This is a genomic window from Bradyrhizobium sp. I71, assembly GCF_022354745.1.
Classification (GTDB): Bacteria; Pseudomonadota; Alphaproteobacteria; order Rhizobiales; family Xanthobacteraceae; genus Bradyrhizobium; species Bradyrhizobium liaoningense.
In genome coordinates this window covers 1,624,199-1,679,531 of the sequence record NZ_CP059398.1, presented here as the reverse complement: position 1 = coordinate 1,679,531, position 55,333 = coordinate 1,624,199, and the positions used below count along the sequence as shown (strand labels likewise).

The window sequence follows — 55,333 nt, the reverse complement described above, 5'->3', positions numbered from 1 at the left end:
GAGGCAGGTATGAAGTCATTCACCTACGAACGCGCCAAATCGCCCGCCGAAGCCGCCGCGGCCGCCGCGCGTGCCCCGAAAGCCAAATTCATCGCAGGCGGCACCAATCTGCTCGATCTGATGAAGCTGGAGATCGAAACCCCGGCTCACCTCATCGACGTCAATCGTCTGGCACTCGACAAGATCGAACCGAGTCCCGATGGTGGGTTGCGCATCGGAGCCCTGGTCCGCAACACCGATCTAGCGGCCGACCAGCGCGTCAAGCGCGATTACGGCGTGCTCTCGCGCGCCTTGCTCGCCGGCGCCTCCGGCCAGTTGCGCAACAAGGCGACCACCGCCGGCAATCTTCTGCAGCGGACCCGCTGCCCGTACTTCTACGACACCAACATGCCGTGCAACAAACGCCAGCCGGGCAGCGGCTGTTCGGCGATCGGCGGCTTCAGCCGTCAGCACGCCATCGTCGGCGCAAGCGAGGCGTGCATCGCGACCCATCCGAGCGACATGGCGGTCGCCATGCGTGCCCTCGCCGCGAAAGTCGAGACCATAGGCCCTGACGGATCGGCGCGCTCGATCCCGATCGCGGAATTTCACAAATTGCCGGGCGACACTCCGCACATCGAGACGACGCTTGGTCCGGGCGAACTTATCACGGCAGTCACATTGCCGAAGCCGGTCGGCGGCAAACACATCTACAGAAAGGTCAGGGACCGCGCGTCGTACGCCTTCGCGTTGGTGTCGGTCGCGGCCGTCGTGCAGCAGGACGGGAGCGGGACCGTTGCCCTTGGTGGCGTCGCTCACAAGCCGTGGCGGGTAGAAGCCGCGGAGCGCGAACTGCAGCGCGGCGCGAGGACCGTGACGTCGGAGCTCCTCGCCGGGGCGAATCCGACCGCCCAAAACGCGTTCAAGGTCTCTCTGGTCGAGCGCACGCTCGCCTCGGTATTGGCGGAAGCGAAAGGCTGATCTCATGAAGTTCGAAACTCCCGCAACCACCAATCCGATCGACCAGTTGAAGATCGTAGGCAAGCCGGTCGACCGGATCGACGGTCGTCTGAAGACCACGGGCACGGCGCCCTACGCCTACGAACGGCACGACGTTGTCGCAAACCCCGCCTACGGCTATGTGGTCGGATCGGCGATCGCCAAGGGACGTATCGCCTCGATCGACCTCGATCGGGCCAAGACCGCGCCCGGTGTGCTCGCTATCGTCACGGCGGAGAATGCCGGCAAGCTCGACAAGGGCAATCTCAACACCGCCAAGCTGCTCGGTGGCCCGGAGGTCCAGCACTACCATCAGGCCATCGCGGTAGTTGTGGCGGAAACCTTCGAACAGGCCCGCGCGGCCGCCCAGCTTGTCCGCGTCGATTACGTCCGCGCGGATGGAGCTTTCGATCTGTCTACTCAATTGGACGCCGCGAAGCCCCAGAAGATCACCGGCGGACCCGGCGACAGCGCGGTCGGCGACTTCGCCGGCGCATTCTCGTCGGCTCCGGTCCAGCTTGACGCCACCTACACGACGCCCGACGAGGCGCATGCGATGATGGAGCCGCATGCGTCGACAGCGGTTTGGGAGGGGGACAAGCTCACGCTCTGGACGTCCAATCAGATGATCGCCTGGAATAAGGCCGACATCGCCAAGACGCTCGGGATGCCGAAGGAAAACGTGCGTCTGATCTCGCCGTTCATCGGCGGAGGATTCGGGGGCAAGCTGTTTCCGCGTGCCGACGCTCTGCTCGCGGCCCTCGGGGCTCGCGCGGCCGGCCGCCCGGTGAAGGTGGCGCTGCAGCGCCCGCTGATGTTCAACAACACCACCCATCGGCCAGCGACGATCCAGCGGATCCGGATCGGCGCCACCAAGGACGGCAAGATTACGGCGATCGGCCACCAAAGCTGGTCGGGCGATCTGCCCGGCGGCAAGGCCGATGGCGCCGTCGCACCGACGCGCATGCTCTATGCCGGTCCTAACCGCATGACCGAGACCAAGCTTGCCGTGCTGGATCTGGCCGAGGGCAATGCGATGCGCGCGCCTGGCGAGGCGACGGGCATGATGGCGTTCGAGATCGCCATGGACGAGATGGCGGAGAAGCTTGGCATTGATCCGATAGATTTCCGAATTCTCAACGACACCCAGGTCGTTCCGGACCGGCCGAATCCTCCATCATCGCAGGATCCTCAATCCGCTGCCGACAGCCATGACAAGCAGTCGTCGAGCATTCCGTTCTCGCAGCGGCAACTGATCGAATGCTTCCGCCTCGGCGCCGAACGTTTCGGCTGGAGCAAGCGCAATGCCCAGCCCGGCCAAATCCGCGACGGGCGCTGGCTGATGGGGATCGGCACGGCCGCCGCCTTCCGCAACAATCAGTTGACGAAGTCGGGTGCCCGCGTCCGGCTCGAAACGAATGGAACGGTCACTGTCGAGACCGACATGACCGATATCGGCACCGGTACCTACACGATCATCGCGCAGACCGCGGCCGAAATGATGGGCCTGCCGCTCGGCCGGGTGTCGGTTCGCCTCGGAGATTCGACGTTCCCGGTTTCGGCGGGCTCGGGTGGCCAATGGGGTGCGAACAACTCCACCGCCGGCGTTTACGCGGCATGCGTGAAGCTGCGGGAGATGATCGCGCAGAAGCTCGGTTTCAATTCCGCTGAGACCAAGTTTGCGGACGGCGAGGTGTGGGCGGGCAATCGCAGCGTGCCGCTGGTCGAAGCGGCCCGCGACGGCAGCATCAGCGCTGAGGATGCCATCGAGTACGGCGATCTTCACAAGAAGTACCAGCAGTCGACGTTCGGCGCGCATTTCGTCGAGGTCGGCGTCGATGCCGCCACCGCCGAAATCCGTGTCCGGCGAATGCTGGCCGTGTGCGCCGCGGGTCGAATACTCAATCCGAAATCGGCGCGCAGCCAGGTGATCGGGGCCATGACCATGGGAGTCGGTGCCGCGCTGATGGAAGAACTCGTCGTGGACAAGAACATCGGCTTTTTCGTCAATCACGATCTCGCCGGCTACGAAGTGCCGGTCCATGCCGACATTCCGCATCAGGAGATGATCTTTCTGGACGAGACCGACCCGATGTCCTCCCCGATGAAGGCGAAGGGCGTCGCCGAGCTCGGCATCTGCGGCGTGGCGGCGGCGGTGGCCAACGCCGTGTACAACGCCACGGGTGCGCGCGTAAGGGACTATCCGATTACGCTGGACAAGCTGATCGACAAGCTACCGGCTGTGGGCTGAGACGGAGCCGGATTTTGCAGGATCGATCTGGATAAACGACGCGATGGAGCTTGCTCGCCTGGCCGGCGGATTTCCTCACGGTCGTTGCGGCGAGCGCTGTCGCCCGAGGGTTATCTGATTTGCCCGCCGCCACGGCTGGGGGCGAGACAACACGAAGGACCGTAGACATGAACACACCCGAAGCGGTTCGCAGCCGTCTGCGAAGGGGCCCGAGCAATATTTCACCGGCAGCGTCAGGATCGACGCGCCGTTCAAAGGGAGCGGCGACGCCAGAATAAGCGGCGCCACGATCACGTTCGAGCCCGGCGCACGCACACCGCCGGCATACTCATCCACTCGGCCAGACGTTGCTCGTCACCGCGGAGCTCGGCCGCCTGCAGCGGGAAGGCGGCTCAGTCGAAAGCGTGTCGCCTGGCGACATTGTCTGTTTCTCGGCAAGATTGCCGGCTATCTGAAGTAGGCGGGAGCGGACACGTCCCGCGTTGTCAGCGCTTCGAACTCGAACGCCGCAACGGCTTGCACGTCAGAGGCTAGGCGAACCCCTCCGCCGGCAAGCGCCTCGACTCAGTTTTGATGTGCGCTAACATTTGCTCGTCTCGTACCGCCTCGGCAAATCTCCATCGCTGCCGGATCTGCTATCGGAGATTCACGCAATCGACTTTACCGCACCTCTGGCCGGCATCCCGTCCTGTGAGCCAGCCTTAAGGCATTTTAACGCAGCAGCCTCACATCCTATTTCCAAAGACTTTTGCAGCGGAACTTTCTCGCTTAGCATGGATGCGAGCGCGCCGACGAAGGTGTCGCCGGCCCCGGTCGTATCGATGGGCGTGATACTGGGAGCGGGCGCGCGCAGGCGGGTGCCGTGGCGGGTAACGGCGAGCGCGCCTTGCGCACCGGCGGTTACGATGCACGTGAGGCCACCGGCCTTCGCGAGTTCCGCGGCCGCGGCCTCGCAGTCGGCTGGGTCGAGCCCGACGGCTGCGGCGGCATCCAGTGCCTCATGCTCGTTGACGAGGAGATAGTCGGTCACGGCGAGAAGCTCCGTCACCATCTCGCGGGTCATGTGCTCCGGTACGGGCGCGAGATTCCAGATGACCGTACCGGAGGCCGCTGTTGTCCGCCGCGCAGCTTCGAGCGCCGGCGCAAAGGGCACTTCCATCTGGAGCACCAATACCGTGTCGGGGCCAAACAGCGCGGCGGGCAGGTCACTAGCACTCGCGGTCAGATTGGCGCCGCTCGCCACCGTGATCGCGTTCTCGCCGGATTGATCGACCGTGATGAAGGCGCAGCCGGTCGGCTCGTCGGTCTTGACGACGAGATTGGTGTCCACGCCGTTTGCCCGGAGGTTCTCGATCGCGCCGTCGCCGAATCCGTCCCGGCCCACGCGACCCACCATCCGGACCTGTCCCGGTCCGGCGATTCGAGCCGCCGCCACGGCCTGATTGGCGCCCTTGCCCCCGAAATGCGTCTCGTAGGACGGCGCGAGCACCGTGCGGCCGGGGCCGGGAATGACCGGCACCTGCGCGACCAGATCGATGTTGAGCGATCCGAACACCAGGATCATGGCAGGCCGTCAGCCTTGCTCGTCCATGACGCGGAGCTTCTCGACGCGGCGGCGGAAATCCTCGTCGGTGGAGAACTCGGCTGAGAGATAGGAGGAGACGAGGTCCACGGCGAGCCAGGCGCCGACGATCTGCGCGCCGATGCACATGACGTTGACGTCGTCATGCTCGACGCTCTGATGCGCCGAATGGACGTCGTGGCAGACCGCGGCACGGATGCCCTTCATCTTGTTGGCGGCGATCGAGGCGCCGACGCCGGTGCCGCACACCATGATGCCGCGTGCGGCCTCGCCAGAGGTTACTTTCTGTGCGACCGCTCGCGCGATATCAGGGAAATCCACCGGCTTGTCGTCATGGGAGCCGACGTCGACGACGTCATGGCCGAGCTTGCGGATGTGGTCGATGACGGTCTGCTTGAGCGGCCAGCCGGCGTGGTCGGATCCGATGACGAGACGCATGTAATGTCCTTCTTGATCTTGCATTGGCCGTGACAGCCGCGAGGGCTGTCACGGCGTTTGGTTTTAGCTGCGCATGTCCGGCGGCAGCTCGACGCCGTGGAATTTCTTGTAGATCGCGTTGAGCTTGCCGTTCTTGACGTTCTCGGTGATCCAGGCGTTGAGCTTGTCCATCAGAGGCTGCTCGCCCTTCTTCAGGCCGATGGCGAGGTCGAAGGTCGCCAGCGGAATTCTGGATTCGAACACGCGCGAGGGATTCTTCACCCCAATCTGGTTGATGATGGTCGCGGACGAGGCGACGCAGTCGACCTGGCCCGAGACCGCCGCCGTCACCATGGTGGCGTCGTCGTCGTAGCGGGCGATCTTGAGGTCCTTGTCCTTCATATTGGACAGGGTGGTGTCCTGCGTGGTGCCGCGCGAGACGCCGATCGATTTGTCCTTCAGGTCGGGCCAGTCCTTGACGGTCGAGGATTTTAGGCAGCCGACGTCGGATTGCAGCGTCGCATAGCGCTTGGTGAAGTCGATCACCTTGGCCCGGTCCGGCGTCACCGACAGGGTCGAGATGATGATGTCGGCCTTGCCGGTCAGGACGTTGGGGATGCGGGTCGCGCCGGTGGTCTGGATGAATTCGAGCTCGAGCCGCCAGTCCTTTGCGAGCAGCTGGGCCACTTCGACGTCGGAGCCGGTCGGCTTCATGGTGGAATCCATCATGCCCGAGGGCGGGATGGCGAGGTCGGTCGAGATGCGGATCTTCTTCGCCTTCATGATGTCGTCGAGCAGATCGGCCGACGCGGGTGTAGCCGCAATCATGATGATGCCGCACAGCGCGGCGGCGGTGCCCAGAAGTCTCTTGTTGGTCATAGTGCTCCTCTCCCTGTTATGATTTTAGGTTTCCCGTCCCCACGAATTGCGTGAGTTCTGGCGTGGTCGGCGACGTCAGGATCGAGGCAGGCCCGGTCTCGTGGACCTTGCCACGATGCATGAACACGATCCGGTCGGCGATGCCCTTGGCAAAACCCATCTCGTGGGTGACCATCACCATGGTCATGCCGTCGGCCGCGAGCTGCTCGATCACCTTCAGCACTTCGCCGGTGAGCTCGGGATCGAGCGCGGAGGTGACCTCGTCGAACAGCATCACCTTGGGCTGCATGGCGAGCGAGCGGGCGATCGCGGCGCGCTGCTGCTGCCCGCCCGACAGCTGCTCAGGATAGGCGTGCAGCTTCTCCTCGAGCCCGACCTGCGCCAGAACTTTTCGCGCGAGGTCCTTGGCCTGCGACGTCGCCGTGCCCTTCACCGCGCATGGCGCGAGCGTGATGTTCTGCTCGATCGTGAGATGCGGAAACAGATTGTAGCTCTGAAACACGATGCCGACGTCTTGGCGCAGCGCGCGCAAGTTCACATCGGGCCGGTCGACGCGATGCCCGCAGACGACGATCTCACCGCCGTCGACCTTTTCGAAACGGTCGATGCAGCGCAGTGCCGTGCTCTTGCCGGAGCCGGAGCGGCCTATCAGCGCCAACACCTCGCCGCGCGCGACGACAAAGGAGACGCCGTCGAGCACGCGGAGCGAGCCGAAACTCTTTTGCACGTCGCGGAGCGACACGATCGGTTCGGAGGAGAGGGCGTTCTGATGCATGTCAGGCCGGCGCGAGGTTGGATTGGCCGCGTCCCATCCGCCGCTCCAGCCTCTGGCTGAACAGCGACAGCGGATAGCACATGGCGAAGTAGGTGACGGCGATGATGGCGTAGATGGCGAATGGTTCGAACAGCGAGTTGTTGACGATCTGTCCCGAGCGCATCAGCTCGACGAAGCCGACGACGGAGGCAAGCGAGGTGTTCTTGATGATCTGCACCATGAAGCCGACGGTCGGCGGCGTCGCGATGCGGATCGCCTGCGGCAGGATTACTTTCATCATGCGCTGGGTCCGGCTCAGCGCGAGACCCTCGGCGGCCTCCCATTGCGGCTTCGGCACCGACTGGATGCAGCCGCGCCAGATCTCGCCGAGATAGGCCGCGACATAGAGCGTGAGCGAGGCGCCGGCAGCGGCAAGCGGCGAGACCTTGAGGCCGATCGCGGCGAGGCCGAAATAGCCGAGGAACAGGATCACGAGCAGCGGCGTGCCCTGGACGAGCTGGACATAGACGGCGCTGGCGAGCCGTAACGACTTGAGCGGCGAGATCCGCGCCAGCGCGATCACGAAGCCGACGATGCCGCCGCCAATCAGCGCGATCATCGACAGCCCGATGGTCCACAGCGCGCCTTGTCCGAGGAACATGAGATGATTGATGTTGAGATGTCCGCCCATGGTCATCTCACAATGACGTGCCGAGCCGGCGCCGGCGCGGAAACAGCACGAGGCCGAGGCCCCAGAAGCCGGCGCGCATCACCAGCGACAGGATGACGTAGAGCGCGGCGACGATGATGTAGGTCTCGAAGGCGCGATAGGTGTCCGACTGGATGTAGTTGGCGACGGCGGTGAGCTCCTCGGCCGAGATCTGCGAGCAGACCGAGGACGCCAGCATAAGCAGCACGAACTGGCTGGTCAGCGCCGGATAGACCTTCTCGATCGCCGGCAGCAGGATGATGTGCCAGTAGATCTGCAGGCGCGAGAGCGCCAATCCTTCGGCCGCCTCGATCTGGCCGCGCGGGATCGCCTCGAAGCCGGCGCGCATGATCTCGGCGGTGTAGGCGCCGACGTTGATCGTCAGTGCGGCCACGGCCACCGTGAAGGCGGAGAATTTCAGCCCCAGGCTGGCAAGGCCGAAATAGACCAGGAAGATCTGCACCAGGAGCGGCGTGTTGCGGATGGTCTCGACATAGCCTTTGCAGGCGCCCGCGATCACCGCGTTGTGCGCGCCGCGCCCGACCGCCGCGAGCGTGCCGAGCAGGGCGCCGAGCAACGTCGCGAACGCGGCCAGCTCGAGCGTGAGCACGGCGCCGGCGAGAAAGCTCGGCCAACGCTCCAGCACTGCGGGAAAGTCGAGTTGGAGGCTCATCGCCGTGGCTTCAGCCGGTGGTCTGGTTGGTCATGCGATCGTAGACGCGAAACAGGGCCTGGTTGCCGTTGCTGCCTTCGCCGTGGGCGCGCGCATCGACATATTGACTGGTGACGAGCGCAGTGCCGGGCAGGGGCACGCTCAGGGCCTGTGCGTGCTCCTGCACGAGGCGGAGGTCCTTGAGTTGCAGATCGATCCGGAAGCCGGCGGATACGTCGCCCGCGATCATCGCGGGGCCGAGCTTGTCGAGCATCCAGGAGGCCGCGGAACCGCCGAGCAGCACTCGGCGCAGCACATTGAGGTCGAGGCCCGAAGCACGGCCCAGCGCCAGCGCCTCGCAAATTGCCTGGATGTTGATGCCGCAGATCAGCTGATTGCAGAGCTTGACCGTCTGTCCGGCGCCGGTTGCGCCGACATGGGTAATGGTCGTGCCCATCGCGCGGAAGAACGGCTCGGCCTTGGCAAAGGCCGCGTCATCGCCGCCGGCCATGATCGAGAGCGCGGCGTTCTTGGCGCCCACGGGCCCGCCCGAGACCGGCGCGTCGATGAAACTGACGCCGGCCTTTTGCAGATCGGCATGGATGCGGCGGACCGCGACCGGCGAGATCGTGCTCATGTCGACGATGAGCTTGCCGGGAGGAGGCGATTTCAACAGGCCGTGCTCGCCGTAAATGGTCGCCTCGACATGAGGCGTGTCGGGCAGCATCGTGATGACGATATCGGCACCTTCAGCGGCATCCGCAGGGCTGTTGGCACGCGTTGCGCCTTCCTTGACGCTGTTCGCCAAGGCAGCCTCGTTGAGATCGAAGGCACGCACCGTATGCCCGGCCTTCAGCAGGTTGCGCACCATCTCACGGCCCATCGTGCCGATGCCGATGAATCCGACGCTTCCCTTGTCGTCTCGTCCCATATTGTCGATCCGTTTCTTTGGTTTCTTGGTTCGTCAACGATCAGCGCGAGGCGCTGGTCTTGTCGGTGTCGCCGACGACCGCGCGCCTGCGATATTCGTCGCCGATGGCAAAATGCTTGCGCAGCGTCGCATCCGCGCGCTCCGGATCGCGCGCGATGACGGCCTCGAAAATGCGGCGGTGATCGTCGATCAGATAGGTCTTCATCGACGGGAAGGCCTGCACCAACTCGCGCCGGCTGCGGTGCGAATGCGTCAGGAGGCCCGCCAACGAACCGTGCAGGACCGTCAGCGTCTCCGAATGCGAGGCGACGACGATGGCGCGATGGAATTCGAAATCGGCCATGCCGCCGGCGTCGGCTTCGTCGATGGTCTCGCCGATCTTCGCCAGCGCGCGCTGGAGCCGTTCGAAATCGGCGATGTTGGCGCGCTCAGAGGCGAGCCGGATCGCCTGACATTCGATCGCGACGCGCGCCTGCATGACGTCGTCGAGCATGTCCGCTTGCTGGGCCAGCGCGAAGGTGAAGAAGTCGTTCAGCACCGAGACGTCCGGCTGCGTCACCACGGTGCCGATGCGGTCGCGGATCTCGACGATGCCGAGCACGGTGAGGGCGCGTAGCGCCTCGCGCACGATCGGCCGGCTGACGCCGAGAAGGGTTGCCAGCTCTCGCTCGGAAATCAGGCGGTCGCCGGGTTTGAGCGAGCCCGCCAGCAGGCGCTCGCGCAGGAAGGCGAACACCTTCTCGAACCCTTTTTCGCCCTCGGCAACCCGCTTGAGCTCCATCCCTGTCTCTCTTGGTCTGATCTTGGTCAGACCAGTATGATGACCAGAAGGGGTGAGTCAAGTCTCCTGATGTGCGCCGCCGGCGCTTTTAGGGACGAGACATGAATTTCAGGTTTGCACAGCGAGACAGGTCCGCGCGCACCAGGAAGCCTGCGTGCGTCTCGAGTGCGACGCCTCGCTTAGGATGCTGTCAGGAAGCGCTGACCGTGGCGCGATGGTCGACGCTGATCGTCTCGGGACGTTTACGGATCTAGCGCGCCTTGGCGTTGTTGAGATCCTCGATCACTTCCGGCGGTACTTGATCAAGCGGCATATTGGCGGCGTCATGCACTCCATCGAACCGCTCGCGCTGCACGGCATGACGCTCAACCCATGCCTGCTTGCGCCGAAGTCGCGTGGCTGGCTGAGGTTGCGCAGCCGTGACCCGCATGCGTTACCCGAACTGGACGCCGGCGCGCTCGCGCATGAGGATGATATCGAGGTCCTGTGCGAGGGGGTGCGGATCGCACGGCGCATTCTCCGTGCGCCGTCATTGCGGGCACTGATTGCCGACGAGCTGGAGCCCGACGGGCGGCCTGTCGATGACAGCCGGAAGGGCGTCGAGGCGAAAGTGCGTCAATATGCAAAGACTGTTTACCACCCAGGGAGGACCTGCCGCATGGCAAGGATTCGCTGGCGGTCGTCGATCCGCAACTGCGGGTCCACGGCGTCAGCGGACTGCGCGTTGCCGACGTTTCGGTCATGCCGGTGATTCCGCGCGGCAATACCAATGCGGGCACCATCATGATCGCCGAACGCGCCGCCGATTTCATCCCCCGCGACACTAGCAATCGCCTGTAGGTGCACTGCAATGACGCGACTCTTGGATCGGCCGCTAGACCGGTAGCAGACTGGGCAACATTTGCGCAGGGGGGCGCTTTTGCGCTTGCCCGCTGAGCGCGCGTTTTCGTCCTACGGCGTCCGCGGTGGAGTCCAAGACGCTTGCGGCCGGATCGCGTACCCCGTCAGCGCGCCGGTCGTGGCGATTATCGGCGAACGGAAGTGCAGGGTCACGAAAACAATGAGATTTGTCGGCCGAACCGCTTTGGTCACCGGGGGTGGAACCGGAATAGGCGCGGCCGTTGCGCGACGTCTCGCGTCGGAAGGCGCGAAGGTAGCTGTCATGGGCCGGCGGCGGGAGCCGCTAAGCTCGCTGGCTGATGAGACCGGCTGTCTGGTGGTCCAGGCAGATGCCGCTGATGGAGCTGCTGTTCGGGCGGCACTGAGCGAGATTCATGGCAACCTCGGCCGGCTCGATATCCTCATTGCCAACGCCGGCGGCCACGGGGTTGGCCCAACGATCTCGATGACCGACGAGACATGGGAGCTGTCGACCCGTCTCAATCTCGACACCGCATTCGTTTGCGCACGCGAGGGGCTTCCCGATCTGATCGCGCGCAAGGGCAATATCGTAATCGTCGCCTCGATTGCCGGGCTTTTCGCCGGACCCCAGGCAGCAGGTTACGTGACGATGAAGCATGCGTGCATTGGTCTGGGCAAGTCGCTGGCGCGGGACTACGGCCGCAGAGGTGTTCGGACCAATATCGTTTGCCCTGGTTGGGTTGCCACGGCGATGGCCGACGAACAGATGCAGGTGATGGTCGAGAAGTACCGGCTCTCGTCAGTCGAGGAGGCCTATCAGTTGGTTACCAAGGATGTGCCGCTCGGTCGCCCGGCAACTCCCGAAGAGGTTTCGAATGTCATCTGTTTCCTCGCTTCGGGCGAAGCGTCTGCGATGAATGGATCGATCGTGACCGTGGATGGAGGCTCAACGGTTGTTGACCTTCCGACACTGGCCTTTGTCGATTAAGAGGGGTGTACAGGATGGAAGCGACGAATGGGCCGGCCGATTGGAAGCATTTCGACGATTTTGCCGCGGGCATTGCCACCAATCGGCTGCCGACCACCAGCGTGCTCTCGGGCCAAGCTTTGAAGATGAAGCTGCAGAACGGCCGTGCCGTCCATCTGGCCTTCGTATCCGCGGACAGGGTCGAATGGACTGACGGCGGGCAGGCGGGCGCAGACTGGTACGAGGCGATCAATGTGGCGCCGGACGTATTCTTCATCAATATGACGTTCGCGACCAGGCCGGACGAGGACGAGGCGTTCATTGTCAACGTGAAAACACGTCGCGTGCTGTCGGTACGCGAGCGCGTGCGCGCTGCAACCGAAGCGCCGGGAGAGCCGCGAGTGGTGCAGGTCTATACGCCAGGCACCATCGACGCTTCCGCTGGTCCGCCCGCTGGCGTCGAACCCGCCCCGACCCGCGATCTGATCGGAATGACCGCGCATTATGAATACAGCCCGCACCACGTTTACGAGCACGTCTATCTGAGCTCACAGCGCTATGCGTGGCAGAACCTTGTCGGTGTGCAACGAGGACACGGCGATGTCGATCTGACGACGACCTACAAATTCGATCACAATCAATACGTATTCGGCTTTCGCGAGTTCATCATCCCGGTCGCCTCGATCTTCTTCTATGATTGGGAGACGATGCGTTCGACTGGAAAATTCCTTGGTGTGACCAGCGAGGGCAGGGTCGAGAACAAGCCCGCCGGCGCATTCATCAAACTAAGATCCAAGACCATCTACGACGAAGGCAAGGAGCCGGTTTGACCGGAGGAACGGCTGGCGTGAACAGGAATTACGAGGCAATCAAAGCGCACTATGCCGCTTCGGACCGCAGGGATGTCGAGGCCATGATGGCTCCGATCACGGAGGAAACCAGGTGGACGGAGATGGCGGGTTTCCCTTATGCGGGCACCTACATCGGCTCGGGTGCCATCATTGCCGGGGCATTCAAGCGCATTGGCGAAGAATGGGACGATTATGCTTTCTCACTGGAGCGGCTGATCGACGGTGCCAAGACGATCGTCGGTATCGGGACTTACTCGGGACGATACAAGAATATCGGAAAAGCCATGACGGCGCGCGTGGTTCACGTCTGGGACATGGAGGAGAGGGCCGGGTCGTCAACTTTGAGCAGCTCACGGATACCAGGGCTGGTGGCGGAGGCGACCAAGTGATGGCTGAGCATCGAAGGGCTGGCGGTCGACCAGAGCCGGCCCGCCGCTCGTTTGTGTCCTAGCCGGACTGCGTCCGAGTCCAAGACGCGTTCCGCGGCGCCGGCCTAGTATCTGACGGTTCGGATAAAGAAACAAAGAAGGATCGCACCTGCCGTCCCGAAGCGCGCGCAGAGGGACCAAGGCTGCGACAACGAACCTTCGTGCCGAAATTTCAATATGCCCACCAAAAAGATGGGCTTGGGAGGGGAACGAATGAAGTTCAAGATCAGTATCGCTATGGTCGTGGGACTGCTGGTGGCCTGTGTCGGCAGCGCAGCCTACGCGGCAGACCCTAAATGCGGTGCCAATACCGGCAAGGCGGCGGCCGGCGAGCCGATCGTGATCGGAGGCATCGTCAGCGTCACGGGACCGGACAATTTCAGTTCCTCCGGTCAAGCTGCCGCGGCCTACTTCAAGTGCCTTAACGCCAACGGCGGCGTGAACGGACGTCCTGTCAAATATCTGCTTGAGGATGATGCCTGGAATCCCGAGCAGTCTTCCCAGGTCGCGGTCAAGCTCATCCGGGACCAAAAGGCGGTCGCGCTGGTTGGAAATATGAGCTTCGTCGATTGCGGAGCAAATCAAGGCATCTACGAGAAGGAAAACATCATGGTTATCGCCGGTGTCGGCGTGCCCCGTGATTGCTTCTTCCAGAAGAACTACGCGCCGACCAATGCCGGTCCACGGGTCAGCAACACCAAGGCCGTGATGGATGTCGCGCAATCCTATCCCGGCAAGATCAAGCGCGTCGTCTGCATCGCGCCGAATATCCCAAACCTCGGCGAATGGTCCTGCACTGGCGCCGTCGCGTGGATCAAGAAGCAGGGCGGCGAGGGCAAGATCATCACGTTCGACCCGGGCTCGCTCGACGCGACCTCGATCGTGCTCGAGGCGATGGCGTTCAAGCCGGATGTCATCAGTGTCGGTACACCGAAGGGGCTTGCTGTCCCGATTTTCGCCGCCGCGGAAGAGCAGGGTCTCGCCGACAAGGTGCACTTCACCGGTCCAGCGTCGCTGTACAATTTGAACTTTCCGCGAGCGATCGGAAAATATTGGGACGGCAAGGTCACCGTGGACATGGAGCTGAAGGCCGCCGACGCAGGGACGCCAGACATGCAGAACTGGCTCGCGGTAATGGAGAAATATGGACAAGCCTCCGATCCGCGCGACACCTTCTCTCAAGCAGGTTATCTGGCTGCTCGCGTTACGGCTGAAACGCTGCTGAAGATGGACGGGGCCAAGGTCGACCGACCGTCGGTGACCGCGGCGTTACGGAACATCAAGCGCTTTGAAAGCGACATGTGGTGCTCGCCCTGGTACGTCGGAGATGGTCCTCGCCACAACGCCAATCACGCGGGGCCCGTGTCTCTCGTCAAGGACGGCAAGCTCGTGCCAAAGCAGGTCTGTATCGAATCGGAAGATCCCGAGCTCGACGACGTGCGCGCTTACGAGAAGACAATCGGCATCGCGAAGTAAGAAATCATGCCTGATTTCACGCCCTTTCTTGTCGCAGGCCTTGCGACGGCGGCGACCTACGTGCTCTCCGGCGTCGGCATCGTGGTGCTCTACCGAGCTTCGGGCGTGGTCAATTTCGCCCAGGGCGCCGTCGGCGCCTTGGCAGCCTTCATATCCTGGTCGATCGTCGAGCGGGGCGGCCCGGCCGGCTCGTCCTGGATTGCGGGAATAGTCGTTGCGGCTGCCGTTTCGTTTTTCTACGGCCGCGTGATCGCGCCACGGCTGGCTTACAGCGATCCAATCATGCGCGCGGTGGCGACGCTCAGCTTCGCGCTGATTCTGCTGGGCTTCATGGGCTACCTCTGGGGTGAAGCACCGCGGCGGCTTCGCCTGCCCACGGACACGATGAGCTTCGAGCTGTTGGGCGTCCGCGTCACGGTGACTCGGGCGATCGCGTTCGGTCTCGGCGTTTTGGCTACGGCAACCGTCATGTTGTTTCTCGCGCGCAGCCGCATAGGACTTCAGATGCGCGCACTCGCAAGCAGTCGCGAACTCAGCGCGATGCTCGGGGTTCGCGTGTTTCGTGTCGACGGGTGGGCGTGGGTGATCTCCGGAGTGCTGGCTGGCGTCAGCGGAATCCTGCTCGCGGATTTGCAACGCCTGAGTGGCCAAGCTCTCACTTTTGCGGTGATTCCGGCAATCGCCGCCGCCGTGGTCGGGCGCTTTGCCTCGCTTCCAGCGACCGTAGCCGGCGGTCTTGCGATCGGGGTTTGCGAGGCTCTTCTGACACCGGTGCCCATCGTCGGTCCCTTTCGCACGGCGGTGCCATTTCTGTTTGCGGTCGGCGCAATGCTGTGGATGCAGCGCAGAATAACTTTCGTTTACAGGTGAGTCGACGTGACCGATCAAAGCTTGGAGGTAGCCTCGCCCATTCCTGTCGCTCGATTTCCGTTTCGTGCAGTCGCCTTGTGTGCCGGTGCGCTCGTTGGCCTGTATTTATTGCCGGCCGCGCTGAGCGACTATTGGTTGCGCACCCTCATCTCGGTATCCGCGCTGACGGTTGCAAGCCTCAGCGTCAGCTTGCTCTTTGCGCAGCTCGGCATGGTCTCGCTGGCTCAGTTCGGCTTGCTCGGGGTCGGCGGATGGTTCGCGCTGCGAATATCGCACGGCCTGGGCGTACCATTTGAGCTCGCGCTCCTGACCGGCGGGATCGCCGCCGCGTTGGTCGGACTCGTCATCGGTCTGCCGGCGCTCCGTATGCGGGGGTTGTACCTTGCCATCATCACTCTGATGGTGGCTGGCGCGATCCAGGTGTTGATCAGCGCGTTCGGGTTTCCGGACGGCGGTTCGGGAATTTTGGGCAAGAGTACCGGTACGCGCATGATGATGGCGCGTCCTTTCCTTGCGCAGAACGATGAAGCCTATTTGCGCTATGCCATTGTCGTCACCGGATTTTGCTATCTTCTCGTACTGGCGCATGTTCGCGGGCGACCCGGCCGCGCCTGGGCGATGATCCGTCGCAGCGAAGTCTGTGCCTTCGCCGGAGGCGTCAATATCGTCGCCTACAAGGTCTGGGCCTTTGCGCTCGCCGGCTTTCTTGCGGGCATTGCCGGCGGCCTGCTCGCAGGGGGCGTAGGGCAGCTCGATGCCAGTGCTTTCCCCGCCAGCCAGTCGATCATGCTGTTCGCGCTGACCATCGTCGGCGGAGCTTATTCATGGATCGGCCCGATCATCGCAGGGTTGCTGTTGCGTGCCTTTCCGGCGCTGCTGAACGATTTTCGCATCGACGGCAACATCGCGACGATGGTGTTTGGAATCGGCCTTTTGCACGCGCTGGTCACCGCTCCACATGGTGTGGCCGGACAGTTGAGGGATTTGGTCGGGACAGTTCGCGGTTTCCTGGGCGGCAAAGGAAGGGCGAGCCCATGATCGAAATCGACGATCTGACTGTACAGTTCGGGGGCGTGCGCGGACTGAGCACTTTGACTGCAAGCCTGCCGGCGCCAGTCACCGGTCTCGTCGGGCCGAACGGAGCAGGCAAGACCACGCTGATCAATGTCCTTTCCGGGTTCGTGCGGCCCACAATAGGGCGTGTCATGGTCGATGGTGAGGATCTGGAAAATATCGCCATTCATAAGCGTGCCGCATTCGGCATCCGTCGTACGTTCCAGAACGAGCAGGTGGTCGAAAATCTGACCGCAGGCGAGAATGTGGCCGCCGTGCTCGACAATGTGCCGACCGACGGCCGGCCGCGTCGAGAGCTGATTGAAGCGGCCCTGGAGTTTGTCGGTCTCGCCGCCAAACGCAATGTGCCCGGCCACAGCTTGAACGCCTATCAACGGCGCATGCTGGAGATCGCTCGCGCAACCGTCGGGAGGCCTCGGCTGGTCATGATGGATGAACCCGGGGCGGGTCTGGCACAGCATGAGAGCGAGCATCTGCGCCATATCATCAAGGAGATGCACGGGTATTGCGGGGCGCAGGTCTTACTGGTTGATCACGATGTCGATCTGATCTCGGCAACGTGCACGGCAACTCTTGTGCTCGATTTTGGCTCTGCAATTGCCTACGGCCCGACGCAAGATGTGCTTGCCGATCCGAAGGTCAGGGCAGCCTATCTCGGTGTTCTGGAGGAAACGACATGAACGCCGGCCTGGAAGTGCAGGGCCTCAACGTCGCTCGGAGCGGCAAAGCCGTTCTGCACAACGTCGATCTTACCATCTTGCCGGGAAGGATCACGGCTCTGCTCGGCGCCAACGGTGCCGGCAAGAGCAGTCTTGTTCTCACCATGGCGGGCGTTTTGCCCGCGACAAGCGGAACGATCGCGCTGGACGGTCAATCGATTGTCGGACTGCGGCCGGAGACGGTCCGTGCCGCCGGCGTTGCGGCCGTGCCCGAAGGACATCAGGTGCTCAATGATTTGAGCGTCGAAGACAATCTCAAGGTGGCGGGCAGCCATCTCACGCGTGCCCAGCTCAGATCGGCCCTCGATGTGGCGTTGGGCGCCTTTCCGGAGTTGCGTGAGCGTTTGCAGGCGCGATCCGGGAATCTCTCGGGCGGGCAGCAACAGATGGTTGCGCTCGCACAGGCGATCATCGCCAGACCGCGTTATCTTCTGGCCGACGAGCTGTCGTTCGGTCTGGCACCCGTTGTGGTCGCCCGATTGGTTCCCGTTCTGGAGAGCCTCGCCGCGCAGGGAGTTGGGGTTCTCTTGATCGAGCAGTTCACACATATCGCGCTCAAAATCGCCGACACGGCCTATGTGATGGAGCGCGGCAAGATTTGCTTTGCGGGCGAGCCACAGGAGTTGATCGGTAATCCGGAGATCCTGCACAGCGCCTATCTTGCATGAGCTTGGTTGCGCTGCATCGAGACCGCGGGAGGCGATCCGTAGGCTGCGTCCTTTCTTCCCGGGCAGCCGCGCCGAACGCCGTTGACACGGCAGGGCAGTTGCTTAACATGTTAGGAAAAGGTGCCGCCGAGACGGCCCATCCAGGGGAGGAGCGCATGCAGCTCCAGGAGTTTAGCAGCTGGACTCCCGACATCTGGAGTCCGGCTCCTTTCGACGAATGGAAAGACAGACTTCAGACCGTCTGTGGCCGCTTCAATCCACTCGGATGGGAGGAGCGCAGCCTCGTCAACGGCGGCGTAGTTCTTCGCGATGCTGCCGGTATGGAGATCGTTCAAGTCGCGACCGACGTCGAAGTGGTTCGCCGCGAGCAGCATGACATTCGCCTCGACTATGGCGAATATTTCTTCCTTTTGGTCCAGCTGCAAGGCATGTGTGGGATCGAGCAGCAGGGGCAACAGAGTATCATCTCGCCGGGGGACTGCATCCTGGTTGACTCTTCGCTGCCGTCGAACTTCTACTTCAATGGCCAGTTCAGCAACCATCTGTCAGTGCACCTGCCGCGGCAATTGCTGCTCGCGGAGAAGCCCAACGACTTCGACGTGTCCCGGCGCCTGGGTGCGGAGGACCCGATGTCGATCATGCTGCGGGCGCTCGTCGCCAAGATGTTGCAGACGCCGGCGACCCATAAACGTTCTGGTGAATTGCGGCACCTCTTCCTGCAAGCGACGCGTCAGGCCTTCGCGGCAGATGCGCCGGATGCGCCGTTATTCCCGAAAGAGCGTGCCTCCGGTCGGCTGGAATTCGCGCACGTGCTCGTCGACCGCCACCTCACGGCCGAGTGGCTGACGCCGCAATGGCTCGCCAACCGGCTTGGTGTTTCCATGCGCACGCTCCAAGAGGACTTCAATACTGTCGGGACGACAGTCACCAGCTTCATCCGCGATCGCCGGTTGCGCCTGGCAAGGGAGCGGCTTGTGGAGAAGCAACGCGGCGGCGCCGATGAGGGCACCACCATCGCCGAAATCGCTTTTTCGTCCGGCTTTAACGATATTTCCTACTTCAATCGCTGTTTCAAGAAGGCCTTCGATTGCTCGCCAAAGGACGTTGTGCGCAAATAGGCTTGCGCTTTCGTCCAACTGAAGCCGCGCTCTTTTCCAAGACAGCCCAGGCGAGATCGTCTTTGCTCGACCATACAAGTTGGGAGAGCTTTGCATGCAGCGCTGGAGCTTGCTTATCGATGGTCGCAAGGTCGAGACCGACGGCCTTCAGGACGTGATCAACCCGTCCACCGGCAGCGTTGTCGGTGCTATGCCGGTTGGCACTGCGAGGGACCTCGACGCTGCCGTGGCGGCCGCGTCAAGGGCCTTCTCGGTCTGGAAAGAGGTTCCTGATAGCGAGCGTGCCGAAGCGTGCCGCGCGGTCGCGAAGACAATCGACGCCCATTCCGAGGAACTGGCGCGCTTGCTCACCCTCGAGCAGGGTAAGCCGATGAATGGGTTGGGATCGCGATTCGAAATCGGCGGTGCCGTTGCCTGGACACGCTACACCGCCGACTTGTCCCTGCCTGTCGAAGTCTTGCAGGACGGGGACGAGGGACGCGTTGAGCTTCATCGCAAGCCGATCGGTGTGGTCGGTTCGATCACTCCCTGGAACTGGCCGGTGATGATCGCGTGCTGGCATATCGTTCCGGCAATACGCGCGGGCAATACGGTCGTCATCAAGCCTTCGCCATTGACTCCGCTCAGCACCATCCGGCTCGTCGAACTCATCAACCAAGAGCTGCCGCCAGGCGTGGTGAACGTCGTCACCGGCGAGAGCGAAATCGGCAGCCTGATGTCGTCGCATCCCGGGATCGCGAAGGTGACCTTCACAGGGTCGACCGCGACGGGACGCAAGATCATGCAGAATGCCGCAGGCACGCTGAAGCGGCTGACGCTGGAGCTCGGCGGCAATGATGCCGGGATCGTACTGCCCGACGCCCAGCCGAAGAAGATCGTCGAGGGGCTATTCTGGGGCGCCTTCATCAATTGCGGACAGACCTGTGCCGCGCTGAAGCGGCTATACGTTCACGACAGCCTCTACGACGAGGTGTGCCGCGAACTCACGGCCTACGCGAAGCAGGTCGTCGTCGGCGACGGACTGTCCGACAGCTCGACGCTCGGTCCGGTTCAGAACCGCCGCCAATTCGAGATCGTCTCGTCGTTCGTCAAGGAGGCGCGCGAAAAGGGCGGTCGCGTGCTGATCGGCGGAGATCCAACGGATGGACCGGGATGGTTCTACCCGGTGACACTCGTTGCCGATGTGGATCATGGCTGTCGCCTGGTCGATGAAGAGCAATTCGGACCAGCGCTGCCGATCATTCGCTACAGCGACCTCGACGAGGCGGTAGGGAAAGCGAATGCCAGCTCGATGGGGCTTGGCGGCTCTGTCTGGGGGACCGATCCCGAGACGACGAAGCGTGTCGCACAGCGGATCGAAGCCGGTTCAGTGTGGATCAACAAGCATGGTGCAATTCAACCCAACGCGCCGTTCGGCGGCGTCAAGCAGTCGGGCTTCGGGGTCGAATTTGGTCTGGAAGGACTGAAGGAAGTTACGACGGTCCAGACCGTGTTCTGCTGACGCAGGTCTGAAGACAGTCGTCCTTCGGGGGAGGGGACATGCAGGAATACGACTATATCATCGTAGGCGGCGGATCGGCCGGGTGCGTTTTGGCGTCACGCCTGTCGGAGGACCCGCGCAGTCGCGTCCTGCTGATCGAAAGCGGGCAGCGCGACACCGACAAGTACATCCACATACCCGCGACGTTCTTCAAGGTCTTGGAGAAGGGACGGGATGCCCTGTTCTATGCTTCCGAACCCGAGAAGGGGCTGAATGGACGTCCATCGATCGTGCCGCAGGGTCATGTGCTTGGCGGCGGCAGTTCGGTCAACGCGATGGTCTACATTCGCGGTTCGCGCCAGGATTACGACACCTGGGCGCAGATGGGGTGTCGACACTGGAGCTACGAGAAGATTCTTCCAGTTTTCCGCGATCTCGAGAATAACCAGCGCCTGTCCGGCGAATATCACGGCACTGAAGGTGAGCTTACGGTGTCCGACCGGGCTTACGGTCATCCCCTGTCCTGGGCTTTCATCCGCGCTGCTCAGGAAGTTGGAATTCCCTACAACGAAGATTTCAACGGCGCCCGGCAGGAGGGGGTGGGTTTCTATCAGACTACGACAAGCCGCGGCCGCCGTCGCAGCTCCGCCGAGGCCTTTCTACGCAAGGCGGAGGGGCGTACCAATCTGACGATCCGCATCGCGACCCGCGTTCACAAGGTCGTTCTTGAAGGACGAACTGCGACCGGCGTGAAGCTCGACGACGGCTCGACGGTGAAGGCGCGGCGGGAGGTGATCCTCGCGGCAGGCGCGCTTGCCACGCCGAAGATCCTGCAACTCTCCGGTATCGGGCCGGCTGCGCATTTGCGTCAGCACGGTATCGATGTCGTCGCGGACCTGCCCGGGGTCGGCGAAAATTATCAGGACCATCTCGAGGCGACCGTTCAATGCGAGATTAAGGACCCGATTTCGATATTCGGCGAAGACAAAGGTCTGCGCGCGGCGTCGCACATGTTGCAATATTTTTTGACCAAGACCGGACTATTGACGTCGACCGTCGTGGAGTCCGGAGGTTTTGCCGACACCGCGGGCACCGGCGAGCCGGACATCCAGTTTCACGTGCTGCCGACATTTGTCGGGTTTGCCGATCGCACGCCGGATCCGGGCCATGGCATCTCGATCGGTCCCTGTGTCTTGCGTCCGCAGTCGCGGGGAACTGTTCGCTTGCGGTCGTCCAATCCGGCCGACTCCGCGCTGTTCGTCGCCAATTCGCTCGCCGAGCAAGCGGATGTCGACACCCTCGTGCGTGGCGTCGAGCTGAGTATCCGGATATCGCAAGCGCCCTCGCTTGCGCATCTCGTGAAGCGGCGCGTCTTGCCAAAGCCCGGGCTTGAAGATGACAAGGAGGCACTCCGCGACTACGTGCGCGGGATTTCGAAGACAGTCTTCCATCCTTCAGGCACGGCGAAGATGGGCCCTCCGGAGGACGCGATGGCGGTCGTTTCAGAAGACCTCAAGGTGCGCGGCATCGACGGTCTGCGCGTGGCGGACGCTTCGATCATGCCGCGGCTGGTCTCCGGCAACACGAACGCGCCAACGATGATGATCGGCGAAAGAGCGGCCCGGTTCATCTTGGGCAAGGATCGCGCAGCGTAGCATCACCGGAATGCAGCACGGGCTGACTGCGGCGCGCACCAACCAGCTCGAGCGTTTCATTGCTGAATTGAATCGGAAGTGGATTCCGGTTTCGGTCGTTTTGTGATTCAAGTTGCTGACTGGATTGGAGGCCAGCATTGCATGACCGGACCTCTTTCCCTGGATCTTCGCGAACGACTTGTTGCGTCGGTTTTGGCGGGCGAGAGCTGCCGGTCTGTAGGGGAGCGGTTGGCGTTGCGGTCTCGTCGGTAGTGAAGTGGTCACAGCGGCAGCGGGCGACCGGCTCGGTTGCGCCCGGCAAGATGGGCGGCCACCGCAAGCCTGTACTTGATCCGCACCGCGACTTCATCGTCGAGCGGATCACTCAGATGCCGCACCTGACGCTACATGGTCTGAAGGCGGAGCTGGCAGCCCGCGGGGTCTGGCTGTCCCTACGCCGGGAAGGGCTGCGTTTCAAAAAAACACTGTTCGCCCTCGAACAGGCCCGCGCCGACGTCTCTCGTAGGCGCCAGCGCTGGCGATCCTGGCAGGCCGGGCTCGATCCGGAGCGGCTCGTCTTCATCGATGAGACCTGTATCAAGACCAACATGGCCCTCTGCGGGGCTGGGGCCCCAAAGGGGCCCGCCTGTGCGGCTTCGCGCCGCACGGTCACTGGCGTACCCTCACGTTCCTCGACGCGCGCCGCCACGACCAACTCACGGCACCCTGCGTCTTCGACGGGCCGATCAACGGCGAATGCTTCCGCGCCTATGTCGAAGCCACTGCACGAAGCCAAATACAATGCGTCACGCTGAATCGTCGAGCCGTTTCATCTATACGATTGTTGCATGGAGAATGATGGCGCCGCCGCGCTCGTGCTTGTGCCGGCGGAGCGCGCCGGGGAGTTCCGAAACGAGCCGGTCTACCTGCTCGGTGCAGCCGTCGGCACCGGATACAGAGCCGGAGCGATCCCCCACAATTCGCCACCCTACGCCGGCGCAAGCTTCGATACGGTCGCGCCCGACCTGTTTCGGATGGCAAGGCTTGGTCCGTCTGATGTTGGCGTGGTTCAATGCTACGAAAATTTCACCGGAGGTGTGATGATGGCGTTGGCGGAGCACGGCTTTTTCAAGCCAGAGGATGCTAACGACTTCCTGACGGTCGAGAATTGACTACTCCGTCCGGCCAACTGCCGCTCAACACCAGCGGCGGAAACCTGGCCGAGTGCTACATGCACGGCTTCGAGCTCGTGCTGGAGGCGGTGCGCCAGGTACGTGGCGTGTCGACGAGCCAGGTGCGAAGAAATGACGTCGCAATGGTCATCGACGGTCTGATGGTTACTCCCGTCAGCAACCTTCTTCTTGGCTCAGAGGCGACGTTATGACTGCTGATGCGAGCTCGACGTATCTTCCTTCGGGCCTGCCAATTCCTGTGCCCGAGGCCGATAGCCTGTCAGCGCCTTACTGGGAAGGACTACGTCGGCGCCGGCCTCTGGTGCAGCGATGCAGCCATTGTAGCGCCTGACAGTTTGGACCCGAGTGGATCTGTCATCGCTGTCACATCTTTGATCCGGATTGGACTGAAGTCGAGCCGCAGGGCCGGATCTTCGGTTGGGAGCGGATCTGGCATCCCTCGCATGCGGCGCTCAGGCAACATGGCCCCTACCTCGCCATACTTGTCGAGCTTCCGCAGGCCGGCGGCGTACGCATGGTGGGCAATCTGCTGGGCGACCCATTACAGAACGTCGTGATCGGAGCCGATGTCGTAGGTGTGTTCGAACATCACCCGGATTCCCATCCGGCGTATTCCCTTCTGCAATGGCGAGTGGTGGATTAGATCGCGTCTGATTTGCCGGAATCCAGAAGGCCGCGGGGGCGGCAAGTCCCGCGCCTGGACTGATCGCGTATCGCAACCAGATGGTTGGTGGCAGAGATCGCAGTCGGGCGGTCGGCGAAGGCGAGCACGGCATGCGCACCCGCCTCGCCGCCCTCGCGATCATAGCCGTAATTGACCACGAACCGCTTGTCGAAGCGCAGCCCGCGTTCGGCGAGCCCTTGTAGTCCTTGCGCTTGACCAGCTTGACGAAGTCACCTTCCTTCCAGGAGACTACCACATAAGATCCGCTGCTGGGTATCTTGCTGAGGTCGGTCTGCTGGGCCGCGGGCTGTGCGAGCGCTTTCGGGGGAGATGAGAATCGAACCGTGATAGCCGAGCGTCGGCGCCTTGAAGACAACTTTCACCGTGCCGGATCAATCGCCTCGGCAATGAGACAGCTATCAGTTTGGTTGGATCGTACTGAAGGCGCCATTTGTTTTCGTGCGGTGCATCAGGCGTGGCGGGGTTGGATCAGTCGTTCGCGAGCAACGCGAGCACGTCTGCGTGCCGCAGGCGCGGCGGGGAACCGACCTTCAGCGGCCGGCGGCAGGAGTCCGGCAGTACAGCAAGCGTGGGCATGCCCATGCTACCGGATGACGCATAGAACGAGGCACGGTCGGCGGGCGCATGCTGCGGCGCCCTTGTTATGATGCTGACCGCGAATAGAAGTGCGACCAGCAAGGCGACCGGTACGATCAATGCCTCATTCGTGCCGATACGATCCGTCACCGCTCTCGCGGCGATCGCTCGAGCGGGAGGAAAGCGAAGGTCGATCCATTCCAGAGTGAATTTGATCATGCTGGCCCTACGTGTCGCTGTTGCCTCGCGAACGTCTCAATTCGTGCTGTCAGACAAGGCGAAGCCGTAATGGAGATGGTTAGCCTGGACTTCCGTCTCGAACGCTGTCGGATTTGCATCCGGCGGGGTGGACGTCGTCCGCACGCTTAGAACTCGCGACCTCACGCCATGAAGGTTCAAGATGCTACTCTCTGTGCCCGGCGGTAAATCAAGTCGCGTAAGGGAGAGGCGCGAGAACATTACGGCAAGCCTTAAGAATCGCCGGCGACTGCTGCTCCGGAACTGCGCGAGCGGCGCGCCTGAAGCATTTCGATAATCGCGAACATGACGATCACGACAATAAGGACGACGACCGATGCTGCAGCGATGACGGGGCTCACCTGAAGCAGGATTCCATCCCACATCTGCTTCGGCAAGGTTGTCTTGATGCCGCCGCCGACGAATAGTGCTACCGTCAGCTCCTCGAACGATTGCAGGAACCCGGTTACAAAGCCGACGGCGAGCCCGCCCGCCACCAGCGGCAAGGTAATGCGCCAAAAGATGCGCAGCCGTCCGGCGCCAAGCGTTGCGGCTGCCGCATCGAGCTGCCAGTCATAGCCCTTGAAGGTCGCCAGCATGACCATGAACACCACTGGCATCGCGATGACGGTGTGACCTATGGTGATCCCGATGTCGCTTGCCACTAGTCCCATTCGCGCGAACAGATAGAACAGCGCGATTGCTGTGACAATGGACGGGACCATCATCGGTGAAAGGCAGAGGAGGAACGCGATGCTGCCGAGCCGGCTGCGAGTCCTGGCAACCCCATACGCGGCCATCGATGCGATCAGCAGCGTGACGGCTGCCGCCGCGAACCCGATGCCGAATGAACGGGTCATCGCGCCGAGCCAGAGGGAGGACGCGAAGAACTGCTCGAACCAGCGGGCACTCAAACTCGGCGGCGGAAACGACAGAAAGGTCGAGCCAGTGAAGGCCATCGGGATAAAGGCGATGATCGGTGCCAGCAGCAAGGCGATCACGACCCAGGCATAGACCGAGAGCAGGGCGCCCCCGCGCAGGCCGCGGATATTGCGCTTCCAGAGCTCCTCGATCGTGCTGCAGATCAGCCCGGTGGCGTGGACGACGGAAAGCCCGATGCGTCGTACCGGGCCGTCCGCGCTGGTCGGCCGGCCGCTGCCTGTCGTCACCACCGACAGGTCGAAGATCCTGTCATAGACGAAGCAGATCGTGATGGTCGAAATCAGGAGGATCGCCGCGAGCGCGCTGCCGAGCTGCCAATTCTGCAATTCGTTGATTTGCAGGATGATAAGCTGCCCGATCATGGTGTCCTTGGCGCCGCCGACGAGGGCCGGCGTGATGAAGAAGCCGAGCGAGGAGACAAGAACGAGGAGGCCGGCCGACGCGACGCCGCGTACCGAGGGCTGAAAGAAGACCTGCCAGAATGCGCGCGAGCCGTTGGCGCCAAGCGTCGATGCTGCCATCATCAGGCGACGGTCGATCTGGTTCATGACCGGCAACATCGTGACGACCGCAAGCGGCAGCAGCGTGTGCACCATGGCGAAGACGACGGTGGTGCGCCCGAACAGCAATTGATCGCCGCCCTTCAGGCCGATCGCGGCCATGGTCTTCGCTACGATGCCGTTGCGCCCGAGCAGCACCAGCCAAGAAAAATTCTTGATCAGTGCGCTGGTCCAGAATGGTAGCAACACGAACAGGGTGGCAATGCGCTGCTGCTGGGCCGGCTTTTGCGACAGCCAATAGGCGAGGGGATAGCCTAGCAACAGGCAGAGCACGGTGGTCCAGCACGCGACCTGGAACGTCGTCGACAGCACGGTGAGATAGGGGCCGCCGTTCCAGATGCGCAGGAACGGAGCGACAGTCAGCGCGCCCGTGATCTTGTCCATCACGCTCACGGACAACATCTGCGCGGTCGGCCAAACCAGGAACAAGGCCAGGAAGGCGAGGCCAGGCAGCGCCAGCCACAGCGGGTCAAGCCTGAGTTTACGTGCCTTCGTGCGCGGACGCTCGGCAATTCCGAGAGACGTCATCTCGGCCATCTCTCAATGCCCTCGCTCGACCCGTTGCAGTGCGGTCATCTCGGTCTAGGCACGCTTGGCAAGCGGCGTCTTCGCCAATGCCACGTTGCGGTTCTCGGGGCGCGCCAGGCCGAGGTGCTCGCGGAGGGTGCGCCCTTCATAGTCGTGGCGGAATCGTCCGCGCCGCTGCAACTCCGGCACCACCTTCTCGACAAAGTCGGTCATCGTGCTCGGCAGCGCTACGAACGAGATCATGAAGCCGTCGCAGGCGCCTGCGTCGAGCCAGGTTTCCATGTGATCGGCCACCTGCGTCGCGGTGCCGCAAAACGTCGCCTTGGCACGATTGAACCGGCGCGCGATCTCGCGCAAGGTCAGGCCCTGGCGGATCAGACCGGCGATCTCGTCGAAATAGGCCTTGTGGAGGTTGGACGTCGCGGGAATCCGGCTGACAGGCACCGGCTCATCGAGAGGGAGATCCGACAGGTCGGTTTCGAGGTCCTGCCCAAGGCGCAAGATGCCGACATCAGGATGGACCAGGTCCTGCCAGCGATCGAGCTTGTCGCGGGCCTCCTGTTCGGTCTCGCCGATCACGACCGAAATGCCCGAGGCGATCTTCAGATCGTCCGGCCGGCGGCCGAACTTGGCCATCCGGGTCTTGAGATCGCTATAGAAAGCCTTGGCGGCATCGAGATTGCCGCTCGACCCGAACACCACTTCGGCATGTTCGGCCGCGAAATCCCGACCGGTGTCGGACGCGCCGGCTTGGATGATGACCGGGCGGCCCTGCGGCGAACGCTCGATGTTGAGTGCGCCATGCACGGTGAAGTACTTGCCCTTGTGGTCGACCAGATGCTGCTTCTCCGGCAGGAAGCTCTGGCAGGTTTCCTTGTCGTAAACGAAGGCGCCGTCTTCCCAAGTGTCCCAGAGTGCTTCGACGACCTCGAGGAATTCCTTCGCCTTGGTGTAGCGGTCGCCATGCGGAGGCAACCGTTCGAGACCAAAATTGCGCGCCGCATAGTCGTTGGCGGAGGTCACCACGTTCCAGGCGGCGCGCCCGTGCGAGATGTGATCCAGCGAAGAGAACAGCCGCGCAACATTATAGGGCTCGTAGAAGCTGGTTGATGCGGTCGCTCCGAGGCCGATACGGGTCGTCGCCCCCGCAATGGCTGAAAGCAGGGTGATCGGCTCCAGGACGTTCATGAACAGCGGCGACCGGCTCCAGGCTCTCAGGTTCTCGGTGCGCGCCGCCGGTGTGTCGGCGATGAAGAAGAAGTCGAACTTGCCTCGCTCGGCGAGTTGCGCCATCTCGCGGTAGTAGTCGATGTCGGTCGAGGCGTGGGGTCGCGCCTCGTCCATCAACCACGATGCCGCGTGCGATCCGTTGGCGTGCACCAACGCGCCGACCACCATCTGCTTCTTCTTGCTCATGACCGTCCCTCCATGTTTTCTCGCGCGCCGCAGACGTTACTTCTTGCCGCCCATCAGCAGCCATTCCTGGAAGCGTTCCGAGACGGCTGCGTAGTTCTTGCCCCAATAGGCGTAGTCGCGCACGGTGAGGCCGGCGAGGTTTTCAGGCAGCGTCGGAAGCACCTTGGCGCGTTCGGGCGTAATGAACTTGTAGGCCTTGAGGTTGCTCGGACCATTGGCGACAATGCTGGAATAAGCCGCCTGGCGCTCGGGCTGCATCGAGAACTCCACGAATTTGCGGGCCTGTTTCAGCTTCGTCGAGCCCTTCGGAATCGACCAGCCGTCGATCGAGTAAAGGCCCTTCCAGACGATATTGACCGGAGCGCCGGAATCGATTGCGGCAAAAGCGCGTGCCGACCACGTGTCGGTCATATCGACCTCGCCATTCTGCAGGATCTGCGTATTCTGCGCGCCAGCCGACCACCACACCGCGACCTCGGAGCGGATCTTGTCCATCATCTTGAAGGCGCGATCGACATCAAGCGGGTAGAGATCTTTTGGCGCGACGCCATCGGCGAGCAGCGCCGCTTCCAGCACGCCCTTGGGGTTCCGATACAGGCCGCGGCGTCCCGGAAACTTAGTCGTGTTCCAGAAGTCGGCCCAGCCCGTCGGAGCCTCCTTCTTGTAAATGTCGGTGCGATAGGCCATCACGATGCCATAGGCGGAGAAGCCGAACCAGTTCGGCATCAATGCGCCTGGAATCAGTTCGTCATCCGGTCCCTTGTCGACCTCGAGCGGCTCGAGATAGTTCTTCTCCTGGGTCAGCCGCAGCACGTCGTCGGGGGTGACCATGCAGACGTCCCAGAGCTTGCTGCCGGTGTCGACGATAACCTTGAACTGCGTCACTGGATCCGATTCGTGGGCAACACCTTCGACGCGGATGCCGGTGGCCTTCTCGAACGGGTCATAGAAGGCGGTGCGGAGCGCGGCACCGGGAGCGCCACCGACGTCAGCGACGGTGATCTGCTCGGCCGCACCGGCCCCTCCGGACCAGACTGCCGGCAGCGCCAAGCCGGTAGCGGCCGCGCCCGCGGCCTTCAGAAGTCTCCGTCTTGTGATGCGCGTGATGGCGGACATTGTTGTTCTCTCTGTGATGTAATGAACGGTGTCGGAGGACGCGATGTGACGGCGCGGTGCTACGCGCCTGCCGTTGATGGACCGCTTTCGAGGACCCGGGCCTGGTTGCGCTCCCAGCGGATAAAGACGCTTTCATCGATTGCGACCGGCGGCAGGCCGGCCCCACGACGCGCGGTGATCAACGTGCCGCTGGCGAGACGGACCAGTAGCCGCGTCTCCGAGCCCGCATAGATGCTTTCCTGAACACGACCGCTCAGCAGCGCCTCGTCATCGCTGCAGAGAAGGAGCTTTTCGGGGCGCACCACCAACGCGGCCGATTGCCCGACCTGCATGTCGCAGCCGTCGGGCAGTGGAAGCACGCCATCGGGGCTCTCAAGGCATCCGTTCGCGGCAACCTTGCCATGGATCAGGTTGGATGCGCCGATGAAGTCGGCGACGAAGGTGTTGGCCGGCCGTTCGTAGATTTCCTCGGGTTTGCCGAGCTGCTCGATCCGGCCGTCGTTCATCAGGCAGATGCGGTCGGCCAGCGCGAGAGCTTCTTCCTGATCGTGCGTCACGAAAATGATCGTTGCGCCGGTTTCGCGATGCAGGCGCTTGATCTCGATGCGCATGTCTTCCCTGAGCTTCTTGTCGAGCGCGGACAGGGACTCATCCATCAGGATCAGCGACGGCCGATAGACGAAGCAGCGCGCCAGCGCGACCCGCTGCTGCTGGCCGCCTGACAGTTCGCGGGGAAAACGGCTGGCAAAGTCCGAAAGCTCCACCATCGCGAGCGCCGCCTCCGTCCGGCTCTTGATCTCGCCCGCCGGCATTCGCCGCATCTGCAGCGGGAACGCGACGTTTTCGCGGACGGTGAGGTGGGGAAATAGTGCGTAGTTCTGAAAGACCACGCCGATGTCGCGCTTGTCGGCGGAGTTGTCGGTCTCGTCACGGCCGTCGATGATCAACTGGCCGCCCGACGGTTCGACCAGGCCGCAGATGATCTGGAGAAGCGTCGTCTTGCCGGACCCCGATGGACCAAGAACGGCGAGGAGCTCGCCGGCAACAACCTTCAGCTCGATCGGCTTGAGCACGGTGACCGCACCGTAAGCCTTCGAGATGCCACGAACGTGCAGCTTGACCTTCGACGGCAGCGGGCCAGTCGACGCGGAAGTGTCGTCGGACACGGCAGACCCTAAAGGCGCATCGTGAGCGTCGCGCGACGATCGCCACAATATACGAAACACGTCGCTACGGCGGCTTCGAAGGGGCGGAACGGCGCGGATCGCATCCATTACAGATCCTGTCAGGTCAACTGGGGCAAAGTAAGCCTCCCGGATCCGTGATGTGTAAATTACGAAAACCGGGTCCTTTGATTAGACGACGCCTAATCGATCCAGCTGAGGAATTATTGGGCGAACGGTGGTCAATCATTGGCCTTTTCGCCCACGGCGTCGGCGTTGGCCCGCTATAGCTTTCAGGTAATCAGCGGCGACGATTTTCTTATTTTACGCCCGCACCGGAATCCATAAGTCTCGCTTGCCTGAACGTGCCTCTCGTAGGAGCAATAGATGACGAATTCCGTCGCCTCGTCGGAAGAGCAGCAGCTTCGTATTGATCTCGCAGCCGCCTTCCGCAGCATCGCCAGGCTTGGCATGCATGAGGCCGTCGCCAACCATTTCAGTGCCGCGATCTCCGCGGACGGCCGCCGGTTCTTGATGAATCCAAAGTGGCGGCACTTCTCGCGTATTAGGGCCAGCGATCTGGTTCTATTCGACCTGGATGAGGAGCAGGGCGTCAAGGGACGGCCCGATGTCGATCCGACGGCCTGGGCCATTCATGGCCAGATGCACCGGCAACTGCCGCAGGCGCGGGTTGTGATGCATCTCCACCCTCCGTTCGCGACCACGATCGCCTCTCTTATCGATCCTCAGATCAAGCCGATCGATCAGAATACCGCGCGCTACTTCAATCGCCTTGCCATCGACGATCGCTATGGCGGCATGGCCGACAGCGAGCAGGAGGGAGCGCGCCTTGCAGCGCTGCTCGGCAACAAATCGCGGCTGATGATGGGAAATCACGGCGTGCTCGTGATCGCCAACTCGGTCGGCGAAGCCTTTGACGACATCTACACGCTGGAGCGTGCCTGCCAGATCCTGGTCCAGGCCTACGCGACGGGGCAGCCGTTGAAGGTTCTGCCCGACGCCGTTGCCGAAAGCACGGCGCAGGATTGGGAGCAGATCACGGACTTCTCGATCGCGCATTTCGAAGAAATGAAGTGCATCCTGGATACCGAGGATCCGTCCTACGCGCATTGATCACGACCGCGGCTGCGTTGCGGGATAGCGCGAATGAAATCGAGACAGGAGCGGATATGATACGGACGGGCGAAGAATACAAAGCCTCCATTCGCGACAGCCGCGCGGTTTATATGAACGGCGAGAAGATCAAGGACGTCACCGTCCATCCGGCGTTCAAGCCCCTGGTCGATCTCAGGGCGCGGATATACGATCTCCAGCATGATCCGACGACGCGGCATCTGATGACTTACCGTGAGGACGGAGAGGTCAACGCGATCAACAACAAATTGCCGCTCAGCCAGCAGGATTGGTGGGACAAGCGCCGCGCGACCGATACGGTCCTGGAGGATGCCGGCGGCGTCATCACGCGCGTTGGCGACGAGACGGTCGGTGAAATGTGGTCGCTGTTCGACGGGCAGGACGTGCTCAACGACGTCGATCCGCAATTCTCCAAGAATATTCGTAATCACATCTTGAAGGTGCTGCACGCCGATCCGTTCCACGTCTCGGCAAACACCGATCCCAAGGGTGACCGCTCGAAGGCCCCGCAGGACCAGGATCCCGACATGTTGCTGCATGTCGTCAGGGAGACCGATGCGGGGATCGTGGTGCGCGGTGCGAAGTACGAGACGGCCGCGGCCTACGCCAATCAGGCGTTCACCAAGCCAACCATCGCCAATTGGGGCGATGCCGCCTATTCCGATTATGCGGTCGGATTCATCTGCGATCTCAATGCGCCGGGCCTCAAGTTCATCTGCCGCACCGGCTTTGCAGGTCGCGCGCCGGCCGAAGACTACCCGTTGTCGAACCGATTCGACGAGGTCGACACGTTGGTGATCTTCGACAACGTCATGATCCCCTGGGAAAACGTGCTGTTCTATCGGCATACCAAGGCTGCGGCCTATATTCGGGCCACGCTTCATCGCTACTCGGCGTTCGCGTTCGTGCAGCGGAATTTGAAGCTGGCCGACATGCTGATCGGCGCGGCGCTGTTCAACGTCCGCCAGACCGGGCTCGAGAAGCAGCAGGCGGTGCAGGAGAAGCTCTCGAAGCTCGCGATCTACCGCGAGGGGATCAACGCGCACCTGACGGCGGCGATCGCGCTGCCCGAGCGCAGCCCCGGTGGCCTGATGATGCCGAACCAGTCACTGCTCTACACCGGACGTGTGCTGGCCTGCTCGCAGCTTCACGAGATGATGCACGTCGCGCGCGAATTGTGCGGCGGTCAGATCTGCGTGACGCCCGACAAGGCTGCGTTCGAGGACGCCGAGACGGGCCCTTGGCTGGAGAAGTTCTATACGGTCAACGAGCATTGGGTCGCCGATGACCGGCGCCGGCTGCTGTCATTTGCGCGCGACCTGCTGAATTCGGACTATGCGGGCCATCGGCTGACGTTCCAGCTGTTTGCGCAGTCAGCGCCGTTCGCGCATCTTGCCGCTGTCTATCGAAACTTCGATTGGGACGGCCCGCTCGATTTCGTGCGGAGATCGGCGGGGCTGTCGGAGAGGGTCATGAAAGAGAAGAGCGCTCAGACTGGGGATCGCGCCGTCAACCATTGGTTCGGGCAGATCCGCGATGCGGCCGAGTAGCAGGGAGGGATTTTACATGCGAGCCACAAACGTGCAATCGGCTGCGATGGACATTCGGACGCAGTTCCTCGACGGCATGAGCCGTGCCGCATTTTGCGTCAACGTCGTGACGACGGATGGGCCGGCGGGACGTGCCGGTGTGACGGTGTCGGCGATGTCGTCGGTCTCGGCCGACGGCAGCACCCCGACAGTTCTGGTCTGTATCCATCATCAGAGCAAGACGGCGGCGGCCATCGTCGATAATGGCGTGTTCTGCATCAATATCCTGCGCGACGACCAGGCCGATATTGCCGATCATTTTGGCGGCCGCAGCAAATTCGGCGGCGACGACAAGTTTGCATATGGGCAATGGCTCCCGAGTGAGTCCGGCGCGCCGCGCCTCGCCGAAACCGTGGTGGCGTTCGACTGTCGCGTCATATCGTCCGAGCGCGTCGGCACCCACCACATCTTCGTCGGCGCGGTCGGTGCGGTGGCGGTCGGTTCGGGGCGGGCCCTGATCTACGCCGATCGCGTCTATGGCCGGGCCCATCCCATCCCGGCTTCGCAGACGTCATAATTACCTCCGTTACGACATCAGGACCAGTCGATGACCCACAAACGTATCCGCCAGTTCAACACCAAGGACACCTATCCCGAACAGAAGCTCGACAATGATCTGTGCCAGGTCGTGGTCGCGAAAGGCAGCATGGTGTTCGTCCGTGGCCAGGTCGGCCAGGATATCGAGACCGCGGTCAATGTCGCGATCGGCGATGCCTCGGGTCAGACCGAGCAGGCGATGAAGAACGTCAGGACATTGCTGGCGGAGGCGGGTGCAGAACTCGGCGACATCTGCAAGATCACGATCTACATCACCGACCCGCGTTATCGCGAGGCGGTGTATCGCAAGATCGGAGAGTACCTCAAAGGCGTCTTCCCGGTCTCAACCGGAATCGTAGTGTCCGCGTTGGCGCGGCCGGAATGGCTGGTCGAGGTCGATGTGACGGCAGTCATCCCCGACGGCAGATGAGGGTTGCATGACCTTTTCCCTGACGGCCCGTTGCCCGGACACCGGGATGTTCGGTATGGTGATCTCGTCCTCGTCTCCAGCCGTTGCGGCCCGCTGCGTCCATCTGCGCGCGAGGGTAGGCGCGGTCGCGAGCCAGAACATCACGGATCCAGCGCTGGGGCAGATCGGTCTGGATCTGCTGGCGCGTGGTCTGAGTGCAACCGAGGTGTGCGACGCGCTGATCGCGTCGACGCCGTTCATAGCCTACCGGCAGCTTGTCGTGGTCGATGCGCAGGGACGCACCACGTCATATTCCGGCAGCAATACACTCGGCATTCACGCCACCCACGCTGGGGAGGGCGCAATGGCTGCGGGCAATATGCTTGCCAATGTGCAGGTGCCGGCGGCCATGGTTTCGGCCTATCAGGCCGGTGCCGGCAAACCGTTTGTCGAGCGACTGCTGTTAGCGCTGGAGGCCGGGCTGGCCCAAGGGGGAGAGGCCGGTCCGGTTCATTCGGCGGGCCTCTGCGTGGTACGGGATGTATCCTGGTCGATCGCGGATCTCCGGGTCGATTGGAGCGTCAGCCCGATTGCGGCGCTCCGGGAGCTCTGGGCGGTCTACCAGCCCCAGGTTGATGCTTATATCGATCGAGCGAAAAACCCGTCGGTTGCGCCCGGTTTTGGCGTCGCCGGCGACGACAGGACCTGATCGGGCGCCTGCCCATGCTATAGTCGGTCTCGATTAGTCGGATGCAGGGGCCGAGCAGAAGCTAATGAGATATACGCTACGCCAGATCGAGTATTTCATCGCCACAGCGGAGACCGGGAGCATCACACTGGCGTCAGAGCGGGTGAATATCTCGCAGCCTTCGATCTCGACGGCGATTTCGCATCTGGAGGAGGAACTCGGGACCCAGCTCTTTGTGCGCCGACACGCCCAAGGGCTGTCGCTGACATCGGCGGGGCGCGTTCTTCTGGTGGAAGCAAAGCGCCTGATCGAGCAGGCTGAGCAGGTCTATTCCGTGGCCTCCGAGGTCGGAGAACGCGTTCGGGGCCAATTGTCTTTGGGAAGCCTGGTGACGCTGGCGCCGATGGTGATGCCGGAGCTGTCTCACTCGTTCACGTCCACCTATCCGGAATCGCGTATTATTCAGACGGTCGCCGACCACGAGCAATTGCTGGAACGCCTGCTGCGAGCAGAGCTCGATGTCGCCATCACTTACGACCTCTTGATCCCCGACGAGTTCGAGTTTCTGCCGCTGGCGAGCCTGCCGCCGCATGTCGTGGTCAGCGAAGCCGGCCCGCTGGCACGCCATTCTGCCGTGAGTTTGCAGGAGCTTGCGAGAGAGCCGCTGATCCTGCTGGATCTGCCGATCAGCCGCGAATACTTCCTCAGCATGTTCATGAAGGAAGGCCTTGAGCCGAACATCGTGTCCCGTTCCACGCATCAGGACGTGATCCGGACCATGGTCGCCAACGGCTACGGCTACACGCTGGCGAACGTTCGGCCGCGCTGCGAGATTGCCTTGGACGGCCGGCGCGTATCCCGGGTTCGGCTGTCCGGCGATCACAGGCCGATGGTCATGGGCGTGCTGACTCTCTCCCAGGGACGCAAATCCAGGTTGGTCGACATGTTCGAACAGCATTGCCGGCGCTTCGTCTCCGACGCTTATATCCCGGGTATGGTCGCGCCCGTCATGGAGCGCCGCACCTTCCGCGGACTGGTCGAGGGAGAGGAGAACCGGCCCGAAAAGGGCACGCCGGACTGAACGGCTCACGTCGCGTTGCCTGAAGTGGCAGGGCATATCGAAATCCGTCGAAGCCCATAGGTTTTTTCAATTTTCGTCCAGATGACATGGCTGGCTACTGTTCGTGTGGCCGTGCGCGTTTCGACTGGTATGCGTCCTGCATCGCCAACGGCCGAGGCGAGTGTCGACCGTGCTGGACGGAGGTGTAAGCGCATCCATGACGAAACCGACGATCTATTTCCTCAATGGTCCGAACGCCAATCTCTATGGCCTCGATCGTAGCGGAACCTATGGCCGCGAGAGCTTCGTCTCGATCAAGAAGCGATGCGAGGATCATGCGACCACGCTCGGCTTGACGCTCGATTTCCGTCAGTCGAACCACGAGGGCGTCCTCGTCGACTGGATCCAGGAGGCGCGGGAGAAGGCCGCAGGCGTCGTGATCAACGCCGCCGGGCTTACCTACACATCGGTTGCGATTCTCGATGCACTGCTCGCATTCGAGGGGCCGATCATCGAGGCGCATATGAGCAATATCTGGAAGCGCGAGCCGTTTCGGCACCATTCCCACGTGTCGCGCGCTGCGACGGGTGTTGTTGCCGGCCTTGGCGCGCTCGGCTACGAGCTGGCCTTGACGGCCGTCTCGCGGTTGATCGCGGAGCGAACAGCTCAATGACATCCGAGTTGATGGCGTTCTACAGTGCCCACGATGATTTCGACGCGTGGCGGGCAGCGCTTGCGGTCGAGGACGTCGAATTGCGCCAAGCCGATGATATCGTGGAGGCTGGCCGTGTCCGGCACGCGCTGGTCTGGAAGCCGCCGCATGGCTTCTTCGCACGCTTTCCCAATCTCGGGCTCGTCGTCAATCTCGGTGCTGGCGTCGATGCGCTGGTCGGGCGGGCCGACCTGCCGGATGTGCCGATCACCCGCCTGTCCGATCCGAAGATGGCACGCATGATGGCAGGCTACGTGTTGTTCGCGGTGCTGCGTCACGCGCGCAATATGCCCGCGTTCGAACGGGCACAGCGCGAGCGGCGCTGGCACTACATCCATCCACGCGATCCCGAGACGATTAGCGTTGGCGTGCTCGGTCTTGGCGAATTGGGGTTGACAGCGGCGATGGAATGCGTGCGACAGGGCTTTCGGGTGCGCGGCTGGTCGAGCTCGCCGAAGGTAGTCGACGGGATCGAGACCTCGGCCGGCCTGGATGCGCTGGAAGCAGTTTTGAGAAACAGCGATATCGTTGTCTGCATGCTGCCGCAGACCCCGGCGACCCGCGGACTTCTGGATGCCGGCAGGCTGGCACAGATGCAGCCGGGCGCATGCTTCGTCAACGTGTCACGCGGCAGTATTGTCGATGAGCCTGCGCTGGTTGAGGCGCTGCGAACTTGCCATATTGCCGAGGCGACGCTGGATGTGTTCGCGACCGAGCCGTTGCCATCGGAAAGCCCGCTCTGGACGCTCGACAATGTGCTGATCACGCCTCATCTGGCATCGATTGCGCTGCCGGCGTCCGCGGCCCGGCAGATCGGTGAGAATGTCCGCCGATCCAGGACCGGCGAGCCGTTGCTAAGTCGCGTCGACCCCGGGCGGGGCTATTGACCCTGGCCCGAACAGGCCGCCGATCGTAAAGGCATCGCGGGTGTAGTCGGCAAAGCTCTTCACGGCTGGACGCGGCGTGTGCCGCTTCAGCCGCAGCACCGTGACGTGGGTTGGCGGCAAGGGCTCGACAATCGGCACGACGGCGATGCGGCTGCCATCGTAGCCGATGGTCGTGCGCGGCACCGCATTGTGGATCGAATAGCCTTGTCCATGACCGATCAGGCCGCGGATCATCTCGAATGAGCGGCTCCGGATGGCGACGCGCGGCTCGATTCCGGCGGCGGCAAACAGCCCAAAGAAGTAGTCGCGTGAATGCGGCAGATCGAGCAGGATGAACGGCTCGTCGCGCAGTTCCGCGAGGCTGATCGCAGGGCGCCTCGCCAGCGGATGGTCGGCCGACAGCAGGATGTAGGGCGGCAGCTCGCATAGCTTGTCGCCCGTGATGTCGTCCGGGATGGCGAACGAATAGGAGAGGGCAAGCTCGGTCCGCCCTGACATTAGCGCTTCGATGACTTCCTGCTGGTTGCCTTCCTCCAGCTTGACCGAGATGCCTGGCTGTCGTTGGCGAAAGCCGGAGAGCAATCCCGGCATGAAGCGTGTGGCCAGCGTCAGGAAGCTCCCGACCACGATCTCGCCACGGAGCGTGTTGCCGAGGGACTGTGCACTTTGCGCAAAATCGCGCGCATGATTGAGTAACAATCGTGCATCGTTGACGAGGCGCTGGCCCGCCGGCGACAGCGTGACGCCTTTTGCCAGATGCCGCACGAACACTTGAATGCCGAGTTCGGCCTCGATCTGGCCCAGCGCGGCCGAAATCGACGGTTGCGACACGTTCAGGCGCTTGGCCGCCTCGGTCACACTTCCCGCGTCGGCCGTTTCGACCATGTACCGAAGAGCGCGGAGAGAGAACCTCATCGTGTTTTCCTATGCATCTCCAAAGATATTTATATTTTCCTTATGCTAACTGCTCCGGCACCTTTTCGTCCAGTGCAACAGGAGCCGATCGATGATCCGCACGGGCGAAGAGTACAAGCAGGGCATTCGCGATGGTCGCGAGGTCTGGATCGACGGCGAGCGTGTCAAGGACGTCACCACGCATCCCGCGTTGAAGCCAATCATCGACGTCAAGGCGCGCATGTACGACATGGCGCATGAGGAGCGCTACAGCGGCGATCTCACCTATGTCGAGAGCAACGAGCGGCACTCGATCTTCTACAAGCCTCCGACCGTCCAAAAGGACTGGCACGACAAGATCAAGGCCCTCGATCACTTCATGAAGGACATTTCCGGCGTCGTCACGCGGGTCGGCGACGAGACCATCGGCGAGATGTGGTCGCTGACCGATGGTCGCGACGTTCTGACGGAGATCGATCCGCGCTTTGCGCCGAATATCGACCGTCATATCCGCGCCGTGATCGAGAAAGACGTGTTTCACGTCTCCGCCAACACCGATCCGAAGGGCGATCGCTCGCTGCCGCCGCAGCAGCAGGATCCCGACATGATGGTCCACGTCACGCGCGAGACCGACGCCGGCATCATCATCCGTGGCGCCAAGTACGAGACCGCGGCAGCCTATGCCGACCAGGCCTATCTGAAGCCGACGGTCGGCGCATGGTCGACCGAGAAATTGTCGGATTATGCGGTAGGCTGCATCGTGAAGATGGGTGCGCCCGGCGTGAAGCACATCTGCCGCAGCGGTTTCGCCAGCCGCAGCAACCCGCAGGACTATCCGCTCGCCAACCGTTTCGACGAGGTGGAAGCGCTGGTCGTGTTCGACGATGTCCTGATCCCGTGGGAGGACGTCTTCTTCTATCGCCACACGCGCGCCGCCCAGTTTGTTCGCTCGACCTTGCATCGCTATTCGGCATTTCCTTACGTGCTACGCCTGCTTTACGTTGCCGACATGATGATCGGGGCGGCGATGTGGAATGCCAAGCAGACCGGTCTCGACAAGCTCCAGTCGGTGCGTGAGAAGCTTGCCGATCTCGTTTGCTACCGCGAGGGCATCAATGCGCACCTCACGGCGTCGATCGCGATGGCCGAGAAGAGCTCGGGCGGGCTGCTGATGCCGCAGCAGTCCATGCTCTATGCGGGACGCGTGTTTGCCTGCTCGCAACTTCCGGCAATGATGCACATCGCACGGGAATTGTGTGGCGGACAGATCTGCATCACGCCCAATGCGAATGCGTTCGATGCCAAGGGCAGCGGAGAGTGGCTGAACAAGTTCTACTCCCTGAACGATCAATGGCAGGCCGACGATCGCCGCAAGCTGCTTGCCTTCGCGCGCGATCTCCTCAATTCGGACTATGCCGGTCATCGCCTGACCTTCGTGCAATTCGCCCAGGCGCCGCACTTCAATCATCTGGCCGCGGTCTACAACAGCTTCGATTTCTCGGGGCCGCTCGATTTCGTGAAGAAGTCGGCTGGCTTGTCGGATCGCATCGATGGAAAGGCCTTATGAGCGCGCCAGCTGCGCGGATGAAGATTGCCGCTGGCTATATCAAGCTGCTGCACGAACAGGCATGAACGAGCTGGCTGTCGCATTCGGTGCGACAAACCGGATCCTCTGAGGTCTCGCCAAGCTGACGGAGATCGACGTGATCGCTGGAACTTCGATGATTTAACGGCGTCAGAGCTGATCGACCGTCGGTTCTTCACAAGATGAGCGCCGATCTCTCGGGCGAGAGATCGGTATGCGCGTTTGCGTATTTCTCCAGAATTGTCAATGGGTTGTGAGTGGGGGTGGCACGCCGTTTGCTTTCTGGTTCATGTCAAAACATTGTTGTGAGGGTTGGAGATGAAACGTGTCCTGAAGCACTTCATGATGGCGCTGTCGTCGGTGCTGATTATCGGCGCCGTGCCGTCCTCGGCCTCAGCTGAGGATAAGCTCGTTGTCAGCACCTGGGGCGGCAGCTTTCGCGATCTGATCAACGAGTCGATCGCGAAGAAGTTCACGGCGGAGACCGGCGTCAAGGTCGAGTACGTCACGGGCGGCACAATGGACCGGCTCAACCAGGCCAAGCTGGCTGCCGGCAAACCCGAGAGCGACGTCACTTTCACGACGGCCCATGTCGGCTGGCTCTACGCAAATGACAACCTGTTCGAGAAGCTCGATCTTGCGAAGATCCCAAACGCCATGCATCTGGTCGAGCAGGCCAACATCAGCCCATACCACATCGGCGCCTGGGCCTATGTCTACACGATCGGCTATCTGCCGGATCAGCTCCCAAAGGGCGTCAGCTTCGACAGCTGGGAAGGTCTCTGGAATCCGGCACTGAAGGGCATGATCTCATCGCCCGATTTCGATCCTAGCCACGTTATCGCCGTCGCCGCAAAACTGTCCGGCGCCGATGCCGCGCACTGGGAGGCCGGGAAGGACAAGCTGAAGGCACTGAAGGTGAACTACAAAGCCTTCTACACCAACGACGCCAACAGCCAGCAGATGTTCGCGACCGGAGAGACGCCGGTCCAGGTCGTGCTGTCGATGAATGCCTATTACATGCGCGACCAGGGCGTTCCGATCAAGCTCGTCATTCCCAAGGAAGGTGCAGTGCTCGGCGTCGACACGATGGGCATCACCAAGGGGACGACCAAGGTTGAGCTGGCCTACAAATTCCTGAACATTGCGCTCGATCCGGCGGTGCAGGCACAGATCGCCGATCTCAAGAAAGGCAGTCCAGTGGTCGATAACGCGAAGCTCCGGCCCGAGGTGGCGGCGCTGCCCGGCGTGTTCACGACGCCTGACCAATGGGCGCATCAGACGCTGATCATCGATCACAAGCTGCGCGCCGAAAAAACGGCCGAGTGGCGGAAGTGGTTCGCCGAAAACATGATGGCTCCCTGAGCCAAATCAGCGGCCCGGCCACGGCCGGGTCGCGAGTTTCCGCGCGGAGTTCGCCATGACCAAGCGCCCGTTTCTGGGTTGGTTCGTTTCGCCGGCCGGGCTTGTCGCGCTGGGGCTGACTGCTGCGATGGCGGCCGTGTTCCAGTTCAGCATGAGGACTTACATCCCGGGATCGCTGGAGGTAGGCGGATTCACGTTGCAGAATTTTGCGGCCATGCTGCGGCCGCTTTACGCGCTCGCGTTCTGGAACACGATCCTGCTCTGCTTCGAGACTGCGGCGTTCACGCTGATTCTTGCCTATCCGCTCGCCTATGCACTGGTGCGCACGAGCAGTTCCGCGAAGCGCTCCTTTATCCTGATTGCGGCGGTAACGCCGCTGTTTCTAGGGGAGGTGGTGCGGACCTATTCCTGGATGATTGTGCTCGGGAATAACGGCTTCCTCAACACGCTGCTGCTCAAACTCGGCCTCGTCGAGCGGCCTGTGCAGATGATGTTCACGCCAGGCGGCGTGATCGCGGCGCTTGTCCACGTGACGATGCCGATCATGGTGATCATGCTGGCCGCGGGTCTGTCGCATATCGATCGGAACTGCGAGAAGGCGGCGGAGAGCCTCGGCGCCGGACCGATCCGTGTCTTCCTGACGATCACGCTGCCACTATCGATGCCGGGCATCATCGCGGGCTTCTCCACCGCGTTCGCCTGGACATTCAGCGCTTTCGCGACGCCGCAATTGATCGGCGGCGGGCGGGTCAGCACAGTATCGACGCTGATCTATCAGCTCGGCTTCTCGTCCTTCAATTTCCCCTTTGCGGCAAGCCTGTCGATCATCGGCCTCGCGCTGTCGCTGGCTGTCATTGCATTGCTGAAGCAGGCAACCATGCGGCTCGAACGATTGGCAAGCCCGACATGAGGCGGTCTCCTGCCACCATAGTGCTGAGATGGTCGCTGCGTGTGCTTGTCGTCGCGATCCTTCTGTTCGTGCTGTTGCCCGGTGTCGTCGTAACCGTTACCGCTTTCAACGACCGCGCCATTCTGGCATTTCCGCCGCAGGCGTGGTCGCTGCGCTGGTTCTGGCGGGCGTTCTCGTACAGTGATTTCGGCCGGGGTCTCTGGAACGGCCTGACGGTGACGTTATGGGCGTCGAGCGTAGCGCTGGTCGTCGGCGCAGCCTTCGCCATCGCGATCCATCGTTATAATTTCGTACTCAAGTCGGTGCTCGAAGGCATCCTGCTGTCTCCGCTCGTCATTCCACATTACACGATCGGCTTGGGTGTGCTGATCCTGGCGTCGCAGAGCGGTGCGGGTCGTGGCTTTCCACTTGTTATCCTGACCCATGTGCTGCTGGTGCTGCCATTCGTGATGCGCAGCACCTTCATCTCGCTGCAAAATCTCGACAATCGACTTGAGCTTGCAGCTTCCAGCCTCGGCGCCAGACCAGGCCATATTCTGCTGACGGTGACGATCCCGCTGCTGCTGCCGGGCCTGTTGAGCGGTTGGCTGTTTGCCGCGATCCTGTCGTTCAACGAGTTTACAGCGACGCTGTTCGTCAGCAGCCAGGCGACGCAAACGCTGCCGGTCGCGATGTACAACTATGTCCGCGAATTTGCCGATCCGACGCTGGCTGCATTGTCGGTAATCTATATCGCCGTCACGGCATTGCTGCTGAGTCTCGCCAATGCCTTCCTCGGGCTCGGGAAGATTCTCGATGTTGATGCACACTGATCGGATGGGCGCGACTGCGAGCAGAGAGGCCGGCTGGCAGGGCCAGCCGGCGGTCCAGCTCGACGGCGTGACCAAGCGCTTCGGCGAGTCCATTGCCCTTCATGAGGCCTGGCTCAAGATCGAGCCGGCGGAGTTTATGACTCTGCTCGGTCCGTCTGGCTGCGGAAAGACCACGCTCCTCAATCTCGTTGCCGGCTTTCTCGAAGCCGATAACGGTGAAATCTTTATCGAGGGTACCCTGGTTACCGAAACTCCAGCCCATCAGCGTGAGATCGGTATCGTTTTCCAGAGTTATGCGCTGTTTCCGCATATGAGCGTCGCGAAAAATATCGCCTACGGTTTGAAAACTCGCGGTATCGATAGGAAGGAGATTGCGCGCCGGGTCGAAGAGGCGCTGTCACTGGTCAAGCTGGACGGGTTCGGTGACCGCAAGCCGCGGCAGCTGTCAGGCGGCCAGCAGCAGCGTGTCGCATTGGCCCGCGCACTCGTGATCAAGCCGAAGGTGCTTCTGCTCGACGAGCCATTCTCGGCGCTGGACAAGAATCTACGCGGCTCGATGCAAGTCGAACTCAAGCAGATCCAGCGCGAGCTTGGCGTCACCACGATCTTCGTGACGCATGATCAGGGTGAGGCGCTCTCAATGTCGGATCGCATCGCGGTGATGTCGGAGGGGCGGATACGTCAGGTCGCAGCGCCTGGTGATGTCTATCGCCGGCCAGCGGATCGTTTCGTCGCGTCCTTCGTCGGCGATGTGAATGTACTGGCCGGATGTCTCGTCGCGCGACACGATGAGGTTGCTATCGTATCCATCGGCGATATGCGTCTCGGCGTTCCGGCCGCGCCGCTTGAGAGGCTGGCTATTGCTGACGTTGCGGACGTCTTCATTCGGCCGGAGCATCTCGCTGTGACCTCGGCAGACACGCCAGGTGCGCTGCGCGGAACGGTGACTGCGCAGATCTTTCAGGGCGATCACACCGATCTCTATGTCAACGTCGTCGGCGTTGCGCGTGGGCCCCTCCTGTTGCGCACGGCAGGGATCGCGGCCTTGTCGTCCTGCCCGGTCGGCGCCGAGGTCGGATTGATCGTGGGATCCGATGACATCGTGGCATTCGCGCCCGAAACAAGGTAACGGCGTTGGTCATGCGCACTAGACGATCAATAATCCGACGATAGCTAATGTCATAGGCGCCTTCAACGTCGGCAATACGCTGCGAATTATGCCAATGACTAAGACTGCGGTTCGATGAAACCGCGAGCCTGAGCTCGAAGTGGGAACGTCAATGCCTGATCTTGATAAGGTCGTCGCAAAAGTTTAGGACGTGATTTCGCGGAATGCGATGTTCTACGAAGAGTCTCCGGAGGATACCAAGCAGTATCAGGTGTCGCCTGAGACGATCGCAATCTTGAGTTGGATCGCGACGAACATAGCGCTACCTACCATTCTGGCAGTTCTCGTCGCTCCGGTCTCCGAGATGTTCCAGTCGCTCGCCGGCTGCCAGTTGCAGGACGATAGTGATCTCCAGCATCCAGGGCACCGGTAACCAGAAATGGCGTAGCGCCCGGCGAACCGGGTGTCCCCCGTCCGAGGCCAGCTCATTCGGACCGGTTTCGACGAGCCGGCGCTCGGCTTCCTCTTGGGAAAGGCCTGCCTGGGTTCCAGGGACATTGTTGGAAAGGCCGCCAGCCGAGAACGTGTCGTGCTGATCTTTATCGGATTCCACGTTCCGGACCTCTCACCATTGATACCGGACGATGACCGCCTGCCCCAGTCCTTATGCGACAGGACAGGTCAGTCTGGGGATCAAGCGATCATGCTTGTTGTGTGGGTTCAGGCAGGATGCACATGCCGGACATCGGTTCGATCCAGGCGATTTGATCGATCACGCCCTTCACACCCGCGACGTTTTCGGCGACAACACGGGCCGCTTCCCACGCACGTTCATCGAAGATTGCGCCGGAGAGCCGTAGCCGCAGCGGACCATGCTGATCTCGTCGATGACGGCGCGCGGGTTCACGTTGACGACGTCCTGCATGAAGGTGCCCTTGTCGTCCATGAACGGTCCGAACGACATCGCATGCGAGCAGCCGAGGACGTCGGTGAAGAACGCAGCCGCGGCCTTCACGTCCGGCACGGTGATGCCGGTGTGGTCGTGACCACGCAGGCCCGGAATGGAATACGCTGAAGCCGGCAGGATCGAGGCTCCGAGCGATAATACGGCGGAGGCGAGCAGTACTCTCAACGGGATCATGATCACTTCCTCATGGTTTGCAGCAGCACAACGTCTGACGCGAAATTCAACCCGGCGACGCCAGCTGGCGTTCGACACCCTTGGGATCATGGGCAAGGCCTTGTGCAAGGCCGCGCGCCATCTCGCCGACATAGATCTCCTCCTTGCCGGCCTCGAAGCCGTCGAGGATTTCCTTCGCCGCATCCGCGGTCGTCATCTTCGGGATAGTCAGCATCGCAGTCATGCGGGTGTCGATCGCACCGGGAAGTGCAGCAACGACACGCACGCCCCTCGGGCCGAGATCGCCGCGCAGGCCCTGAGTCAGGCTGAGGCCCGCCGCCTTGGAGGCGCAGTACGATCCCATGAATGGCAGATTCACGCGTGCGAGGATGGTGAGGATGTTGAGGACCGCCCCCTTGTTCCTGACCAGTGCGGGCGCGAAGGCCTTGGTCACCCGCAGCGGCGCGAGATAGTTGATCTCAATCTCCTCGCGGGCGATCGCAAGATCGGGAGCGACCATGAAGCCGGTGTTGTGGTTGATTCCGGCATTGTTGATCAGCACCGCGACGTCGCCGAACTGACCGGCGGCTTTCGCCACATCGTCGTCGCTCGTCACGTCCATCTTGACGGGCACGATGCCGTCCGAGGCTGTCAGGGCGAAAACATCGCGCGCGGTAGCATAGATCTTCGCAGCCCCGCGCGCCTTCAGTTCGGCCATGAGCGCCTGCGCGATCGCTCCGGCAGCACCTGTGACGAGCACGACGGAACCTTTGATTGTCTCGGTCATGCGGCCGATCCTTGTTGTTGCGGAGAGACGACCGAGGATTCATCGAGCCAGCCCGGCTCGACATCGGGCAACGGAATCGCGGCGAGCAATTGCCGCGTATAGGCGTGCTGCGGAGCACCGAACACGCGTGCGACCGGGCCGGATTCGACCACTTCGCCGTGATGCAGGATTGCGACGTCGTCGCAAAGCACTCGCACGACCGAGAGGTCATGGCTGATGAACACCATGGTGAGGCCAAGCCGCGTGCGCAACTCCTTCAGCAGCAGCAGGATGTGCGCCTGGGTCGAGACGTCGAGACCCGACACGATCTCGTCGGCAACGATGAAATCGGGCTCGAGCGCAAGGGCGCGCGCGATGCCGGCGCGCTGGCGCTGGCCGCCGGACAGTTCGTGCGGATAGCGATTGGCGAAATCGGACGGCAGGCCGACCAGATCGAGCAGCGCTGCCGCGCGCTCGCGCTGATCGCGCTTGCCCTTCAGCCGCCCGTGCACGCCGAGCGGGCGCGTCAGCGTCGTGCCGAGCCGGAGCCGCGGATTGAGCGAAGACTGCGGGTCCTGAAAGATCATCTGGATGCGCGCGCGCAACGGGCGCAGCGCGGCCTCGTCGAGCTGACCTATCTCGAGGCCGTCAAACTGGATGCCACCAGAGGTCGGCTTCAACAGCCGCACCAGCAAACGGCCGAGCGTGGTCTTGCCGGAACCGGATTCCCCGACGAGACCCACCACCGAGCCACGCGGCACCGCGAGATTGACGCCCTTGATCACTTCGCGAAGAGTCGGCTTCCCGAACAGGCCGTTACGCTGCGGATAGCCGAAGCCGAGGCTGCCTGTCTGGAGCAGGATATCGCTCATGCCGCACCCACCGCCGGAACCTGATCGAGCCGGTGCGCCTCCGACCACAATTGGTCGATGAGATCAGGCGGCACTGGACGCAGCGCTTCGGCAGGCCGGTCGGCGCGCGGCGTGGCGGCGAGCAGCGCACGGGTATACGCATGGCGCGGTCGCACCAGCACGTTGGCCGTCTCGCCCTCCTCCAGCACCCGGCCGGCATGCAGCACCGTCATGCTGCGGCAGATCTTGGCGACCACGCCGAGGTCGTGAGTGACGAACAGCACGGCGCCGCCATGGCGCAGGCGTAACCGCTCGACGAGCTGCAGCACCTGGCGCTGGACGGTAACGTCGAGCGCCGTGGTCGGCTCGTCGGCAATGACGAGCGCGGGATCACAGGCAAAAGCCATCGCGATCAGCACGCGCTGGCGCATGCCGCCGGAGATCTCGTGCGGAAAGAGCGCGAGGACCCGCTCGGGGTCACGGATCGCAACCTCGGCCAGAAGCTCGGCGGCGCGGGCCAGCGCCGCACGCTTCGACAGGCCGAGATGATGCCGCAGCAGATTGCCAATCTGCCCTCCGATGCGTTTCACCGGATTAAGCGAGGTCATCGGATCCTGCGGGATGAGCGCAATGCGGCGGCCGAGCAGGCTGCGGCGTTCGGCCTCGGCCATGGCCAGCAGATCGCTGCCCTCGAAGGCGATGCGCCCTGCGGTGACGCTTGCGTTCGCCGGTAACAGCCCGAGCACGGCACGACCGAGCATGGACTTCCCGGCGCCGGATTCGCCGACCAGCCCGCGGACCTCGCCCGGCTGCACATCGAGGCTGACACCGCGCAGCACATTGGCGGCGCCGATCGCGACCTTCAGCCCCTCCACCGCGAGTGTCGCCGTCATGAGCGTTGTACCGGATCTAGCGCGAGACGCAGGCCGTCGCCGAACAGATTGAGGCCGATCACGCTGGTGATGATGCAGACGATCGGCAGCGCCATGATCCACGGCGCCTGATAGACGATCTGGCGACCCTCAGCGATCATGCTGCCCCAGGTCGGCGTGTCACCGGCCACCGAGATGCCGACAAAGGACAGGATGACCTCGACCAGGATCGCAATACCCATCTCGACGGCGAGGAGGGTCACCAGCAGCGGAACAAGGTTGGGCAATATCTCCAGCCGCAGTAGCCTGGCCCGGCTCAGGCCGATCACTTGCGCGGCGGCCGCATAGTCGTGCGTGAGCTGCACCATGGTCTCGGCGCGAATGACGCGGGCAAAGCGCGTCCAATCGATCACCACGATTGCGGCGATCACCGAGGTCAGTCCGGCGCCGATCGCTGCAGCCAGCACGATCGACAGCAGCACCGGCGGAAAGGCCATCCAGACGTCGATCAGCCGCGAGATGGACTGATCGACCCAGCCGCCAAAACTCCCGGCAAACAGGCCGAGCGCGACGCCGATCAGCGCCGCTAGCGTTGCCGCGATCAGTGCGACCATCACGGCCGTACGCGCCGAATAGGTCAGGCGCGACAGCACGCAGCGGCCGAGGCTGTCCGTGCCGAGGAGATACGCGTGATCCCCGCCAGTCATCCAGGCCGGCGGCAATTGCGCCGACATCAAATCCTGCTCAAGCGGATCGTGCGGCGCGAACACGGGCGCGAATATCGCGGCCAGCACCAGGAGAGCGACCAGCACCGTGCCGATCCAGAGACGCGGACCGCCCCGCCTCAAGCCCGCAAGCAGGCGCGACGGCGGCGCGGCAAGAGAGGCGATTGCGATGTCAGCCATGGCGCAGCCTCGGATCCAGCATGGTGACCACGAGATCGACCAAGAGATTGAGCGCAATGAACAGCACCGCAAAAGTCAGGACCAAGCCCTGGATCAGCGGAAAGTCGCGGTTGATCACCGCATCGATCGCCATGTTGCCGATACCCTCATAGGAGAAGATGCGCTCGACCAGCACGGTGCCGCCGAGCAGCAGCGTCACCTGGACCCCGCCGAGCGCGACCGTCGGGATCAGCGCGTTAGGAAACACCTCGCGCAGCAGGATGTTCGGGCGCGAATAGCCGCGGGCGCGCGCGATCTGGGCATAGTCCTGATCCTCGGATTCCGCCAGCGAGGCTTTCAACAGACGCGCCACCAGAGCCGCAAGCGGCAGCGCCAACGCGAGCGCCGGCAGGATCATGTGATGCAGAAGCGCGAAGGCGACGTCGAAGTGGCCGGTCAGGATGCTCTCGATCAGGAAGAAATTGCTGTGCAGGTTGAGGTCGATCTCCGGATCGATCCGGCCGGAGATCGGCAGCAGCGGAATCAGCACACCAAACAACAGCAGCAGGATCAGCGCCCAGAGGAAATCCGGAATCGCAAGCAGCACGCCGATGCCGCCATCGACGACCCATTCGGCGCGCCGGCCCCGCAGCAGAATGCCGACAAGCGCTGCGACAACGCCAATCACGACGGCGATCATCGTCGCCACCAGCGCAAGCTCGATTGTGGCCGGCAGCCGCGCCAGCAGCAATTCCAGCACGTTTTGCCGCAGGCTGATGGAGCGGCCGAAATCGCCGCTTGCGACCTGGCCAAGCCAGGTCGCAAATTGTTGGAGGATCGGCTGGTCGAGGCCATAGAGCGCTCGGAGCCGGCCGATGTCGGCCTCCGAGGCGCCGGGCGGGATCATCATGGCAATGGGATCGCCCGGCACGACGCGCAGCAGCACGAAGACGATCACCGCCACACCGAACAATGTGGGCGGGACGAGGACGAGTCGCCTGATCAGCTCGCCCCATCGCATCCTTGTGCCCCCTTTTTCCTAGCCGGCGGCTCAAGCCGGCGTGACGAGCTGCGGAAGGATCATGCCGTTGGATTGCGACACGACCTTGAGACCCTTCTTGTGGATGATCGGCTGCACATATTGGAACAGCGGAATCACCTCGCCCTCCTCGGCAATGTACTTGTCGACGGCCTTGTAGCCGGCGATACGCTTGGCCTCGTCTTTCTCGCCCCAGAGAGGCCCGATGCGCTCGACGAGATCCTTGCCCTTCCAGGCGCAATGCGGCGAGGGACCGAACATCGCAAAGCCGGTCGAGGTCGAGGGATCGCCGATCGCGTTGCCCCAATTGTAGAAGGCGGCCGGCGCCAGCGCGTGGCGTGCGCGCAACTCGAAATGCTTGGCGATCTCGTATATCTCGATATTGGCGTCGATGCCGACCTTGCGCCACATGCCGACGATCGCCTGGATCATCTCGTAGTCCTTCGGCTTGAAGCCTCGCGTGGTCTGGATCGTGAACTTGACCGGCTTGTCCGGAGAATAGCCGCTCTTGGCGAGCAGGCTTTTCGCAAACTGGGGATCGTAGGCAACTTTGATGGAGGGATCGAAGGCCGCATAGCCCGGCGCCTCGAGTGTCGAGATCGGCACGCCGTAGCCCTTGAGAAGCCGGTCGACGATCGCCTTCTTGTCGATCGCATGGTGGGCGGCGAGCCGCACGTTGCGGTCGAGCATTGGGTCGATGTCGGTGATGAAGATCATAGCGATGTCGGACACCGGCTTGGTCTGCCCTGCCAATCCCGGCTTGGCTTTGAGGCGGTCGAACTCTTCGTAAGGGATCTCAAAGGTGAGATCCGAGCCGCCGGATTCCATCTCGGCCACGCGGCTCGTCGGATCGGTGATGAACTTGAAAACCACGGTCTCGAAAGCCGGCTTGCCGCCCCAGTAGCCAGGATGCGCCTTCAGCCGCAGGAAGGCGTTGCGCTCGAAGGCATCGACCTTGTAGGGGCCCGATCCGATCGGCGCCTTCTCGAAACCTTCGGCACCGACCTTCTCGAAATAGGCCTTAGGCAGAATATAACCGGTGAGGAACGCCATCCATTTGAACAGCGTCGGCTCGAATTCGAGCACGTCGCCGGTGATGGTGTTGCCGTCGATCGTGTAATTGCCGACCTTGGCCCAGACGAACTGGATCGGATTGCCGCCTTTCGGATCCGCCGCGCGGGTAAGCGACCAGACGACATCCTCAGGCGTCACCGGTGAGCCGTCATGCCAGGTCGCGCCCTTGCGCACATCCATCGTGATCTTGCTGCGATCCTCGTTCCATCCCCATTTCGTCAGCAGCCCGGGCTTGAAGGAGAGGTCCGGCGCCTGGCCGATATAGGGGTCGAACACCGCCTGATAGATCGACTGGATGGTCGGGTTCACGGCCGAGAGGCCGACAGTCGGATCGAACGACGGCAAATTGACGTTGTAAGCGATGGTCAGCGTGCCCGGCGTAGCCGCAAGTGCGCCACCGGTGAGACCCGAGGCGAGCGGCAGCGCGGCGACGCCGCCGGCAAGCTGGAGAAGCGAGCGACGAGAGAGATACGACATGTTCATGACCCCCAACACGATGGACGAGAGATTGCGAGCATTTGCGAAAACGGCGCCGTCGATCAGATCTGCTTATTTCCCGGCGCTCTCGGACCAGCGCGCCATCAGCGTGTTGGACGGCAGCGATTCATCGACCAACTTCTTGGCGGTCTCGACGCCGGCCACCGGCAGCTTGCTTGGATCGATCAGGCCGATCTGCACCAGCACCGACGCCTGGTCCCAATAGATGTGCTCGTTGTAGAGCTTGTCGCCACGGAAGCGCACGATCGCCACCAGCGGGATCTCGACATACTTGCCGGTCGGCGGCACGCCGGGCAGCATCCAGTCGATCTCGATGTCGTGGGTGAAGCAGAACAGCATCTCGTCGACGATGCGGTCCGAACCGATGGTACGGGAGATCGGCACCAGCTTGGTGTCCTGCGGCGTCTTCGGAATGAAGTGGTTCTTGTAGAAGCGCAGCAGGTCACGATAGCCCACACCACCCGTCATGGTCGGGATGTGGTTGACATAGGGCTCGGCAACCATGGTCGTCATGGTCTGCTCGGCCGACCGCGTCGCGAATTCGAGTTCGGTGTGCTTGTCCCACAGCGCCGAGAGGTCGTAGTGCGGGCCCAGCACCTTCCGGAACAGCGCGATCGAGCGCGTATAGGCCATCAGCGTCGCGGGCTTGTTGAAGCTGGTGCGCTCCGGCGCAGCGAAGGCGTGGTCGCAACCGGGGTAGAGGTAGAATTCGATCTCAGGCCGGCCCTTGAACGCCGCCATGACCTGCGCTCGCGCTTCCGCCGGCGCAAAGCGATCGAGCTCGGCGAAATGGAAGACCACGGGGCATTTGACGTCGGCCGCTTCGCTAAGATCGGCCTCGATGCCGACGCCGTAATAGCTGACGGCGCAGTCGACATCCGTCCGCGCGGCAACGAGATAGGCAAGCTTGCCGCCAAGACAGAAGCCGAGCGCACCGACCTTGCCCTTGCATTCGGGACGCGCGCGCAGCACCTTCAGCCCGTCGGCGGCGTCCTTGATCGACTGATTGGCATCGAAGCGTTGGTAATAGCCCATTGCCTTGCCGAAATCGGCCTCGGTGTAGCCGAGCTCGACGCCGGGCTCCATGCGCCAGAACAGATCGGGTGCCAGCACCACATAGCCTTCCTCGGCGTAATGGTCGGCAACCTCACGCATCGATTCGTTGACGCCGAAAATCTCCTGCAACAGCAGGATGCCGGGACCGGAGCCCGAAGCTGGGACCGCGAGGTACCCCTTGAACGTGCCGCCATCCTTGGCAGCGATCTCGATCCACTGTCCAGCCATCGTGATCGTCCCCTCTCCTCGTTGAGCCCCTGGAGCCTTCCCCCATCACGGCGCGTCTGTTTGACGCGTCGGGCACGAGGCGAAGACGGTTGCCTTTTCATCATGCTTTCTTAATTGAATTTTTAATGTAAGAATCGAACTTGTAAATAGCATAGATTGAGCACAGCCTGCCCAGACAGTAAGCGAGGGCGGGAATCAGGAGACGATGTTGAGGAAGACGCAGAAGGCGGCCGCGCGACGAACGGGCACCGCCGCGAGAGACAAGCAGCGGCCGGCCGCGACGGAGCGGCCAGGCTCGTGGCACCTGGCGCGCACCGAGACCGAGCTGCGCCTCTCCGAGTTCGAGTTCAGGCTGGAGCGGCTGGCGCAAGCCTATTATCGCTGGAAGGCTGCCTGCCTTGCCGCCGTCTGCGACGTGCCGTTGACCGGAGATGACGTCGCCGTGCTCAACGTGGTGCGCATGGGCGATGAACCCAAGCGACTGTCAGAGATCGGCCAGCTGCTCAACCGCGTCGACGTCCCCAATCTGCAATATGCGACTCGCAAGCTTGTGAAGGCCGGTTTGATCGAGACCGAGGGCTCGTCATCGCGCAAGGAGACGCGCTACCGCGTGACCGACCGAGGCCACGACGTCACTGAAGCCTATGCAGCCTTGCGCGCGGAAACGCTCCCGCCGATGTTGGAAGCACTGGACGACTGGGCCGAAAAGTCGGAGGCCGCGGGCTCCCATCTCGAACTGGCGTCGAGCCTCTATACGCAGGCCGCCCAGGCCGCGATCATACGGCGGCATCACCCGTGAAGCTGCTGTGCAGTCTCGCCTGCGATTGCAAAGGGAGAGATTGGTAATCCCGGCATGACTCGAACATGCGACTTACGGGTCTCCGGTGAGCGCGTCGCAGACTGTATCCCGTGCGGCGGTCGGCACTGGCAGGTTCTTGCCATCATTCCGGCCGCATGATCTAGGACGCATCCTTGCCGACGACTGTAGCCCATTCGCGGATGTGCCAGCTTCGGACCAATCCGTTGTTGATGTACGAATATTGCTTCACAAAGTTCTCCACCAGTAAGGCTTCGCTCGGTCCGAGTCACAGAGCGTGGTGCGTCCCAGTCTCTCGTCAATGATTGCGATGGCATCTGCCGTCTTCAGCATGTCGGCGAGGACCCTATCCGCCTGGATGCCCGTGCGATGATCGTGCGCAGCGATTGCATCTTGAGCCTCAGCGGGGATGTTGTTTCCAAGCCAGCGAACCGTCAGCAGACCGTGCTGGCTCCAGTTGTCCAATGTGTGAAAGTAATCGAGATCATGGCGCAGGCCAACGACTTCCCAAAGCTCAGCAGAAGCCGAAAAGCCCGGCGCAAGCGTCCGCATCATGTGGGCCACTACCCGCGAGTGATTGGCCCTAGGGGTGTCACTCAAATGCTGCTGGAACAACATCTGTGCAACAACAACTGTTAGCATTCGGCCCATCCCAACGAACGTTGTCTCGACCTTAGTTTGGGAGTTTGGGTCAGGACAACTACCATCCGTCAAGGGGGTAGCGAGGTCCGCTTCGGATCCAGAGGCCGCCTTGGATCACGTGTGTTCCTCTGTTCGGGTCACCCTCAGGAAACAGACCTCGCTGCGCTCTGAGCCAGAGTCCGCCGCGGGCAAAAGCAGAAATCAGCGGCATATTCGAACTGCTTTTATTGCCTGCGGCTAGGGTCGACGAGCATGATGACTCAGCCATTCCACCAGCCAGCCTGCGACCTCCAGGCTGTTGCTGCGTGAGGAAGCGCTTGCGTTTCCAAACCGCTGAATGGTTTCGGCGGACGGCGCGACGGACTCATCGTCACCGTCCTATCCTCTGTCCTTACACGTGAGTCGGCGAATTGGGTTCGCCCCGCCCGCGATGATGCGTCGTTACGTGGTCTCCAAAAGGTGGCAAAGCTTGGACACCGCGAGCCTACGATTGGGATATTGTTATAGGGGGCGAAGAAACGCAGACGCTGACGACGAGCGAGGATCGCTGGCGCTGGCATCGGATACTGAGCAACCAGAGAATGGAACGACATTGTTAATGCCGCTTCTTAGATGGAACTGGCGGGCCGATGAGATCGCTGATCTCGTCTCGCTTTAGTTGCGGCTCATCTGAATATCCTTCACGACGACCTCGCCGTCGATCACGATCGCTTCGTCATCCAGCAGCAGCGAGCAGTTGCGCATGGGGATGTCGAGATGGCACGCGGTGGTGTTGGGGCCGCCGAGTTCGTTGTTGGGGCCGGTCGAAAACATGACATTGCCGTAGAAGCTGCGCGGCTCCATGCCCATCCCTCCGGGAAACTCGCCGGGGACGAAATTGTGCCAGCGTGCCTGAGGGTTCATGCCCCAGCCGACATGGCTCATGCCGTAGCCGCGCCTATCGTTGAAGGATTCCATGTAGGACTTGACGATCTCGGCCTCGAGCCCGCCCCTGATGTCCGTGACCCAGCCTCGCTCGATTGTGTAGGTGATGGGATCGCGGACCATGATGTTCTGCGGCAACAGGATGTCGCCGGGCGCGACCACGATCTGCCCATCGACCCCGTCATCGTCGCCGCCGGTGAAGACGAAGCCGGAGGGCCAATGGTCCCAGCGGCCCGGCGTGTCGTTGCAGGCATATTCGGCGATCGTGTCATAGGTGTTCAGCTTGTAGGTCACGTCGGTGCCGTGCGGCGAGGTGATCCGCATCACCTTGGCCGCGTCGAGAAGGCCGGCGGCG

The 55,333-nt window shown here is 62.4% G+C and carries 57 protein-coding genes and 3 pseudogenes (2 of these 60 cut by a window edge); 34 read left to right on the top strand and 26 right to left on the bottom strand.

The features are described from left to right. The 4 genes and pseudogenes from paoA to FJV43_RS08360 form a co-directional block, all read left to right on the top strand. Positions 1-13, top strand: partial view of an aldehyde dehydrogenase iron-sulfur subunit PaoA gene (paoA, locus tag FJV43_RS08375; protein ID WP_239626106.1) — the final stretch only. 638 nt of this gene lie to the left of the window's left edge; only the last 13 of its 651 coding nucleotides appear in the window; the start codon falls outside the window, past its left edge; it ends in the stop codon at positions 11-13. Next, positions 10-960, top strand: coding sequence for a xanthine dehydrogenase family protein subunit M (locus FJV43_RS08370; protein ID WP_239626105.1), 951 nt, complete (start codon positions 10-12; stop codon positions 958-960). Before paoA ends, FJV43_RS08370 begins: the two co-directional genes overlap by 4 nt. A gap of 4 nt (positions 961-964) precedes the next feature. After that, entirely contained in the window at positions 965-3,229 is a 2,265-nt protein-coding gene (gene paoC, locus FJV43_RS08365) for an aldehyde oxidoreductase molybdenum-binding subunit PaoC (protein ID WP_239626103.1), read from the top strand. A gap of 178 nt (positions 3,230-3,407) precedes the next feature. Continuing rightward, positions 3,408-3,660, top strand: a pseudogene (locus FJV43_RS08360) (cupin domain-containing protein); the annotation flags it as partial. 215 nt (positions 3,661-3,875) lie between these two features. Here the strand turns inward: FJV43_RS08360 and FJV43_RS08355 are convergent. The 8 genes from FJV43_RS08355 to FJV43_RS08320 all read right to left on the bottom strand — a co-directional run bounded on the left by FJV43_RS08355 (position 3,876) and on the right by FJV43_RS08320 (position 9,934). After that, positions 3,876-4,793, bottom strand: a complete 918-nt coding sequence (locus tag FJV43_RS08355) for a ribokinase (protein ID WP_239626101.1) — start codon at positions 4,791-4,793, stop codon at positions 3,876-3,878. Positions 4,794-4,802: 9 nt separating this feature from the next. Continuing rightward, complete coding sequence (gene rpiB, locus FJV43_RS08350) at positions 4,803-5,249, bottom strand: ribose 5-phosphate isomerase B (protein WP_239626100.1); 447 nt, start codon at positions 5,247-5,249, stop codon at positions 4,803-4,805. 63 nt (positions 5,250-5,312) lie between these two features. Next, on the bottom strand, positions 5,313-6,107 hold the full coding sequence (locus tag FJV43_RS08345) for a transporter substrate-binding domain-containing protein (protein ID WP_239626098.1): 795 nt from the start codon (positions 6,105-6,107) through the stop codon (positions 5,313-5,315). A 16-nt stretch (positions 6,108-6,123) separates the two neighbouring features. Continuing rightward, positions 6,124-6,882, bottom strand: a complete 759-nt coding sequence (locus FJV43_RS08340; protein ID WP_239626097.1) for an amino acid ABC transporter ATP-binding protein — start codon at positions 6,880-6,882, stop codon at positions 6,124-6,126. Between the two features lies 1 nt (position 6,883). Further along, the gene (locus tag FJV43_RS08335; protein ID WP_239626095.1) at positions 6,884-7,552 is read right to left on the bottom strand and encodes an amino acid ABC transporter permease; all 669 of its coding nucleotides are present in this window, start codon (positions 7,550-7,552) and stop codon (positions 6,884-6,886) included. 7 nt (positions 7,553-7,559) lie between these two features. Continuing rightward, positions 7,560-8,243 carry an amino acid ABC transporter permease gene (locus tag FJV43_RS08330; RefSeq protein ID WP_239626094.1) on the bottom strand — a complete coding sequence of 228 codons (684 nt, stop codon included), beginning with the start codon at positions 8,241-8,243 and terminating at the stop codon, positions 7,560-7,562. 10 nt (positions 8,244-8,253) lie between these two features. After that, positions 8,254-9,153: an NAD(P)-dependent oxidoreductase gene (locus tag FJV43_RS08325; protein ID WP_239626092.1), complete on the bottom strand. Its 900-nt coding sequence runs from the start codon at positions 9,151-9,153 to the stop codon at positions 8,254-8,256. Positions 9,154-9,193: 40 nt separating this feature from the next. After that, entirely contained in the window at positions 9,194-9,934 is a 741-nt protein-coding gene (locus tag FJV43_RS08320; RefSeq protein WP_239626091.1) for a FadR/GntR family transcriptional regulator, read from the bottom strand. Positions 9,935-10,148: 214 nt separating this feature from the next. Between FJV43_RS08320 and FJV43_RS08315 the strand changes: the two genes are divergently transcribed. The 16 genes and pseudogenes from FJV43_RS08315 to FJV43_RS08240 all read left to right on the top strand — a co-directional run bounded on the left by FJV43_RS08315 (position 10,149) and on the right by FJV43_RS08240 (position 23,916). Further along, the gene (locus tag FJV43_RS08315) at positions 10,149-10,685 is read left to right on the top strand and encodes a GMC oxidoreductase (RefSeq protein WP_239626089.1); all 537 of its coding nucleotides are present in this window, start codon (positions 10,149-10,151) and stop codon (positions 10,683-10,685) included. A gap of 309 nt (positions 10,686-10,994) precedes the next feature. Continuing rightward, on the top strand, positions 10,995-11,783 hold the full coding sequence (locus FJV43_RS08310; RefSeq protein WP_239626087.1) for an SDR family oxidoreductase: 789 nt from the start codon (positions 10,995-10,997) through the stop codon (positions 11,781-11,783). Positions 11,784-11,797: 14 nt separating this feature from the next. Then, entirely contained in the window at positions 11,798-12,592 is a 795-nt protein-coding gene (locus tag FJV43_RS08305; protein ID WP_239626086.1) for a MoaF C-terminal domain-containing protein, read from the top strand. Positions 12,593-12,609: 17 nt separating this feature from the next. Then, on the top strand, positions 12,610-13,002 hold the full coding sequence (locus FJV43_RS08300) for a nuclear transport factor 2 family protein (protein ID WP_239626084.1): 393 nt from the start codon (positions 12,610-12,612) through the stop codon (positions 13,000-13,002). Positions 13,003-13,254: 252 nt separating this feature from the next. Next, a complete protein-coding gene (locus FJV43_RS08295; protein ID WP_239626082.1) occupies positions 13,255-14,517 on the top strand; it encodes an ABC transporter substrate-binding protein in 1,263 nt (420 codons plus the stop codon). A gap of 60 nt (positions 14,518-14,577) precedes the next feature. Next, positions 14,578-15,387 (top strand): branched-chain amino acid ABC transporter permease, encoded by an 810-nt coding sequence (locus FJV43_RS08290; protein WP_239626080.1) that lies wholly within the window; start codon positions 14,578-14,580, stop codon positions 15,385-15,387. A 6-nt stretch (positions 15,388-15,393) separates the two neighbouring features. Then, positions 15,394-16,425 (top strand): branched-chain amino acid ABC transporter permease, encoded by a 1,032-nt coding sequence (locus FJV43_RS08285; protein ID WP_239626078.1) that lies wholly within the window; start codon positions 15,394-15,396, stop codon positions 16,423-16,425. Then, the gene (locus FJV43_RS08280; protein WP_239626077.1) at positions 16,422-17,141 is read left to right on the top strand and encodes an ATP-binding cassette domain-containing protein; all 720 of its coding nucleotides are present in this window, start codon (positions 16,422-16,424) and stop codon (positions 17,139-17,141) included. The genes FJV43_RS08285 and FJV43_RS08280 overlap by 4 nt, the downstream gene beginning before the upstream one ends. Next, on the top strand, positions 17,138-17,848 hold the full coding sequence (locus FJV43_RS08275; protein ID WP_239626074.1) for an ATP-binding cassette domain-containing protein: 711 nt from the start codon (positions 17,138-17,140) through the stop codon (positions 17,846-17,848). Before FJV43_RS08280 ends, FJV43_RS08275 begins: the two co-directional genes overlap by 4 nt. Before the next feature lie 155 nt (positions 17,849-18,003). Continuing rightward, the gene (locus FJV43_RS08270) at positions 18,004-18,966 is read left to right on the top strand and encodes a helix-turn-helix domain-containing protein (protein ID WP_239626073.1); all 963 of its coding nucleotides are present in this window, start codon (positions 18,004-18,006) and stop codon (positions 18,964-18,966) included. A 94-nt stretch (positions 18,967-19,060) separates the two neighbouring features. After that, positions 19,061-20,467, top strand: coding sequence for an aldehyde dehydrogenase family protein (locus FJV43_RS08265; RefSeq protein WP_239626070.1), 1,407 nt, complete (start codon positions 19,061-19,063; stop codon positions 20,465-20,467). A gap of 38 nt (positions 20,468-20,505) precedes the next feature. Further along, positions 20,506-22,101: a GMC family oxidoreductase N-terminal domain-containing protein gene (locus FJV43_RS08260; protein ID WP_239626068.1), complete on the top strand. Its 1,596-nt coding sequence runs from the start codon at positions 20,506-20,508 to the stop codon at positions 22,099-22,101. 141 nt (positions 22,102-22,242) lie between these two features. Further along, positions 22,243-22,855 (top strand): annotated as a pseudogene (locus tag FJV43_RS08255) (transposase); the annotation flags it as partial. Between the two features lie 73 nt (positions 22,856-22,928). Then, positions 22,929-23,252 carry a hypothetical protein gene (locus tag FJV43_RS08250; RefSeq protein ID WP_239626066.1) on the top strand — a complete coding sequence of 108 codons (324 nt, stop codon included), beginning with the start codon at positions 22,929-22,931 and terminating at the stop codon, positions 23,250-23,252. A gap of 59 nt (positions 23,253-23,311) precedes the next feature. Next, on the top strand, positions 23,312-23,464 hold the full coding sequence (locus tag FJV43_RS08245) for a hypothetical protein (RefSeq protein WP_239626064.1): 153 nt from the start codon (positions 23,312-23,314) through the stop codon (positions 23,462-23,464). Between the two features lie 158 nt (positions 23,465-23,622). Next, positions 23,623-23,916: an OB-fold domain-containing protein gene (locus FJV43_RS08240; RefSeq protein ID WP_345946198.1), complete on the top strand. Its 294-nt coding sequence runs from the start codon at positions 23,623-23,625 to the stop codon at positions 23,914-23,916. Here the strand turns inward: FJV43_RS08240 and FJV43_RS08235 are convergent. The 6 genes from FJV43_RS08235 to FJV43_RS08210 form a co-directional block, all read right to left on the bottom strand. After that, positions 23,913-24,095, bottom strand: a complete 183-nt coding sequence (locus tag FJV43_RS08235) for a hypothetical protein (protein ID WP_239629847.1) — start codon at positions 24,093-24,095, stop codon at positions 23,913-23,915. The two genes, FJV43_RS08240 and FJV43_RS08235, sit on opposite strands and share 4 nt — an antisense overlap. A gap of 331 nt (positions 24,096-24,426) precedes the next feature. Next, entirely contained in the window at positions 24,427-24,684 is a 258-nt protein-coding gene (locus FJV43_RS08230; protein ID WP_239626062.1) for a hypothetical protein, read from the bottom strand. 320 nt (positions 24,685-25,004) lie between these two features. Beyond that, on the bottom strand, positions 25,005-26,801 hold the full coding sequence (locus FJV43_RS08225; RefSeq protein ID WP_239626060.1) for an ABC transporter permease subunit: 1,797 nt from the start codon (positions 26,799-26,801) through the stop codon (positions 25,005-25,007). A 54-nt stretch (positions 26,802-26,855) separates the two neighbouring features. Next, entirely contained in the window at positions 26,856-28,217 is a 1,362-nt protein-coding gene (locus tag FJV43_RS08220) for an LLM class flavin-dependent oxidoreductase (protein ID WP_239626058.1), read from the bottom strand. A gap of 36 nt (positions 28,218-28,253) precedes the next feature. Next, positions 28,254-29,333 carry an ABC transporter substrate-binding protein gene (locus FJV43_RS08215; protein ID WP_239626056.1) on the bottom strand — a complete coding sequence of 360 codons (1,080 nt, stop codon included), beginning with the start codon at positions 29,331-29,333 and terminating at the stop codon, positions 28,254-28,256. Positions 29,334-29,392: 59 nt separating this feature from the next. Then, positions 29,393-30,607, bottom strand: a complete 1,215-nt coding sequence (locus FJV43_RS08210) for an ABC transporter ATP-binding protein (RefSeq protein WP_239626055.1) — start codon at positions 30,605-30,607, stop codon at positions 29,393-29,395. 276 nt (positions 30,608-30,883) lie between these two features. Here FJV43_RS08210 and FJV43_RS08205 point away from each other — a divergent pair, with 276 nt between their 5' ends. The 8 genes from FJV43_RS08205 (at position 30,884) to FJV43_RS08170 (ending at position 37,533) form a co-directional block, all read left to right on the top strand. Beyond that, entirely contained in the window at positions 30,884-31,630 is a 747-nt protein-coding gene (locus FJV43_RS08205; RefSeq protein ID WP_239626053.1) for a class II aldolase and adducin N-terminal domain-containing protein, read from the top strand. Positions 31,631-31,686: 56 nt separating this feature from the next. Further along, positions 31,687-33,201 carry a 4-hydroxyphenylacetate 3-hydroxylase family protein gene (locus tag FJV43_RS08200; protein WP_239626052.1) on the top strand — a complete coding sequence of 505 codons (1,515 nt, stop codon included), beginning with the start codon at positions 31,687-31,689 and terminating at the stop codon, positions 33,199-33,201. 16 nt (positions 33,202-33,217) lie between these two features. Further along, positions 33,218-33,757, top strand: coding sequence for a flavin reductase (locus FJV43_RS08195; RefSeq protein WP_239626050.1), 540 nt, complete (start codon positions 33,218-33,220; stop codon positions 33,755-33,757). A 30-nt stretch (positions 33,758-33,787) separates the two neighbouring features. After that, positions 33,788-34,207 (top strand): Rid family hydrolase, encoded by a 420-nt coding sequence (locus FJV43_RS08190; protein ID WP_239626049.1) that lies wholly within the window; start codon positions 33,788-33,790, stop codon positions 34,205-34,207. A gap of 7 nt (positions 34,208-34,214) precedes the next feature. Beyond that, positions 34,215-34,895 (top strand): DUF1028 domain-containing protein, encoded by a 681-nt coding sequence (locus tag FJV43_RS08185; RefSeq protein WP_239626047.1) that lies wholly within the window; start codon positions 34,215-34,217, stop codon positions 34,893-34,895. Positions 34,896-34,959: 64 nt separating this feature from the next. Next, the gene (locus FJV43_RS08180) at positions 34,960-35,955 is read left to right on the top strand and encodes a LysR family transcriptional regulator (RefSeq protein WP_239626045.1); all 996 of its coding nucleotides are present in this window, start codon (positions 34,960-34,962) and stop codon (positions 35,953-35,955) included. Between the two features lie 196 nt (positions 35,956-36,151). Further along, entirely contained in the window at positions 36,152-36,607 is a 456-nt protein-coding gene (locus FJV43_RS08175) for a type II 3-dehydroquinate dehydratase (RefSeq protein WP_239626043.1), read from the top strand. After that, on the top strand, positions 36,604-37,533 hold the full coding sequence (locus tag FJV43_RS08170) for a glyoxylate/hydroxypyruvate reductase A (protein WP_239626041.1): 930 nt from the start codon (positions 36,604-36,606) through the stop codon (positions 37,531-37,533). The genes FJV43_RS08175 and FJV43_RS08170 overlap by 4 nt, the downstream gene beginning before the upstream one ends. Here the strand turns inward: FJV43_RS08170 and FJV43_RS08165 are convergent. After that, positions 37,501-38,448, bottom strand: coding sequence for a LysR family transcriptional regulator (locus FJV43_RS08165; protein ID WP_239626039.1), 948 nt, complete (start codon positions 38,446-38,448; stop codon positions 37,501-37,503). The two genes, FJV43_RS08170 and FJV43_RS08165, sit on opposite strands and share 33 nt — an antisense overlap. A 91-nt stretch (positions 38,449-38,539) precedes the next feature. On the opposite strand from FJV43_RS08165, the gene FJV43_RS08160 reads away from it, so the two are divergent. From FJV43_RS08160 to FJV43_RS08140, 5 genes are all read left to right on the top strand, one after another. Further along, positions 38,540-39,994: a 4-hydroxyphenylacetate 3-hydroxylase family protein gene (locus tag FJV43_RS08160; RefSeq protein WP_239626037.1), complete on the top strand. Its 1,455-nt coding sequence runs from the start codon at positions 38,540-38,542 to the stop codon at positions 39,992-39,994. 336 nt (positions 39,995-40,330) lie between these two features. Then, positions 40,331-41,377 carry an ABC transporter substrate-binding protein gene (locus FJV43_RS08155; protein WP_239626036.1) on the top strand — a complete coding sequence of 349 codons (1,047 nt, stop codon included), beginning with the start codon at positions 40,331-40,333 and terminating at the stop codon, positions 41,375-41,377. 55 nt (positions 41,378-41,432) lie between these two features. Further along, positions 41,433-42,287 (top strand): ABC transporter permease, encoded by an 855-nt coding sequence (locus FJV43_RS08150; protein ID WP_239626034.1) that lies wholly within the window; start codon positions 41,433-41,435, stop codon positions 42,285-42,287. 41 nt (positions 42,288-42,328) lie between these two features. Next, entirely contained in the window at positions 42,329-43,099 is a 771-nt protein-coding gene (locus FJV43_RS08145; RefSeq protein WP_239626032.1) for an ABC transporter permease subunit, read from the top strand. 4 nt (positions 43,100-43,103) lie between these two features. Beyond that, positions 43,104-44,228, top strand: coding sequence for an ABC transporter ATP-binding protein (locus FJV43_RS08140; RefSeq protein ID WP_239626030.1), 1,125 nt, complete (start codon positions 43,104-43,106; stop codon positions 44,226-44,228). Positions 44,229-44,529: 301 nt separating this feature from the next. Here the strand turns inward: FJV43_RS08140 and FJV43_RS08135 are convergent, their stop codons facing one another. The 9 genes and pseudogenes from FJV43_RS08135 to FJV43_RS08095 form a co-directional block, all read right to left on the bottom strand. Beyond that, positions 44,530-44,820, bottom strand: coding sequence for a cation-transporting P-type ATPase (locus tag FJV43_RS08135; RefSeq protein ID WP_239626028.1), 291 nt, complete (start codon positions 44,818-44,820; stop codon positions 44,530-44,532). A 237-nt stretch (positions 44,821-45,057) separates the two neighbouring features. Then, positions 45,058-45,348 (bottom strand): annotated as a pseudogene (locus FJV43_RS08130) (glyoxalase); the annotation flags it as partial. Positions 45,349-45,394: 46 nt separating this feature from the next. Continuing rightward, complete coding sequence (locus tag FJV43_RS08125; protein WP_239626026.1) at positions 45,395-46,114, bottom strand: SDR family oxidoreductase; 720 nt, start codon at positions 46,112-46,114, stop codon at positions 45,395-45,397. Further along, the gene (locus tag FJV43_RS08120) at positions 46,111-46,965 is read right to left on the bottom strand and encodes an ATP-binding cassette domain-containing protein (protein WP_239626024.1); all 855 of its coding nucleotides are present in this window, start codon (positions 46,963-46,965) and stop codon (positions 46,111-46,113) included. Before FJV43_RS08120 ends, FJV43_RS08125 begins: the two co-directional genes overlap by 4 nt. Further along, positions 46,962-47,837, bottom strand: a complete 876-nt coding sequence (locus FJV43_RS08115; protein WP_239626022.1) for an ABC transporter ATP-binding protein — start codon at positions 47,835-47,837, stop codon at positions 46,962-46,964. The genes FJV43_RS08120 and FJV43_RS08115 overlap by 4 nt, the downstream gene beginning before the upstream one ends. Beyond that, entirely contained in the window at positions 47,834-48,721 is an 888-nt protein-coding gene (locus FJV43_RS08110; RefSeq protein ID WP_239626020.1) for an ABC transporter permease, read from the bottom strand. The genes FJV43_RS08115 and FJV43_RS08110 overlap by 4 nt, the downstream gene beginning before the upstream one ends. Continuing rightward, the gene (locus FJV43_RS08105; RefSeq protein WP_239626018.1) at positions 48,714-49,721 is read right to left on the bottom strand and encodes an ABC transporter permease; all 1,008 of its coding nucleotides are present in this window, start codon (positions 49,719-49,721) and stop codon (positions 48,714-48,716) included. The genes FJV43_RS08110 and FJV43_RS08105 overlap by 8 nt, the downstream gene beginning before the upstream one ends. A gap of 30 nt (positions 49,722-49,751) precedes the next feature. Next, entirely contained in the window at positions 49,752-51,290 is a 1,539-nt protein-coding gene (locus FJV43_RS08100; protein ID WP_197488843.1) for an ABC transporter substrate-binding protein, read from the bottom strand. Between the two features lie 72 nt (positions 51,291-51,362). Continuing rightward, the gene (locus FJV43_RS08095) at positions 51,363-52,595 is read right to left on the bottom strand and encodes a dienelactone hydrolase family protein (RefSeq protein WP_239626016.1); all 1,233 of its coding nucleotides are present in this window, start codon (positions 52,593-52,595) and stop codon (positions 51,363-51,365) included. Positions 52,596-52,800: 205 nt separating this feature from the next. Between FJV43_RS08095 and FJV43_RS08090 the strand changes: the two genes are divergently transcribed. Further along, positions 52,801-53,394 carry a winged helix DNA-binding protein gene (locus FJV43_RS08090; protein ID WP_239626015.1) on the top strand — a complete coding sequence of 198 codons (594 nt, stop codon included), beginning with the start codon at positions 52,801-52,803 and terminating at the stop codon, positions 53,392-53,394. A 246-nt stretch (positions 53,395-53,640) separates the two neighbouring features. On the opposite strand, the gene FJV43_RS08085 is transcribed toward FJV43_RS08090, so the two are convergent. Both FJV43_RS08085 and FJV43_RS08080 read right to left on the bottom strand, forming a co-directional pair. After that, the gene (locus FJV43_RS08085; protein ID WP_239626013.1) at positions 53,641-54,054 is read right to left on the bottom strand and encodes a hypothetical protein; all 414 of its coding nucleotides are present in this window, start codon (positions 54,052-54,054) and stop codon (positions 53,641-53,643) included. 654 nt (positions 54,055-54,708) lie between these two features. Then, positions 54,709-55,333, bottom strand: partial view of a leucyl aminopeptidase gene (locus FJV43_RS08080; RefSeq protein ID WP_239626011.1) — the 3' portion only. 407 nt of this gene lie beyond the right edge of the window; 625 of the gene's 1,032 nt are visible here — the last part of the coding sequence; the start codon falls outside the window, past its right edge — the gene reads right to left on this strand; the stop codon is at positions 54,709-54,711.

What these genes read in the sequence shown, in the direction of transcription:
- FJV43_RS08370 (WP_239626105.1), top strand. Translation starts at nt 10, where the DNA reads ATGAAGTCATTCACCTACGAACGCGCCAAATCGCCCGCCGAAGCCGCC.
- paoC (WP_239626103.1), top strand. Translation starts at nt 965, where the DNA reads ATGAAGTTCGAAACTCCCGCAACCACCAATCCGATCGACCAGTTGAAG.
- FJV43_RS08355 (WP_239626101.1), bottom strand. Translation starts at nt 4,793, where the DNA reads ATGATCCTGGTGTTCGGATCGCTCAACATCGATCTGGTCGCGCAGGTG.
- rpiB (WP_239626100.1), bottom strand. Translation starts at nt 5,249, where the DNA reads ATGCGTCTCGTCATCGGATCCGACCACGCCGGCTGGCCGCTCAAGCAG.
- FJV43_RS08345 (WP_239626098.1), bottom strand. Translation starts at nt 6,107, where the DNA reads ATGACCAACAAGAGACTTCTGGGCACCGCCGCCGCGCTGTGCGGCATC.
- FJV43_RS08340 (WP_239626097.1), bottom strand. Translation starts at nt 6,882, where the DNA reads ATGCATCAGAACGCCCTCTCCTCCGAACCGATCGTGTCGCTCCGCGAC.
- FJV43_RS08335 (WP_239626095.1), bottom strand. Translation starts at nt 7,552, where the DNA reads ATGGGCGGACATCTCAACATCAATCATCTCATGTTCCTCGGACAAGGC.
- FJV43_RS08330 (WP_239626094.1), bottom strand. Translation starts at nt 8,243, where the DNA reads ATGAGCCTCCAACTCGACTTTCCCGCAGTGCTGGAGCGTTGGCCGAGC.
- FJV43_RS08325 (WP_239626092.1), bottom strand. Translation starts at nt 9,153, where the DNA reads ATGGGACGAGACGACAAGGGAAGCGTCGGATTCATCGGCATCGGCACG.
- FJV43_RS08320 (WP_239626091.1), bottom strand. Translation starts at nt 9,934, where the DNA reads ATGGAGCTCAAGCGGGTTGCCGAGGGCGAAAAAGGGTTCGAGAAGGTG.
- FJV43_RS08315 (WP_239626089.1), top strand. Translation starts at nt 10,149, where the DNA reads ATGGTCGACGCTGATCGTCTCGGGACGTTTACGGATCTAGCGCGCCTT.
- FJV43_RS08310 (WP_239626087.1), top strand. Translation starts at nt 10,995, where the DNA reads ATGAGATTTGTCGGCCGAACCGCTTTGGTCACCGGGGGTGGAACCGGA.
- FJV43_RS08305 (WP_239626086.1), top strand. Translation starts at nt 11,798, where the DNA reads ATGGAAGCGACGAATGGGCCGGCCGATTGGAAGCATTTCGACGATTTT.
- FJV43_RS08295 (WP_239626082.1), top strand. Translation starts at nt 13,255, where the DNA reads ATGAAGTTCAAGATCAGTATCGCTATGGTCGTGGGACTGCTGGTGGCC.
- FJV43_RS08280 (WP_239626077.1), top strand. Translation starts at nt 16,422, where the DNA reads ATGATCGAAATCGACGATCTGACTGTACAGTTCGGGGGCGTGCGCGGA.
- FJV43_RS08275 (WP_239626074.1), top strand. Translation starts at nt 17,138, where the DNA reads ATGAACGCCGGCCTGGAAGTGCAGGGCCTCAACGTCGCTCGGAGCGGC.
- FJV43_RS08270 (WP_239626073.1), top strand. Translation starts at nt 18,004, where the DNA reads ATGCAGCTCCAGGAGTTTAGCAGCTGGACTCCCGACATCTGGAGTCCG.
- FJV43_RS08265 (WP_239626070.1), top strand. Translation starts at nt 19,061, where the DNA reads ATGCAGCGCTGGAGCTTGCTTATCGATGGTCGCAAGGTCGAGACCGAC.
- FJV43_RS08260 (WP_239626068.1), top strand. Translation starts at nt 20,506, where the DNA reads ATGCAGGAATACGACTATATCATCGTAGGCGGCGGATCGGCCGGGTGC.
- FJV43_RS08250 (WP_239626066.1), top strand. Translation starts at nt 22,929, where the DNA reads ATGGAGAATGATGGCGCCGCCGCGCTCGTGCTTGTGCCGGCGGAGCGC.
- FJV43_RS08245 (WP_239626064.1), top strand. Translation starts at nt 23,312, where the DNA reads ATGCACGGCTTCGAGCTCGTGCTGGAGGCGGTGCGCCAGGTACGTGGC.
- FJV43_RS08225 (WP_239626060.1), bottom strand. Translation starts at nt 26,801, where the DNA reads ATGACGTCTCTCGGAATTGCCGAGCGTCCGCGCACGAAGGCACGTAAA.
- FJV43_RS08220 (WP_239626058.1), bottom strand. Translation starts at nt 28,217, where the DNA reads ATGAGCAAGAAGAAGCAGATGGTGGTCGGCGCGTTGGTGCACGCCAAC.
- FJV43_RS08215 (WP_239626056.1), bottom strand. Translation starts at nt 29,333, where the DNA reads ATGTCCGCCATCACGCGCATCACAAGACGGAGACTTCTGAAGGCCGCG.
- FJV43_RS08210 (WP_239626055.1), bottom strand. Translation starts at nt 30,607, where the DNA reads ATGGATGCGATCCGCGCCGTTCCGCCCCTTCGAAGCCGCCGTAGCGAC.
- FJV43_RS08205 (WP_239626053.1), top strand. Translation starts at nt 30,884, where the DNA reads ATGACGAATTCCGTCGCCTCGTCGGAAGAGCAGCAGCTTCGTATTGAT.
- FJV43_RS08200 (WP_239626052.1), top strand. Translation starts at nt 31,687, where the DNA reads ATGATACGGACGGGCGAAGAATACAAAGCCTCCATTCGCGACAGCCGC.
- FJV43_RS08195 (WP_239626050.1), top strand. Translation starts at nt 33,218, where the DNA reads ATGCGAGCCACAAACGTGCAATCGGCTGCGATGGACATTCGGACGCAG.
- FJV43_RS08190 (WP_239626049.1), top strand. Translation starts at nt 33,788, where the DNA reads ATGACCCACAAACGTATCCGCCAGTTCAACACCAAGGACACCTATCCC.
- FJV43_RS08185 (WP_239626047.1), top strand. Translation starts at nt 34,215, where the DNA reads ATGACCTTTTCCCTGACGGCCCGTTGCCCGGACACCGGGATGTTCGGT.
- FJV43_RS08180 (WP_239626045.1), top strand. Translation starts at nt 34,960, where the DNA reads ATGAGATATACGCTACGCCAGATCGAGTATTTCATCGCCACAGCGGAG.
- FJV43_RS08175 (WP_239626043.1), top strand. Translation starts at nt 36,152, where the DNA reads ATGACGAAACCGACGATCTATTTCCTCAATGGTCCGAACGCCAATCTC.
- FJV43_RS08170 (WP_239626041.1), top strand. Translation starts at nt 36,604, where the DNA reads ATGACATCCGAGTTGATGGCGTTCTACAGTGCCCACGATGATTTCGAC.
- FJV43_RS08165 (WP_239626039.1), bottom strand. Translation starts at nt 38,448, where the DNA reads ATGAGGTTCTCTCTCCGCGCTCTTCGGTACATGGTCGAAACGGCCGAC.
- FJV43_RS08160 (WP_239626037.1), top strand. Translation starts at nt 38,540, where the DNA reads ATGATCCGCACGGGCGAAGAGTACAAGCAGGGCATTCGCGATGGTCGC.
- FJV43_RS08155 (WP_239626036.1), top strand. Translation starts at nt 40,331, where the DNA reads ATGAAACGTGTCCTGAAGCACTTCATGATGGCGCTGTCGTCGGTGCTG.
- FJV43_RS08150 (WP_239626034.1), top strand. Translation starts at nt 41,433, where the DNA reads ATGACCAAGCGCCCGTTTCTGGGTTGGTTCGTTTCGCCGGCCGGGCTT.
- FJV43_RS08140 (WP_239626030.1), top strand. Translation starts at nt 43,104, where the DNA reads ATGGGCGCGACTGCGAGCAGAGAGGCCGGCTGGCAGGGCCAGCCGGCG.
- FJV43_RS08125 (WP_239626026.1), bottom strand. Translation starts at nt 46,114, where the DNA reads ATGACCGAGACAATCAAAGGTTCCGTCGTGCTCGTCACAGGTGCTGCC.
- FJV43_RS08120 (WP_239626024.1), bottom strand. Translation starts at nt 46,965, where the DNA reads ATGAGCGATATCCTGCTCCAGACAGGCAGCCTCGGCTTCGGCTATCCG.
- FJV43_RS08115 (WP_239626022.1), bottom strand. Translation starts at nt 47,837, where the DNA reads ATGACGGCGACACTCGCGGTGGAGGGGCTGAAGGTCGCGATCGGCGCC.
- FJV43_RS08110 (WP_239626020.1), bottom strand. Translation starts at nt 48,721, where the DNA reads ATGGCTGACATCGCAATCGCCTCTCTTGCCGCGCCGCCGTCGCGCCTG.
- FJV43_RS08105 (WP_239626018.1), bottom strand. Translation starts at nt 49,721, where the DNA reads ATGCGATGGGGCGAGCTGATCAGGCGACTCGTCCTCGTCCCGCCCACA.
- FJV43_RS08100 (WP_197488843.1), bottom strand. Translation starts at nt 51,290, where the DNA reads ATGTCGTATCTCTCTCGTCGCTCGCTTCTCCAGCTTGCCGGCGGCGTC.
- FJV43_RS08095 (WP_239626016.1), bottom strand. Translation starts at nt 52,595, where the DNA reads ATGGCTGGACAGTGGATCGAGATCGCTGCCAAGGATGGCGGCACGTTC.
- FJV43_RS08090 (WP_239626015.1), top strand. Translation starts at nt 52,801, where the DNA reads ATGTTGAGGAAGACGCAGAAGGCGGCCGCGCGACGAACGGGCACCGCC.
- FJV43_RS08085 (WP_239626013.1), bottom strand. Translation starts at nt 54,054, where the DNA reads ATGCTAACAGTTGTTGTTGCACAGATGTTGTTCCAGCAGCATTTGAGT.